This is a genomic window from Neoroseomonas marina, from assembly GCF_012927745.1.
Classification (GTDB): Bacteria; Pseudomonadota; Alphaproteobacteria; order Acetobacterales; family Acetobacteraceae; genus Neoroseomonas; species Neoroseomonas marina.
Genome location: NZ_JABBKX010000001.1, coordinates 660,883 through 714,982, shown reverse-complemented (window position 1 = coordinate 714,982; position 54,100 = coordinate 660,883). Strand labels below are relative to the sequence as shown.

Annotated in this window: 60 protein-coding genes (2 of these 60 running past the window's edge); 36 read left to right on the top strand and 24 right to left on the bottom strand. The window is 69.8% G+C overall.

The features are described from left to right. The 5 genes from GWK16_RS03480 to GWK16_RS03460 form a co-directional block, all read left to right on the top strand. Nucleotides 1–787: the 3' end of a phosphatidylglycerol lysyltransferase domain-containing protein gene (locus tag GWK16_RS03480; protein WP_338144390.1), read on the top strand. It extends 1,169 nt beyond the left edge of the window; 787 of the gene's 1,956 nt are visible here — the last part of the coding sequence; the start codon falls outside the window, past its left edge; it ends in the stop codon at nt 785–787. A gap of 66 nt (nt 788–853) precedes the next feature. Further along, nucleotides 854–2,158, top strand: a complete 1,305-nt coding sequence (locus GWK16_RS03475) for a UDP-glucose dehydrogenase family protein (RefSeq protein WP_170052546.1) — start codon at nt 854–856, stop codon at nt 2,156–2,158. 11 nt (nt 2,159–2,169) lie between these two features. Beyond that, nucleotides 2,170–3,582 (top strand): phosphoglucomutase/phosphomannomutase PgmG, encoded by a 1,413-nt coding sequence (pgmG, locus tag GWK16_RS03470; protein ID WP_170052545.1) that lies wholly within the window; start codon nt 2,170–2,172, stop codon nt 3,580–3,582. A 266-nt stretch (nt 3,583–3,848) separates the two neighbouring features. Then, entirely contained in the window at nt 3,849–4,829 is a 981-nt protein-coding gene (locus tag GWK16_RS03465) for a Bug family tripartite tricarboxylate transporter substrate binding protein (RefSeq protein WP_170052544.1), read from the top strand. Next, a complete protein-coding gene (locus GWK16_RS03460; protein ID WP_170052543.1) occupies nt 4,826–5,167 on the top strand; it encodes a gamma-glutamylcyclotransferase family protein in 342 nt (113 codons plus the stop codon). The genes GWK16_RS03465 and GWK16_RS03460 overlap by 4 nt, the downstream gene beginning before the upstream one ends. On the opposite strand, the gene GWK16_RS03455 is transcribed toward GWK16_RS03460, so the two are convergent. Continuing rightward, nucleotides 5,168–6,418, bottom strand: coding sequence for a flavin monoamine oxidase family protein (locus tag GWK16_RS03455; RefSeq protein ID WP_170052542.1), 1,251 nt, complete (start codon nt 6,416–6,418; stop codon nt 5,168–5,170). It lies immediately after the preceding gene. Between the two features lie 37 nt (nt 6,419–6,455). Here GWK16_RS03455 and GWK16_RS03450 point away from each other — a divergent pair, with 37 nt between their 5' ends. Then, nucleotides 6,456–7,562, top strand: coding sequence for a DSD1 family PLP-dependent enzyme (locus GWK16_RS03450; protein ID WP_170052541.1), 1,107 nt, complete (start codon nt 6,456–6,458; stop codon nt 7,560–7,562). 49 nt (nt 7,563–7,611) lie between these two features. After that, nucleotides 7,612–8,256 (top strand): FABP family protein, encoded by a 645-nt coding sequence (locus GWK16_RS03445; RefSeq protein WP_170052540.1) that lies wholly within the window; start codon nt 7,612–7,614, stop codon nt 8,254–8,256. A gap of 6 nt (nt 8,257–8,262) precedes the next feature. Here the strand turns inward: GWK16_RS03445 and GWK16_RS03440 are convergent, their stop codons facing one another. Next, entirely contained in the window at nt 8,263–8,913 is a 651-nt protein-coding gene (locus GWK16_RS03440; protein WP_170052539.1) for a S24 family peptidase, read from the bottom strand. Between the two features lie 182 nt (nt 8,914–9,095). Here GWK16_RS03440 and GWK16_RS03435 point away from each other — a divergent pair, with 182 nt between their 5' ends. From GWK16_RS03435 to terL, 12 genes are all read left to right on the top strand, one after another. Then, nucleotides 9,096–9,470 (top strand): hypothetical protein, encoded by a 375-nt coding sequence (locus GWK16_RS03435; protein WP_168042178.1) that lies wholly within the window; start codon nt 9,096–9,098, stop codon nt 9,468–9,470. Next, a complete protein-coding gene (locus GWK16_RS03430) occupies nt 9,467–9,907 on the top strand; it encodes a hypothetical protein (RefSeq protein WP_170052538.1) in 441 nt (146 codons plus the stop codon). Before GWK16_RS03435 ends, GWK16_RS03430 begins: the two co-directional genes overlap by 4 nt. Nucleotides 9,908–10,068: 161 nt before the next feature. Beyond that, the gene (locus GWK16_RS03425) at nt 10,069–10,308 is read left to right on the top strand and encodes a hypothetical protein (protein WP_170052537.1); all 240 of its coding nucleotides are present in this window, start codon (nt 10,069–10,071) and stop codon (nt 10,306–10,308) included. Nucleotides 10,309–10,312: 4 nt separating this feature from the next. Further along, entirely contained in the window at nt 10,313–11,722 is a 1,410-nt protein-coding gene (locus GWK16_RS03420) for a portal protein (RefSeq protein ID WP_170052536.1), read from the top strand. 7 nt (nt 11,723–11,729) lie between these two features. Then, nucleotides 11,730–12,470: a capsid assembly protein gene (locus GWK16_RS03415; protein ID WP_170052535.1), complete on the top strand. Its 741-nt coding sequence runs from the start codon at nt 11,730–11,732 to the stop codon at nt 12,468–12,470. Between the two features lie 326 nt (nt 12,471–12,796). After that, entirely contained in the window at nt 12,797–13,630 is an 834-nt protein-coding gene (locus GWK16_RS03410; protein ID WP_168042183.1) for a phage capsid protein, read from the top strand. Nucleotides 13,631–13,802: 172 nt separating this feature from the next. After that, nucleotides 13,803–14,372 carry a hypothetical protein gene (locus GWK16_RS03405; protein WP_170052534.1) on the top strand — a complete coding sequence of 190 codons (570 nt, stop codon included), beginning with the start codon at nt 13,803–13,805 and terminating at the stop codon, nt 14,370–14,372. A 3-nt stretch (nt 14,373–14,375) separates the two neighbouring features. Then, the gene (locus GWK16_RS03400; RefSeq protein ID WP_170052533.1) at nt 14,376–16,253 is read left to right on the top strand and encodes a hypothetical protein; all 1,878 of its coding nucleotides are present in this window, start codon (nt 14,376–14,378) and stop codon (nt 16,251–16,253) included. After that, nucleotides 16,253–16,693, top strand: coding sequence for a hypothetical protein (locus GWK16_RS03395; protein WP_170052532.1), 441 nt, complete (start codon nt 16,253–16,255; stop codon nt 16,691–16,693). The genes GWK16_RS03400 and GWK16_RS03395 overlap by 1 nt, the downstream gene beginning before the upstream one ends. 45 nt (nt 16,694–16,738) lie before the next feature. Further along, nucleotides 16,739–19,018: a glycosyl hydrolase family 28-related protein gene (locus GWK16_RS03390; protein WP_170052531.1), complete on the top strand. Its 2,280-nt coding sequence runs from the start codon at nt 16,739–16,741 to the stop codon at nt 19,016–19,018. Beyond that, nucleotides 19,015–19,329: a hypothetical protein gene (locus GWK16_RS03385; protein ID WP_338144389.1), complete on the top strand. Its 315-nt coding sequence runs from the start codon at nt 19,015–19,017 to the stop codon at nt 19,327–19,329. The genes GWK16_RS03390 and GWK16_RS03385 overlap by 4 nt, the downstream gene beginning before the upstream one ends. Further along, nucleotides 19,307–20,752, top strand: coding sequence for a phage terminase large subunit (gene terL / locus GWK16_RS03380; protein WP_170052530.1), 1,446 nt, complete (start codon nt 19,307–19,309; stop codon nt 20,750–20,752). The genes GWK16_RS03385 and terL overlap by 23 nt, the downstream gene beginning before the upstream one ends. Here the strand turns inward: terL and GWK16_RS03375 are convergent. Then, nucleotides 20,749–20,970, bottom strand: coding sequence for a hypothetical protein (locus GWK16_RS03375; RefSeq protein ID WP_170052529.1), 222 nt, complete (start codon nt 20,968–20,970; stop codon nt 20,749–20,751). The genes terL and GWK16_RS03375 overlap by 4 nt on opposite strands. A gap of 89 nt (nt 20,971–21,059) precedes the next feature. Here GWK16_RS03375 and GWK16_RS03370 point away from each other — a divergent pair, with 89 nt between their 5' ends. The 3 genes from GWK16_RS03370 to GWK16_RS03360 are packed head-to-tail and all read left to right on the top strand — an operon-like array spanning nt 21,060 to nt 22,209. Continuing rightward, the gene (locus GWK16_RS03370; protein WP_170052528.1) at nt 21,060–21,395 is read left to right on the top strand and encodes a hypothetical protein; all 336 of its coding nucleotides are present in this window, start codon (nt 21,060–21,062) and stop codon (nt 21,393–21,395) included. Beyond that, nucleotides 21,392–21,826, top strand: a complete 435-nt coding sequence (locus GWK16_RS03365) for a cell wall hydrolase (RefSeq protein ID WP_170052527.1) — start codon at nt 21,392–21,394, stop codon at nt 21,824–21,826. The genes GWK16_RS03370 and GWK16_RS03365 overlap by 4 nt, the downstream gene beginning before the upstream one ends. A gap of 26 nt (nt 21,827–21,852) precedes the next feature. Further along, nucleotides 21,853–22,209 (top strand): DUF952 domain-containing protein, encoded by a 357-nt coding sequence (locus GWK16_RS03360; RefSeq protein WP_170052526.1) that lies wholly within the window; start codon nt 21,853–21,855, stop codon nt 22,207–22,209. Here GWK16_RS03360 and GWK16_RS03355 read toward each other — a convergent pair. Continuing rightward, on the bottom strand, nt 22,182–23,054 hold the full coding sequence (locus GWK16_RS03355; protein WP_338144388.1) for a DMT family transporter: 873 nt from the start codon (nt 23,052–23,054) through the stop codon (nt 22,182–22,184). The genes GWK16_RS03360 and GWK16_RS03355 overlap by 28 nt on opposite strands. Before the next feature lie 103 nt (nt 23,055–23,157). On the opposite strand from GWK16_RS03355, the gene GWK16_RS03350 reads away from it, so the two are divergent. From GWK16_RS03350 to GWK16_RS03340, 3 genes are read left to right on the top strand one after another with little or no spacing between them, the layout of a single operon-like run. Continuing rightward, nucleotides 23,158–24,213, top strand: coding sequence for a quinone-dependent dihydroorotate dehydrogenase (locus GWK16_RS03350; RefSeq protein ID WP_170052525.1), 1,056 nt, complete (start codon nt 23,158–23,160; stop codon nt 24,211–24,213). Continuing rightward, nucleotides 24,213–25,073 (top strand): TIGR01459 family HAD-type hydrolase, encoded by an 861-nt coding sequence (locus GWK16_RS03345; protein ID WP_170052524.1) that lies wholly within the window; start codon nt 24,213–24,215, stop codon nt 25,071–25,073. The genes GWK16_RS03350 and GWK16_RS03345 overlap by 1 nt, the downstream gene beginning before the upstream one ends. Then, nucleotides 25,070–25,423: an MmcQ/YjbR family DNA-binding protein gene (locus GWK16_RS03340; protein ID WP_170052523.1), complete on the top strand. Its 354-nt coding sequence runs from the start codon at nt 25,070–25,072 to the stop codon at nt 25,421–25,423. Before GWK16_RS03345 ends, GWK16_RS03340 begins: the two co-directional genes overlap by 4 nt. A gap of 51 nt (nt 25,424–25,474) precedes the next feature. Here the strand turns inward: GWK16_RS03340 and GWK16_RS03335 are convergent, their stop codons facing one another. Beyond that, nucleotides 25,475–26,869: an aminotransferase-like domain-containing protein gene (locus GWK16_RS03335; protein ID WP_170052522.1), complete on the bottom strand. Its 1,395-nt coding sequence runs from the start codon at nt 26,867–26,869 to the stop codon at nt 25,475–25,477. A 194-nt stretch (nt 26,870–27,063) separates the two neighbouring features. Between GWK16_RS03335 and GWK16_RS03330 the strand changes: the two genes are divergently transcribed. Continuing rightward, nucleotides 27,064–27,357, top strand: coding sequence for a DUF983 domain-containing protein (locus GWK16_RS03330; protein WP_248291086.1), 294 nt, complete (start codon nt 27,064–27,066; stop codon nt 27,355–27,357). Nucleotides 27,358–27,421: 64 nt separating this feature from the next. Here GWK16_RS03330 and GWK16_RS03325 read toward each other — a convergent pair whose 3' ends face one another. Both GWK16_RS03325 and GWK16_RS03320 read right to left on the bottom strand, forming a co-directional pair. Next, the gene (locus GWK16_RS03325; RefSeq protein ID WP_456306745.1) at nt 27,422–27,757 is read right to left on the bottom strand and encodes a DHCW motif cupin fold protein; all 336 of its coding nucleotides are present in this window, start codon (nt 27,755–27,757) and stop codon (nt 27,422–27,424) included. A gap of 17 nt (nt 27,758–27,774) precedes the next feature. Then, nucleotides 27,775–28,365, bottom strand: coding sequence for a YqgE/AlgH family protein (locus GWK16_RS03320; RefSeq protein ID WP_170052519.1), 591 nt, complete (start codon nt 28,363–28,365; stop codon nt 27,775–27,777). Nucleotides 28,366–28,468: 103 nt separating this feature from the next. On the opposite strand from GWK16_RS03320, the gene GWK16_RS03315 reads away from it, so the two are divergent. From GWK16_RS03315 to GWK16_RS03300, 4 genes are all read left to right on the top strand, one after another. Next, nucleotides 28,469–28,951 carry a peroxiredoxin gene (locus GWK16_RS03315; RefSeq protein WP_170052518.1) on the top strand — a complete coding sequence of 161 codons (483 nt, stop codon included), beginning with the start codon at nt 28,469–28,471 and terminating at the stop codon, nt 28,949–28,951. A gap of 168 nt (nt 28,952–29,119) precedes the next feature. After that, nucleotides 29,120–29,683, top strand: a complete 564-nt coding sequence (locus GWK16_RS03310; RefSeq protein ID WP_170052517.1) for a GbsR/MarR family transcriptional regulator — start codon at nt 29,120–29,122, stop codon at nt 29,681–29,683. 3 nt (nt 29,684–29,686) lie between these two features. Then, nucleotides 29,687–31,033, top strand: coding sequence for a cytochrome ubiquinol oxidase subunit I (locus GWK16_RS03305; protein ID WP_170052516.1), 1,347 nt, complete (start codon nt 29,687–29,689; stop codon nt 31,031–31,033). Continuing rightward, nucleotides 31,030–32,043: a cytochrome d ubiquinol oxidase subunit II gene (locus tag GWK16_RS03300; protein ID WP_170052515.1), complete on the top strand. Its 1,014-nt coding sequence runs from the start codon at nt 31,030–31,032 to the stop codon at nt 32,041–32,043. The genes GWK16_RS03305 and GWK16_RS03300 overlap by 4 nt, the downstream gene beginning before the upstream one ends. On the opposite strand, the gene GWK16_RS03295 is transcribed toward GWK16_RS03300, so the two are convergent. The 15 genes from GWK16_RS03295 to GWK16_RS03225 form a co-directional block, all read right to left on the bottom strand. Next, a complete protein-coding gene (locus GWK16_RS03295; RefSeq protein ID WP_170052514.1) occupies nt 32,044–33,252 on the bottom strand; it encodes an MFS transporter in 1,209 nt (402 codons plus the stop codon). 64 nt (nt 33,253–33,316) lie between these two features. Beyond that, complete coding sequence (locus tag GWK16_RS03290) at nt 33,317–34,171, bottom strand: hypothetical protein (RefSeq protein ID WP_170052513.1); 855 nt, start codon at nt 34,169–34,171, stop codon at nt 33,317–33,319. Between the two features lie 140 nt (nt 34,172–34,311). Next, nucleotides 34,312–35,196 (bottom strand): sulfurtransferase, encoded by an 885-nt coding sequence (locus tag GWK16_RS03285; protein ID WP_211187037.1) that lies wholly within the window; start codon nt 35,194–35,196, stop codon nt 34,312–34,314. Between the two features lie 94 nt (nt 35,197–35,290). After that, nucleotides 35,291–35,965 (bottom strand): VOC family protein, encoded by a 675-nt coding sequence (locus GWK16_RS03280; RefSeq protein WP_338144387.1) that lies wholly within the window; start codon nt 35,963–35,965, stop codon nt 35,291–35,293. 55 nt (nt 35,966–36,020) lie between these two features. Next, nucleotides 36,021–36,362: a Lin0512 family protein gene (locus tag GWK16_RS03275; protein ID WP_170052512.1), complete on the bottom strand. Its 342-nt coding sequence runs from the start codon at nt 36,360–36,362 to the stop codon at nt 36,021–36,023. 13 nt (nt 36,363–36,375) lie between these two features. Further along, nucleotides 36,376–36,714, bottom strand: a complete 339-nt coding sequence (locus GWK16_RS03270; protein ID WP_170052511.1) for a Lin0512 family protein — start codon at nt 36,712–36,714, stop codon at nt 36,376–36,378. Between the two features lie 188 nt (nt 36,715–36,902). Next, nucleotides 36,903–37,706 carry a MipA/OmpV family protein gene (locus GWK16_RS03265; protein ID WP_170052510.1) on the bottom strand — a complete coding sequence of 268 codons (804 nt, stop codon included), beginning with the start codon at nt 37,704–37,706 and terminating at the stop codon, nt 36,903–36,905. Further along, complete coding sequence (locus tag GWK16_RS03260; protein ID WP_170052509.1) at nt 37,703–39,124, bottom strand: sensor histidine kinase; 1,422 nt, start codon at nt 39,122–39,124, stop codon at nt 37,703–37,705. Before GWK16_RS03260 ends, GWK16_RS03265 begins: the two co-directional genes overlap by 4 nt. Beyond that, entirely contained in the window at nt 39,117–39,806 is a 690-nt protein-coding gene (locus tag GWK16_RS03255; RefSeq protein ID WP_170052508.1) for a response regulator transcription factor, read from the bottom strand. Before GWK16_RS03255 ends, GWK16_RS03260 begins: the two co-directional genes overlap by 8 nt. Before the next feature lie 4 nt (nt 39,807–39,810). Next, nucleotides 39,811–40,314: a PepSY domain-containing protein gene (locus GWK16_RS03250; protein WP_170052507.1), complete on the bottom strand. Its 504-nt coding sequence runs from the start codon at nt 40,312–40,314 to the stop codon at nt 39,811–39,813. Between the two features lie 13 nt (nt 40,315–40,327). Beyond that, on the bottom strand, nt 40,328–41,152 hold the full coding sequence (locus GWK16_RS03245; protein WP_170052506.1) for a hypothetical protein: 825 nt from the start codon (nt 41,150–41,152) through the stop codon (nt 40,328–40,330). Beyond that, nucleotides 41,140–42,237, bottom strand: a complete 1,098-nt coding sequence (locus tag GWK16_RS03240; protein WP_170052505.1) for a fused MFS/spermidine synthase — start codon at nt 42,235–42,237, stop codon at nt 41,140–41,142. Before GWK16_RS03240 ends, GWK16_RS03245 begins: the two co-directional genes overlap by 13 nt. A gap of 4 nt (nt 42,238–42,241) precedes the next feature. Continuing rightward, a complete protein-coding gene (speD, locus tag GWK16_RS03235) occupies nt 42,242–42,670 on the bottom strand; it encodes an adenosylmethionine decarboxylase (protein ID WP_248291084.1) in 429 nt (142 codons plus the stop codon). A 751-nt stretch (nt 42,671–43,421) separates the two neighbouring features. Beyond that, nucleotides 43,422–44,942 carry a S1 family peptidase gene (locus GWK16_RS25835; RefSeq protein ID WP_170052504.1) on the bottom strand — a complete coding sequence of 507 codons (1,521 nt, stop codon included), beginning with the start codon at nt 44,940–44,942 and terminating at the stop codon, nt 43,422–43,424. Between the two features lie 373 nt (nt 44,943–45,315). Then, nucleotides 45,316–45,993, bottom strand: a complete 678-nt coding sequence (locus tag GWK16_RS03225) for a M12 family metallopeptidase (protein ID WP_170052503.1) — start codon at nt 45,991–45,993, stop codon at nt 45,316–45,318. Nucleotides 45,994–47,365: 1,372 nt separating this feature from the next. On the opposite strand from GWK16_RS03225, the gene GWK16_RS03220 reads away from it, so the two are divergent. Continuing rightward, nucleotides 47,366–49,291 carry a S1 family peptidase gene (locus GWK16_RS03220; protein ID WP_170052502.1) on the top strand — a complete coding sequence of 642 codons (1,926 nt, stop codon included), beginning with the start codon at nt 47,366–47,368 and terminating at the stop codon, nt 49,289–49,291. A gap of 53 nt (nt 49,292–49,344) precedes the next feature. Next, nucleotides 49,345–50,718, top strand: a complete 1,374-nt coding sequence (locus GWK16_RS03215; protein WP_170052501.1) for a trypsin-like peptidase domain-containing protein — start codon at nt 49,345–49,347, stop codon at nt 50,716–50,718. A 310-nt stretch (nt 50,719–51,028) separates the two neighbouring features. Here the strand turns inward: GWK16_RS03215 and GWK16_RS25125 are convergent, their stop codons facing one another. Then, nucleotides 51,029–51,523: a hypothetical protein gene (locus GWK16_RS25125; RefSeq protein ID WP_248291083.1), complete on the bottom strand. Its 495-nt coding sequence runs from the start codon at nt 51,521–51,523 to the stop codon at nt 51,029–51,031. Between the two features lie 222 nt (nt 51,524–51,745). Between GWK16_RS25125 and GWK16_RS03205 the strand changes: the two genes are divergently transcribed. Together GWK16_RS03205 and GWK16_RS03200 are read left to right on the top strand one after the other, a co-directional pair. Further along, entirely contained in the window at nt 51,746–51,982 is a 237-nt protein-coding gene (locus GWK16_RS03205) for a type II toxin-antitoxin system ParD family antitoxin (RefSeq protein ID WP_170052500.1), read from the top strand. After that, nucleotides 51,979–52,308: a type II toxin-antitoxin system RelE/ParE family toxin gene (locus GWK16_RS03200; RefSeq protein ID WP_170052499.1), complete on the top strand. Its 330-nt coding sequence runs from the start codon at nt 51,979–51,981 to the stop codon at nt 52,306–52,308. The genes GWK16_RS03205 and GWK16_RS03200 overlap by 4 nt, the downstream gene beginning before the upstream one ends. Before the next feature lie 8 nt (nt 52,309–52,316). Here GWK16_RS03200 and GWK16_RS03195 read toward each other — a convergent pair whose 3' ends face one another. Next, nucleotides 52,317–53,006 (bottom strand): DNA-methyltransferase, encoded by a 690-nt coding sequence (locus tag GWK16_RS03195; protein WP_248291082.1) that lies wholly within the window; start codon nt 53,004–53,006, stop codon nt 52,317–52,319. Between the two features lie 72 nt (nt 53,007–53,078). Between GWK16_RS03195 and GWK16_RS03190 the strand changes: the two genes are divergently transcribed. Then, nucleotides 53,079–53,528 carry a recombinase family protein gene (locus tag GWK16_RS03190; RefSeq protein ID WP_456306744.1) on the top strand — a complete coding sequence of 150 codons (450 nt, stop codon included), beginning with the start codon at nt 53,079–53,081 and terminating at the stop codon, nt 53,526–53,528. Further along, nucleotides 53,447–54,100, top strand: partial view of a S8 family serine peptidase gene (locus tag GWK16_RS03185; RefSeq protein ID WP_170052876.1) — the 5' portion only. The gene runs 381 nt beyond the window's last position; the window shows 654 of its 1,035 coding nt (coding positions 1–654); its start codon is at nt 53,447–53,449; its stop codon lies beyond the right edge, outside the window. The genes GWK16_RS03190 and GWK16_RS03185 overlap by 82 nt, the downstream gene beginning before the upstream one ends.

The following is a 54,100-nucleotide window of genomic DNA, read 5'->3' as shown; positions in this document are numbered from 1 at the left end:
GCGGCGGCTGGCGATCGCCTGGTGGGTGACGCTGGTGCTGCTGCTCAACGGCGCGGTGATCACGGCCCTGCGCGGGGAACCCTGGTGGCTGATCGGGCTGTTCCTGATGATCGCGGGCGTGATCGGCAGCGCGCGGGGCGCCTTCTACCGCCGGGCGCGCCTCACCGCGGAACCGCTGACCAAGGAGGCGGCGGCGGCCATTGCCGCCGCGGCGCTGTGCGGGCTCGCGCTGGCGACCGTCGCGTACCAGGGCGCCTATGCGGACCTGTCCTGGTGGGGGCTGGTGCTCTCGGCCGATGCGCCACCTTCGCTCCGCTTCGCGGTGGGTGTTGCCGGGGTCCTGCTGCTGGCGGCGGCCGGCTGGCTGCTGCGGCCGGCGCGCCCGCCGGCGCTCGCCTATGACGCCGAGGTGCGCGGGCGGCTCGCGGCGCTGGGCGCCATGGCGCCCGAGATCGGTGGGGCCGATGGGGCCGTCTTCGGCGAAGCGGGGCGGGCGGGATTCGCCTTCGTGCGCCGTGACGGCATCTGGCTCGGCCTGGGCGATCCCGCCGGCGAGGAGCGGGACCGCGTCTCGGCGATCTGGCGGTTCCGCGACATCTGCGCCCGGGCGGGCGTCGACCCCGCCTTCTGGCGCGTGGGCCCCGAACTGTTGCGCGTCTACAGCGACATCGGGCTGACGCCGTTTCCGTTGGCCTCCGACGCCGGGCCGCGCTTCCTGGTTTGCCGTGCGGAGCGCGACCTCGATGCGCTGATGCCGCTGTTGCCCGGCGGCGCGGATGCTGCCTGAGATGCTTGCAAGACCCGGCCGGGCGGGCCATTCCACGGCCGCCCGCCCCAGCCAAGAGGGAGTTTCATGCGCATCGCCATGATCGGCGCCGGCTATGTCGGCCTCGTGTCCGGCGCGTGCTTCGCCGAATTCGGCGTCGACGTGACCGTGATGGACGTGGACCCCGACAAGATCGCGGGCCTGCACGCCGGCCGGATGCCGATCTACGAGCCGGGGCTCGACAAGCTGGTGGCGGAGAACGTTCGCGACGGGCGGCTGTCCTTCACCACGGACCTGTCCGAGGCGGTGAAGGGGGCGGATGCCGTCTTCCTCGCCGTCGGCACGCCGACGCGGCGCGGCGACGGCCATGCCGACCTCACCTATGTCTACGCCGCGGCGGAGCAGGTCGCGAAGGCGGCGGACGGGCCGCTGGTGATCGTCACCAAGTCGACCGTGCCGGTGGGCACGGGCCGGGAGGTGCAGGCCATCGTGCGGCGTGTCCGGCCGGAGGCGCAGATTTCCGTCGCCTCCAATCCGGAGTTCCTGCGCGAAGGCAGCGCGATCGGCGATTTCATGCGGCCCGACCGCGTGGTGATCGGCGTCGATGACGAGCACGCGACGACCGTGCTGAGGCGGCTCTACCGACCGCTCTACCTCATCGAGACGCCGGTGCTCGCGGTCAGCCTCGAGACGGCGGAGCTGATCAAGTACGCGGCGAATGCCTTCCTCGCGACCAAGATCACCTTCATCAACGAGATCGCGGACCTGTGCGAGAAGGTCGGCGCGGATGTCCACGACGTGGCGCGCGGGATGGGGCTCGACGGCCGCATCGGGCGGAAGTTCCTCCATCCCGGCCCGGGCTATGGCGGGTCCTGCTTCCCCAAGGACACGCTGGCCCTTGCCCGTACGGCGCAGGACCACGGGGCGCCCATCCGCCTGGTCGAGACGACGATCGCGGTGAACGAGGCGCGGAAGGCACAGATGGCCGACCGGATCCTCGCCGCCCTCGGCGACGGGCCGGCGGGCAAGCGCGTCGCGGTGCTGGGCGTGACCTTCAAGCCCGAGACGGACGACATGCGCGACGCGCCGTCACTTGTGATCCTGCCGAAGCTGGTCGCGGCGGGGGTTCATGTGGTGGCCTTCGACCCGCAGCCGGCCCATGCGCGGCAGGCCTTGCCGGCGGCGGTGGAGTTCGCCGGCAGCGCCATGGCTGCGGTACAGGGGGCGGATGCGCTGGTGGTTCTGACGGAATGGAACGAGTTCCGCGCCCTGCCACCGGATCGCCTCAAGTCCGCCATGAAGGGCGGGATTGTTCTCGACCTGCGCAATGTCTGGGACCCGGCCGCGATGCGCGCGGCCGGCTTCACCTATTCCTCCATCGGCCGGCCCTGAAGGGAACGACCATGACCGCCTTTCGCCACCGCTTCGATTCCACCGTGCTCCGCGAATACGACATCCGCGGAATCGTCGGGCAGACGCTGAAGCCGGAAGACGCCTTCGCGATCGGCCGCTGCTTCGGGTCCGTCGTCGTGCGCGGCGGCGGCAAGCGCGTCGCGGTGGGCTACGATGGGCGTCTTTCCTCACCGGAGCTCGAGGCACAGCTGGTGGCGGGCCTGCGCGCCTGCGGCCTCGAGGTGTGCCGGATCGGGCTCTGCGCGACGCCGATGCTGTATTTCGCGGCTTATGACCTGCAGGCCGACGGGGCGGCGATGGTCACGGGCAGCCACAACCCGCCGAACTACAACGGCTTCAAGATGATGATCGGCAAGAAGCCTTTCTACGGCAGCGCGATCCAGGAGATCGGGCGCATGGCCGCGGAGGGCGACGTGGTGCCGGAAAGCCGGGGCAGCGATCGCCAGGTCGACATCGCCGCGAGCTATGCCGACCGCGTGCTGAAGGACTGGGACGGCGGCGACCGCAAGCTGAAGGTCGTGTGGGACCCGGGCAACGGCTCGGCCGGGCCGATCGTGAAGACGCTCGCTTCGCGGCTGCCGGGGACGCATTTCGTCATCAATGGTGACGTGGACGGCACCTTCCCGAACCACCATCCCGATCCGACGGTGGCCAAGAACCTCGAGCAGATCATCGCCGAGGTGAAGCGCGAGAAGGCCGACCTCGGCATCGCATTCGACGGCGACGGCGACCGGATCGGCGTCGTCGACAATGAGGGCCACATCTTCTTCGGCGACCAGCTGCTGGTCGTGCTGGCGCGCGACGTTCTCAAGTCGAAGCCGGGCGGGACCATCATCGCCGACGTGAAGGCGTCCCAGGTGCTGTTCGACGAGGTCGCGAAGGCCGGCGGCAACCCGCTGATGTGGAAGACAGGGCATTCGCTGATCAAGGCGAAGATGGCCGAGACGGGCAGCCCGCTCGCGGGCGAGATGTCGGGGCACATCTTCTTCGCCGACAAGTGGTACGGCTTCGACGACGCGCCGTATTCGGCCGTCCGGCTGCTCGGCATCGTCGCGCGCATGAACGAGAGCCTTTCGACCGTGCGCGCCGCGCTGCCGCAGGTGATCAACACGCCGGAGCTGCGCTTCAACTGTGAGGAAGCCCGCAAGTTCGAGGTGGTGAAGGAGGTCAAGGACCGCCTCGCCGCCGAGGGTGCCAAGGTGCAGGACGTCGACGGCGTACGCGTGCTGACCGAGGATGGCTGGTGGCTGCTGCGCGCGTCCAACACACAGGCGGTGCTGGTCGCGCGCTGCGAGGCGTCGAGCGAGGCAGGGCTCGAGCGGCTCAAGGCGCAGTTGGTCAAGCAGCTGGTGGCGAGCGGGCTCGAGGCGCCGGACTTCTCGGCCGAGAACGCGGGTCACTGACGGTCGCCGAAGGCGAGCGGCAGAGGTTTATTCGATCCCTCAGACGGCGGGCGGCCGGCATCCGCCGGCCTTGCCTTCGCGCCGTACGCTGGCGTGCTGGCCGCGGTTGGCGGTCTGGGCGCGGTCGCGCTGCGCGCTGCGCGCTCCCGGATCGCGGCTTGGCCGCGATCCGATGGGCTTGGATGGGCGTGGCTTCCAGCCGGGCCGCGTAGCGGTCTAGCCTTCCCTCCAGGGGCCTGGGACAGGGCCCTGGAGGAGAACCGGGAATGACCTTCGCACGCCGTTCGCTGCTGCTTGCCGCGGGCGCCACCCTTGCCGCGCCGGGGCTCGCCCTGGCGCAGGAGTTTCCCAGCCGCCCGATCCGCATCGTCGTGCCCTTCCCCGCGGGCGGCACGACCGACCTGCTGGCGCGGCTGTTCGCCCAGCGGATGACCGAGACGATGGGCCAGTCCGTCGTGGTCGAGAACCGCGGCGGCGGCGGCGGGTCGATCGGGGCGGACGTCGTTGCGAAGGCGTCGCCGGACGGCTACACCCTGCTGTTCCACAACATCACCTTCCCGACCACGACGGCGACCATGGCGCTCGCCGGCCGCCCGCCGCACGACATCGAGCGCGACTTCGCCCCGCTCTCGCTCGGCGCCAATGTGCCGCTCATCATCCTCGCCAATCCGGGCGTGCCGGTGAACGACCTCAAGGGCTTCGTCGATTGGGCGAAGGCGCAGCCCAGCCCGCCCTTCTACGGGTCGACCGGGCCGGGGTCGTTCATGAACATGGTCGGCGAAGTGCTGAAGCGCGATGCCGGCATCCGCATGGAGCATGTGCCCTTCCGCGGCGCGGCGCCGCTGGTGCAGGAACTGATCGCGGGGCGCGTGCAGTTCGGCGGCGACCAGATATCGACCTGCGTGCCGCATGTGCGCTCGGGCGCGCTGAAGGGGTTGGCGAATGTCGCCTCCCGCCGCGCGCCGATCCTGCCGGACGTGCCGACGGTGCGGGAGCAGGGCTTCCCGTCGCTCGAACTGGAAGGCTGGAACGGCTTCTTCGCGCCGGCGCGCACGCCCGCGCCGGTGATGGCGCGGCTGAACCGCGAGATCGCCGCCGCCGCGCGCCACCCCGACTTCGTGAAGCGCTGCGAGGAGGTGGGCGCGGAGCCGGTGGGCTCGGATGCGGAGTCCTTCGGCGTCATGGTGCGCGCGCAGTCGGCGAAGATCACGGAACTGGTGACGAGCGTGAACCTGCGGCCTGAATGATCCTGTTCCTCTACGGCACGCTGCTCGATCCCACGGTGCTCGCCCGCATGTCGGGCGAGCGGGCGCTGGCGCGGCGGCTGCGGCCTGCACGGCTGGCCGGCTGGCGGCGGGTGTTCCTGCGCGGGACGCTCTGTCCGACGCTGGTCGAGGATGCGGCGGCGGCCGTGGAGGGGGCAGTGCTGCGGGCCGGACCGGCGGCGTTGGCGCGGCTGTCGGACTATGAGGGCAGCGCCTATGCCCTCACGCCGCTGACCGTGGCGACGGCGCGCGGGCCGGTGCGGGCGCAGGCCTGGATCGCGCCGCCCTGGCGGGCGGAGGCGGATCGCGACTGGCCGTGATCAGGGGATGGCACGGGCGGCTTCGACGCCGCTGAGCCAAGCGCCGGCGACGGTGGCGGCGAAGCGCGGGTGGCAGGCTTCGCCCGCGAAGCGGAGGCGACCATCGGCAAGCGGACGCGCCAGCGTCGTGCGTGCGGCCTGCGCGCCCGGGACGGCGTGGCTGTAGGCGCCGCGGAAGAGCGGGTCCTCGGCCCAGCGCGTGACCGTGGCGGGGCCAAGGGCTGCGGCCGCGCGGGGACCGAAGACCTTGGCCGCTTCGGCGCGGGCCTCGGCTTCGGCGCGGCGGGCGTCGCCGGCGATCTCCCAGGCGCGGGCGCCACCGCAGAAGGCCAGCATCACCGGGTCTCCGAAGAGGCGCGAGATCCAGGACATGGGCCGGTCGCCGTCGTGTTCGACGGCGCGGCGCAGGCTGACGAAGGGGGGCATGTCCGGCGCGTCCGGATGGTCCGCGCGGAAGGCGATCTTGGTCAGCAGGCCGAGGGGCAGGGCGTGGATCGCCGCCTGCGTTTCGGCGGGCAAGGGCGGGTCGAAGGCGATGCCGCCGGCCGCCAGGACGCCGGTGGAGACGGTGACGATGGCCGCGCGGGCGATGACGCTGCCGAAAGGGCCTTCCGCCGTGACGCCGCGCGCGCCCCAGCGCAGGCGGTCGACGCGCGCGTCGAGGCGGATCGGCAGGCCTTCCGCGAGCCGCGCGACCAGGCCCCCGATGCCGGCGCGCAAGATCAGGTTCGGGCCGTCGAGCGCCGTCGCGGCGAAGTCGTGCAGCGACATGCGGGAGAGCTCGGCGGCGCAGATCTGCGCGCCTTCCCAATGCGCGACGGTCGCGTCCCAGGGGTCGCCGCGCGGGGCGGCCTCGGAGGCCGGGCGGTCGGGCGCGCCGTCATGGGCGGCGGTGTCGATGGCAACCCAGAAGGCGTCCTCGGCGGCGGCGAAGGCGTGGCGGTCCTCGCGCGGGGCCAGGCGGCCATGGGCGAAGAGGCGCCGTTCGCGGAAGCGGTCGTGGTCGATCGGCGCCAGGCCCAGCGCGTGGGCGAAGGGCGTCAGCGGGTTGTCATCCGCCTGGTGGAGCCAGGACGCGCCGTGGTCGAAGGGCACGCCGAGGCTCTCGCTCTCCGTCCAGGCGCGGCCGCCGATGCGGGGGCCGCCCTCCAGCACGACGCAGGTCCTGCCCCGGGCGGCGAGCTCGCGCGCCGCGGCGATGCCGGCGCAGCCGGCGCCGATGACCAGCACGTCTGGATCGGAAGGGAACATGGCCGCATCATGCCGCGACACCGTCAGGGGATGAACCATGCTGCAAGCGCCGCCCGCCGAACCCGGCATGCGCGAGGACGAGGTCGATACGCCGGCGCTGCTGATCGACCTCGACGCCTTCGAGCACAACCTCGACACCATGGCCGCGCTGCTGGCACCGACCGGGGCGAAGCTGCGCGCGCATGCCAAGACGCACAAATCGGCCGTGATCGCGAAGCTGCAGATGGCGCGCGGCGCGATCGGCCAATGCGTGCAGAAGGTCGCGGAGGCGGAGCAGCTTGCCTGGGGCGGGATTCCGGACGTGCTGGTGACGAACCAGGTCGTCAGCCCGCGGAAGCTCGCGCGGCTCGCGGCGCTGGCGAAGATCTGCAAGGTGGGGCTCTGCGTGGACGATCCCGCGCAGATCGCGCTGGCCGAGCAGGCGGCCGAGGCGGCCGGGGTGCGCCTGCCGGTGCTGGTCGAGATCGATGTCGGCATGGGCCGCGCGGGCATCGAGCATGGCCCGCCCGCGGTGGCGCTGGCCGAGCGGATCGCGGCGAGCAAGCATCTGAGTTTCGGCGGGCTGCAGGCCTATCACGGCAGCGCGCAGCACATGCGCACGCCCGAGCAGCGCGCGGCGGCGATCGCCGAGGCCGCGGCACGGTCGCGGCGCACGGTGGAGCAGTTGAAGCAGCGCGGCCTCGACTGCCCGATCGTCGGCGGCGCGGGCACCGGCACCTTTCGGCACGAGGCGGCGAGCGGCGTCTATACCGAGATCCAGGCGGGGTCCTACGCCTTCATGGACGTGGACTACGCGAAGAACGACGACGCGCCACCGTTCCGGCACGCGCTGTTCGTCCTGGCGCAGGTGATGAGCCGCGCGACGCCGGGCGTCGCCGTGGTCGATTGCGGCCACAAGGGTGTCGCGGTGGATTCCGGCATGCCGGGCGTTTGGCAGCGGCCGGGGCTTCGGTATGCGGGTGCGTCCGACGAGCACGGCAAGATCCTGATCGAGGATGGCGAGGCGCCGGTGCTGGGCGAGAAGCTGCGCCTGGTGCCGGGGCATTGCGACCCGACGGTCGATCGCTACGACTGGTATGTCGGCGTCAGGAAGGGGCGCGTGGAGTGCCTCTGGCCGATCGCCGCGCGCGGCGCGATGGCCTGATCGGAGCGGATGGCGCTAGCCTCGGGCGATACCCGGCAAGGATCGCCCGATGCTGCCCATTCCGAAGGACATCTACACCGAGCCCGAGGCCTCGCCCGATGCGCTCGCCAATCTCGGCCCGCTGCGCGGGCTCGCGGGGACCTGGGCGGCGGACAAGGGCATCGACATCAATCCCAAGGCCGCCGGGCCCGAGCGCCGCGTGTTCCGCGAGCATATCCGGATGGAGCCGATCGACCCGCAGACCAACGGGCCGCAGCTGTTCTACGGGCTCCGCTATCACATCCACATCAACACGCCGGACGAGCAGGTCACCTTCCACGACCAGGTCGGCTACTGGCTGTGGGAGCCGGCGACGGGGCTGATCCTGCAGAGCCTCACGATCCCGCGCGGGCAGATCGTGCTGGCCGCGGGGCAGGCGAAGGCCGGGGACAAGCGGATCTCGGTGTCGGCGACGCGCGGCGACACGCGCTACGGCATCTGCACGAACACCTTCCTCGACGAGGCGTTCCGCACCGACCGCTACAGCTGCGCCATCACCTTCAACGACGACGGCAGCTGGTCCTACGAGATCGAGACGGACCTGATGATCCGGGGTACCCAGCCCTTCAACCATCACGACACGAACACGCTGAAGCTCGTCGCGCCGCCGCAGGTGAACCCGCTGCAGGCCATCCTGAGCGGGCAGTCCGGCTGACCCGGCCTATTGGCTCGCCCAGACGATGCGGTGCATCCAGGCGATCTCGGGCAGCTCGAAGCTGTAGGACGGATGCGCGGGATTGAGGCTCGCGAGCTCGATGCGCTTGGCGGATTGGCGACGCAGTTCCTTGGCCATCACCTCGCCCTTGGCGGTGCGCACCACGACGCGATCGCCGCGGCGCACCGGCGCCGCGGGGGAGACGATGACGACGTCGCCGTCGCGGAAGACCGGCTCCATGGATTCGCCCGAGATCTCGAGCGCATAGGCGTTGGGGTCGCCGATGTCGGGCAGGGAGATCTCGTCCCAGGAGCCGCCGACGGGATAGCCGCCGTCGTCGAAATATCCGTCGCCGCCGGCCTGGGCGAGGCCGATCAGCGGGATGCGGCGGCCCGCGCCGCCGCGGCTCGAACCGCGGGTCAGGGCGGGGGCGCCGGAGACGAGGGCGGCGAAATCCTCCACGCCGCGGCCGACGGCGTCGAGCACCTTGGCGACGCTCTCGGTGGAGGGCCAGCGGGCGCGGCCGTCGGCGCCGATGCGCTTCGAGGGGTTGAAGGCCGTGGGGTCGAGCCCCGCCTTGCGCGCGAGGCCGGAGGCCGAAAGGCCATGTTCGGCCGCAAGGGCGTCGAGAGCGCGCCAGATGTCGTCGTGCCGCATTTTGGGCTGATGTTCCGTTCCGCCGGACCCAGGACGCGAATCCAGATGTCGTCCCGAGTCGTGGGCAATACATCCTAGGTCTGGTGTCGGATTGCAATAGGGACATTTTCCTTTTTTGTCTTGCCGGGCGCAACCATGGCGGTTAACGTTCTTGTATTGTTCTCCTCACAGGCGAGACCCCCATGCGCCCTGCTCCCCGCACCGCCCACGCGCCCCGCTTCGGCAGCATCGCCGCCGCGGAACCGTTCCGATCGGCCGAAGAGGCCTGGCTCTGGACCATGGCCGCCCTGATCGCCCGCCGCGACGGCGCGCGGGTCACCGCCGGCAAGGGCGAGAAGGTCCGGCCCTGCGAGCCCGACGACGTCATCAAGTGCCTGGACCGGCTGTACCGCCAGCGGCGGATCGACCTGATCCACGCCCGCGTGATGCGTGTCTGGGGGGAACGGGGCGCCGCCCCCGATCCGCGCCATGCCTCGGAACGCGCCGACCATGCCCAGTGGCGCGAGGCGATGAACCGCTTGGAATGGCCGCTGCGCGTGAAGGGGATCGTCGCATGACCCCCCGGCTGCGCCAGGCGCGGGAGGCCGGGCAGGAAGTCTGGATCGCCTTCGGCGGGGAGGCCGACCAGCCCTGGCTGCGGCTGCTGCGGCGCGGCTTCCGGCACTGCTTCGCAGCGCTGCGCGACGAGGCCGGCTGGACCGTGGTGGAACCGCTGTCCGGCCGGTTGCTGGTCGCACGCCTGACCGTGCCGGCGGCCTATGACCTGCCGGGCTTCTACGAGCGCGCGGGGCTGGTCGTGGTGGGGCCCTTCCATCCCGGACCGGCGCGCCCGGTGCGCCTGCCGGGCCTGCTGCCGATGTCTTGCGTCGGGCTCTGCCGGGCCGTGCTCGGGGCCGGGGCGCCCTTCGCCCTAACGCCCTGGGGGCTGTGCCGGCGCCTGGTGAGGATTCTTGCAGGAAATAGGAAAAAAGTCTTGACCCCGTCCGGCACCTAGGCTATCTCCCTCCTCGCCAACGGGCGAAGTGCGCCCGGAGGTCTTCCTCCCGTTCCCCCCATCGACTGCGCGGGCCCGTCCTTCCGAAGCGAAGGCCGGGCCCGCGGCTTTTTGGGGGACCGGGATCCCTTCCACCGATCGTCGAGAGGAGCCGCGCGCGCATGGGTGGCCTGTTCCGTGCCCCGAAGCCTGTCGTCATCGCGCCCCCGCCGGCCGCCGCGCCGGCCCAGGCGGCGCCCACCCCCGCCATGGCCGCCGAGGAGACCGCCGCCGCGTCCCGCACCGAGACGCGCGACCGGGCGCGCCGCGGCTTGGCCGGCACCATCGCCACCTCGGCCCGCGGCCTGCTCGGCGCCAGCGCCGACATCGCCGCGACGCGCAAGTCGCTACTCGGGGAGTGAGGGAATGACGCCGGAGGAGATCCTTGCGCGGCATGCCCGCGCGCTCGACCGCCGCCGCGCGCAGGATGCGCTGTGGCAGGATTGCTACGACCACGTGCTGCCGCCGGCGACCGGCGGGCGCGTGGCGATCTTCGACGCGACCGCCGCCGATGCGGCGGAGCAGCTCGCCGCCTCGCTGCTCGCGGAACTGACGCCGCCCTGGTCGCGCTGGTTCGGCCTTGCCCCCGCGCGGCCGGTCGAGGGCGACAACGACGCGGCCATCGCGCTCGAGGACGCGGCGGAGACGCTGCAGGGGCATTTCGACCGCTCGAACTTCGCGCTCGAGATGCACCAGGCCTTCCTCGACCTGGTGGTCGCCGGCACCGGCGTGCTGCTGGTCGAGGAAGCGCCGGTGGGCGAGGCTTCGGCGCTGCGCTTCACCGCCGTGCCGCTGCGCGAGGCGGTGCTCGAGGAAGGTCCCTCCGGGCGGCTCGACACCGTGTTCCGCGCCGCGCGGCTGGGCAGCGCGGCGCTCGCCGCGCGCTATCCCGGCGCGCCGATCGAGCCCGGCGCCGAGGAGGATGCCGAGGCGCCGCGCCATCGCGTCGTCGAGGCCGTCTGGCCCGACCGCGGCGGATACCGCTTCATGGCGGTGCTGGCCGGCGATCGCGGCCTGACCGTGCTCGCCGAGGGGCGTTTCGCCGAGAGCCCCTTCATCGCCTTCCGCTGGCTGAAGGCGCCGGGCGAGGCCTATGGCCGCGGACCGGTCGCCAAGGCGCTGCCGGACATCCGCACCGCGAACAAGGTGGTGGAGCTCGTTCTCAAGAACGCCTCCATCGCCGCGACGGGGATCTGGCAGGCCGATGACGACGGCGTGCTGAACCCGGCGACGGTGCGGCTCGAACCCGGCGCGATCATCCCGAAGGCGCCGGGGTCCTCCGGGCTGACGCCGCTCGCGGCGCCGGGGAACTTCGACGTCTCGCAGCTGGTGCTGACGGATCTGCGCGAGCGGATCCGCGGTGCGCTGCTGGCCGACCGGCTCGGGCCGCAGCGCGGCGACACCATGACGGCGACCGAGGTGCTCGAACGCTCGGCGCAGACGGCGCGGCTCCTCGGCGCGACCTATGGGCGGCTGCAGGCGGAGCTGCTGACGCCGCTTGTCGGCCGCTGCCTCGCGATCCTGCGGCGGCGCGGGGAGATCCCGCCGCTGCTACTCGACGGGCGGGAGGCGGTGCTGCGCTACCGCAGCCCGCTCGCGCAGGTGCAGGGGCGCGCCGATGCGGCGAACACGCTGCTGTTCCTGCAGGCGGTGCGCGCCATGGGGCCCGAGGCCCTCGCGCAGGTCGACCTGCCCGCCGCCGCCCGCTGGCTCGGCCGGACGCTGAGCGCGCCCGCCGAGGTCCTGAATCCCCCCGCCCAAGCCGAGAAGGAGTGAGCGCCTCATGCCCGAGGACCTGCTGCAGACTGCCCTGGCCGATGATGGCGCCGATCCCCGCGGCGCACGTCCGACCGAGGTGCCCGAGAAGTTCTGGGACGAGGAGGCCGGCGCCGTCCGCATCGACGCGCTGCTGAAATCCTATCGCGAGCTGGAGAAGCGCCTGTCCCAGCGCCTGGCGCCGCCCGCGCCTGATGCGCCGGAGGAGGATCGCATCCGCTTCCGCCGCGCGATCGGCGTGCCGGACACGCCCGAGGAGTACGCCATCGAGCCGAAGCACGAGCTGTGCTGCGCCGATGCCGGCGTGAACCAGCGCCTGCACGAGGCGGGCTTCACGCCGTCCCAGGCGCAGCTCGTCTACGACCTCGCGGCCGAGCGGCTGCTGCCGCTGATCGCCGAGGCGGCGAGCCAGTTCGAGGCCGAGCGTCAGGTCGAGAAGCTGCGCGAGCATTTCGGCGGCGAGGAGCGCTTCCGCCGCATCGCCGCGCAGGTCAGCGCCTGGGGCCGCGCGAACCTGCCCGCGCCTGTGATGGAGGCGCTGTCCACCACGGCGGAGGGCGTGATCGCATTGCACCGGATGATGGACGCGAAGGAGCCGGGCCTGGCGCATCGCGGGGAGGCGCCGTCCGCCTCCGACGAGACGGAGCTGCGGGCGATGATGCGCGACCCGCGCTACTGGCGCACGCGGGAGCCGGAGTTCGTCAAGCGCGTGACCGAGGGCTTCCGCCGGCTCGTGAGCGCGTCGTGATGCCCTCCGGCGCCGGACGACGGGCGGGCCGCAGTCGCGGGCTCGGCGCGCTGATGCGCGCCGCCTGAAGCACTGCCGGCCTTCCGGCGCGGCTCGAGTGGATCCTCCCGCCGCTCGCCGCGCCGGCGGCCCCGCGCGCCTGGCGCCGGGGCCAGAAGGGGCGGGTGGCGCGCCTGCCGAAGCGGCAGCGCCGCCCGCCCCGATCGCCTTCCGGCGCGCGCACAACCCCACCGGGGCGCGCGCGCCGCGCCGCAGCCCGGCCCGCATCGCGGCCAACCGGACGCCGGCGCATCCCCCAGCAATCCGAACGACGAAAGGGACCCCGCATGTCGGGCACCATCGAGCAGGCCTTCGTGAAGCAGTTCGAGGCCGAGGTCGCCGAGGCCTACCAGCGCCAGGGCAGCAAGCTGCGCCCCACCGTGCGTTCCAAGTCGAACGTGAAGGGCGCGTCGACCATCTTCCCGCGCATCGGCAAGGGCACCGCGGCGGCCAAGGCGCGCAACGGCGTCGTGCCGGTGATGAACCTCGAATTCTCCAACGCCGAGTGCTTCCTGCAGGACTACTACGCCGGCGAGTGGATCGACCGCCTCGACGAGATCAAGACCAACATCGACGAACGCACCGTCATCGCGAATGCCGGCGCCTATGCGCTCGGCCGCAAGACGGATGAGCTGATCATCGCCGCCCTCGACACCGCGACGCAGGTGGCGACGGGGACGGGGACGGGGCTGACCGACACCGACGGCCTGACCAAGCAGAAGGTGCTGATGGCCTTCGAGATGCTCGGCGCCGCGGATGTGCCGGACGACGGCAACCGCTTCGCCGTGGTCGGCTGGAAGCAGTGGTCCGAACTGCTGCAGATCGAGGAATTCGCGTCCTCGGAATATGTCGGCGACGACGCGCTGCCGTGGAAGGGCACGCAGGCGAAGCGCTGGCTCGGCGCGACCTGGATGCCGCATTCCGGCCTGACCAAGGCGGGCGTGCTCCGCTACTGCTACTTCTACCACAAGACCGCGGTCGGCCACGCGGTGGCGAGCGAGGTCGTCACCGACATCACCTGGCACGGCGACCGCGCCGCGCACTTCGTGAACAACATGATGTCGCAGGGCGCGGTGATGATCGACGCCACCGGCGTCGTGCGGATGCGCGCCAAGGAGTGATGAGGGCGGGGGGAGAAGGGAACTTCTCCCCCCGGACCCCCCTCAACCTTCTTTGCGACATGGGAACTGACCGCCGAAGTCAGTCCCCAGAAGACAAAGAAGGTTGGGGGGCACGGGGGGAAGTTCCCTTCCCCCCGTCTTCCTTTTCCCCGTTCGTTGGAGGTCTTCCCCGATGGCGCTCTCCGCCCTCGCGCTCTGCTCGCGCGCCTTGCTCAAGATCGGCGCGCAGCCGGTCGCCTCGCTCGACGAGGGGACGGCCGAGGCCGAGGTCGCGGCCAATCTCTATCCCGGGATCCGCGACGCGCTGCTGTCGGTCTATCCCTGGTCCTTCGCGACGGCGCAGGCCGCGCTCGGGCGGCTCGCCGCCGTGCCGCGGGCCGACTTCCCGAACGCCTTCCAGCTGCCGGGCGGCTTCCTGCGCGCGCTGTCGGCCGGCGCCGCCGGGCGGGCGCGCGGCATCGTCTATCGCCTGCAGGAGGACCGGCTGTTCACCGATGCCGGGGAGGTCGCGCTGACCTACGTCTTCCGCCCCGACGAGAGCGCCTTCCCGCCCTACTTCGCCTCGGCCCTGGTCGCGCGCCTTGCGGCCGAGTTCTGCATCCCGCTGACCGAGAACTCCTCCCGCGCCGAGATGCTGCACCGCCTCGCCGAGGCCGAGCTGCGCCAGGCGCGCCAGGCCGACAGCCAGCAGGCGAGCGCGCGCGTGCTCGAGGGCTTTCCGCTAATCGACGTGCGGGGCTGAGCCATGCCCGCCGTCAAGCGTGCCAAGACATCCTTCGCCGCGGGGGAGCTCGCGCCCGAACTGCTCGGGCGCGGCGACCTGCGCGCCTTCGAGAACGGGGCGCGGCGCCTCCGCAACGTCTTCATCCAGCCGACCGGCGGCGTGACGCGACGGCCCGGGTTGCGGCACGTGACGCCGCTGCCGGGGCCTGCGCGCCTGATCGCCTTCGAATTCAACACCGAGCAGACCTACCTGATGGTCCTGACCGCGGGCACGCTGCAGGTGTTCCAGGGCGATGCCGCGGTGGCGAGCCTGGCCGGCCCCTGGACCACGGCCATGCTGCCGCAGATCGGCTTCACGCAGAGTGCGGACACGCTGCTGCTGACCCATCCCGACATGGCGCCGCAGCGCGTGACGCGCACGACCGCAGGGTGGACGATCGCGGCCTGGTCCTTCGTCGCGGAGCCCTTCTTCCGCTTCGCCGACCCGGCGATGACGCTGCAGGCGACGGCGACGAGCGGGACGGTCACGCTCTTCACCAGCGCGACCTTCTTCCAGCCCGGCCATGTCGGCGCGCGGTTGCGCATCGCGGGGAAGCGGCTGGTGGTCACGGCGCTGCAGACCGCGCAGCAGGCGAGCGCGGTGGTCGAGGACGCCCTCACCGTCGCCGGCCCCACCGCGGATTGGGACGAGGCCGCCTTCAGCGGCGCGCGCGGCTGGCCCGTGAGTTGCGGCTTCCATCAGGAACGCCTGGTCGTCGGCGGGTCGCGCGACCTGCCGAACCGGCTGTGGCTGTCGCGCACCGGGGATCTGTTCAACTTCGACGCCGGCACCGGGCTGGATGACGAGGCAATCGAGTTCGGCCTGGTCTCGGACCAGGTGAACGCGATCCGCGGCGTCTTCTCGGGGCGGCACCTGCAGGTCTTCACCTCGGGCGCGGAGTGGATGGTCACCGGCGATCCGCTGACGCCGGCCAGCATCCAGCTGAACCGGCAGACGCGCGTGGGGTCGCCGGTGGACCGGCTGATGCCGCCGGTGGACGTGGACGGATCGACCGTCTTCGTCGCGCGCAGCGGGCAAGGCGTCTACGAGTTCGCCTATACCGACGTCAGCCAGACCTACCAGGCGAACGACCTCGCCATCCTGGCGCGCCACATCGTCTCGGTGCCGGTGTCCGTCGCGTACGACCAGGGCGCGCGGCTGCTGCACCTGGTGATGGCGGACGGGTCGATCGGCACGCTGACGATCTACCGCGCCGAGCAGGTCACCGCCTGGACGCGGCAGGAGACCGACGGCGCCTTCCGCGCCGTGGCGGAAAGCGAGGGCGTCGTCTGGGCCGTGACGGAACGCGACGGCGCCTTCGCGCTCGAACGCTTCGATGCGGAACTCGGCCTCGACGCCGCGCTGACCGGAACCGCGCCGACGCCGCAGGACCAATGGAGCGGGCTCGGGCATCTCGAGGGGCGCGTCGTCGGCGTGCTCGCCGACGGTGTGCCGCGCGCGGCGGCGAGCGTGCTCGACGGCGCGGTGACGCTCGAGGACGCGGCCTCCTCCGTCCAGGTGGGCCTCGCCTACCGGCACGAGGTCGAGCCGCTCCCGCCCGACCTCATCTCCGCGGCCGGCGCGGCAACGGGGCCGCTGCGGCTCGTCGCCGTGACCTTCCGGTTGCTCGGGACGCCGGCGCTTGCCGTCGACCTCGGGCGCGGGGCGGAACCGTTGTCGTTCCGGCGGCTCGATACGCCGGTGCTGGATGCGGCGCCGCCGCCCTTCACCGGCGACGTCACGCTGCGCGGCCTCGGCTGGCGGCGCGACCGGCTGCGGCCGCTCTGGCGCATCGAGGGCGAGGTGCCGCTGCCGATGACCCTGCTTTCCGTCACCACCGAGATCAGGATGACCGATTGATGGCCCAGCTCGCCTCTCTCGCCTCGCTCGCCGGGGCGGGCCTCACCGTCTACGGCCAGGTCCGACAGGCCCAGCAGCAGAAGGTTGCCGCCCAGGTGCAGCAGGAGAACCTGCGCCAGCAGCAGGCGGCGCAGCAGCAGCAGGGCGATGCGCAACTCGCCGCCAAGGCGCGCGAGCGGCGGGACACGCTGGCGCGCACCCTGGCCTCGGCGCGCGCCAGGCTGGGCGCAGGCGGCGTGTCGCCGGACGAAGGCTCGGCGGCCGCGCTTGCCGCCGGCCTCAAGACCGACGCGGCGCAGGACACCGCCGAGGAAGCCGCGATCATGAGCGCGCGGCTTGCGGCCGGGCGGCGGTCGCTGCTCGCGCCGGATGGCAGCGTGAACGCCTTCCTGCGGGCCGGGCAGACGCTCGGCGGCACCGTGCGCAACCTGCTCGATTGAGACGCGGCGCCGCCGCCCCAACCCCAAGACACACCGAGGATCCCGATGGCCGAACACATCACGATCGGCGATGTCGCGCCGCGCGTGCAGTACGTCGCGGACGGCGTCCTGGCCGCGTTCACCTATCCCTTCCCGATCTTCGACGCGGCCGATCTCGAGATCCGCATCGACGGCGCCGTGCTGGCCGGCGGCGCGACCGTGACCGGGGCCGGCGCCTCCGAGGGCGGCAGCGTCGTCTTCGACGCGCCACCGCAGGCCGGGGCGAAGGTGACGCTGCGCCGCAGGCTCGCCATCGCGCGCACCACCGACTTCCAGAACAACGGCGTGCTGCGCGCCCGCGCGCTGAACGACGAGCTCGACTACCAGGTCGCCGCGCTGCAGCAGGTGGCCGATGACGTGGGCAGCGCGATGCGGCTCGACCCCACCGACGCAGGCGGGCTGGTGCTGCCGCTGCGCGGTGCGCGGGCCAACCGGGTGCTGGGCTTCGATTCCACCGGAGACGTGACGGTCTTCGACCGCGGTACCGGGCTGCTCGGCGTGCCCTATCCGGGCGGCGTGCCGCGCAGCGTGGAGGACAAGCTCGCCGAGCGCCTGACGGCGCGCGACTTCGGCGCGACGGGGGACGGCGTGACCGATGACGGGCCTGCGCTCGCCGCCGCGATGGCCGCCGCCGCCGCCTCGGGCAAGACGCTCGAGATCGGGGAGGGCACCTTCCGCACCACGCAGCCGCTCGTCCTCGGCGGTGGCGCCGCCGGCCTCGTGATGCGCGGGACCATCCTCTATGCCGGGCCGGACGGGCAGGCGGCGTTGACGCTGGGCGACGGCGCTGCCGCGCGCAACGCCGCCAAGCGCTACGAAGGGCTGCGCGTGCTGCGCGCCAGCATCTCCGACTGGATGAACGAGGCCGATATCGGCCTGGTGATGCGCAACCTCGATGCCTCCTTCGTCGAGATCCGCCAGGTCGAGGGCTTCACCATCGGCATCCGCACCCAGGGCGTGGAACGCGGCTTCGAGGACACGACGATCAACCTCGGCCGCATCGTGAACAACAAGATCGGCCTCGATGTCCGCACCGAGACGGCGGGCGCGTGGAACACCTCCGTGCGCTACTATGGCGGGCATTTCGCGCTGGGCTCCTCGGTCCACACGGACAAGGACCGCTACGGCGTGCGCCTGTCCGCCGCGCCCGGCGCCTATGTCGCGCACAACCGGCACCTGTTCGACGGGCCGGGCTTCGAGCTGCAGGCGAGGGACCGCCCGATTACCGGCATTCCCTTCCTGATCGAGGTGAACAGCCGGTCCGTCTGGGCCCGCGCCGTGCGCATGGAAGGGTGCAGCCCCCATGTCGCGCGCCACACCGCCGGCGCCCAGGACCATGTCTACGAGGTCGCCTGGGCGAGCCAGGGTTACCTGGTCGACATCGACTATCCGGCGAGTGCCACGCGGACCGGTTCGGTCGTGCGCGCCACGCACCAGTCGGCGGCCTTCCGCGAGGCGACGCGCGAGATCGGCGCCGTGCCGAACCTGCGCGCCGCGCGCATCCGCTGGTCGAACACGGAATGGGGCTTCGAGAAACTCGCCTGCCTGTCGTCCAACGTGTCGGGCTCGATCGCGACGCTGGCGGACTTCGCCTTCCCGGCGCTGGCGTCCTATGCCTTTACCGACAGCGGTGTGCTGCTGACCGGCGGCCGCGGCCTCGGCTTCGTGGTGGATGCGCGGGGCTGCCGCGAATTCGCCCTCGCGGTCGATGCCGATGCGCCGCGTCTGGTCGTGATGTGCTTCGACGCCAGCCGCAACCTGCTGACGGATTCCGGCACGCCGCGGGCCCGCGCTTCGGGTCAGTCGCTCACCTGGAACCCGACCGCCTATTGGTACCAGAGTGCCGCCGACATGGCGGATGCCACGCTGACCCGCCCGCAGGTGGTGCGCCTCGCGCCCGAGGTCGCCTACGCCATCATCGGCGTCGCGCGCATCGGCAGCGACTACGAGCTGCGCTCGATGCGCCTGGCCTGCGATCCGCTCTTCGCGCCGACGCTGATCTATGGTCAGCCGAACCTGCCGCATGGCACGCGGGAACTGGTGGCCGAGGCCGCCTGGGACCCGCCTTCCATCGCGGCGGGCGGGACGGCCGCGGTGAACGTCACCATCCCCGGCGCGCGGCCGGGCGACTTCGCGTCTGCGGCCTTCTCGCTCGCCACCTCGGGCCTGGTGTTCATGGCGCAGGTCGGCGCGACGGACGTCGTGACGGTCACCGCCTGGAACAAGACAGCCGTCGCCGTCGACCTCGCCGCCGGCACCGTCCGCGCGCGCGTGGTGAAGACGTGACGGGGCGCCGCGAGGTCACCCTTCGCGGTCCCGATCTCCGCTCCGCCATGGATGTCGTCATGGAGGACTACCTGCGCTTCCTCCGTGCCGGGCCCGAACCCGGGACCGGCGACGACACCAAGGCCTTCGCCGGTCATCACGCCGCCTGCCGTGCCGCCCTCGCGCATGTCGAGGCGTTGGTGAAGATCGGCCGCCTGATGGGTGCGGACGGCAGTGCGGCGGAGGACGCCGCGACCATCCTGGTGGAGGCACGCCAGGCCATCGCAGCCTTCCCTGAGGAGGACCCGCATGGGGAAGAGGAGCAATGCTGACGCAGGCTTCCTCGAATTCGTCTGGATCTGGAACCGCCGGCACCAGCACGAGACGCCGGCCGTGCACCGGCGCATCGCCCGCTGGCTCGAGGCGCGCGGCGCGGCCGGGGAGAACCGGCTGCTGCTCATGGCCTTCCGCGGCTGCGGCAAGTCGACGCTGATCGGGCTGTGGTGCGCCTGGCTGCTGGCGCGGCGGCCCGAGACGCGCATCCTCGTCCTCGCCGCCGACCAGCCGCTGGCGGTGAAGATGGTCGCCTCGGTGCGGCGGATCGTGGAGCGGCACCCGCTCTGCCGCCACCTGCTGCCGGACGCGGCGGAAACCTGGGCATCGGACCGCTTCACCGTCGCGCGGGACGGCGCGCTGCGCGATCCGTCGATGCTGGCGCAGGGCATCGGCGGAAATGTCACCGGCAGCCGCGCCGAGGTGATCGTCTGCGACGACGTCGAGGTCGCAGGCAACTGCGACACGCCGGGCAAGCGCGCCGAATTGCGGGAACGCCTGGCCGAGGCCGAGTTCATCCTGGTGCCGGGCGGCACGATCCTGTTCGTCGGCACGCCGCATTGCGAGGACAGCCTCTACCGCCACCCGAAGGAGGAGGGTGCCTTCCTGCGCGGCTACCGGCGCCTTGCCGTGCCGGTGGTGAACGCGGCGGGCCACAGCGCCTGGCCCGAGCGCTTTCCGCGCGATGTCGTCGCGTCGCTCCGCGATCGCGTCGGCCCGCTGCAGTTCCAGCGGCAGATGCTGCTGCGGCCCGTCGCGGCCGGGGCGGCGCGGCTCGATCCTGCGGCGATCGTCCGCTACGCCGAGGAACCCGACTATCGCGAGGCGCAGGGCCGCGGCGTGCTGACGCTGCTGGGCCGGCGGCTCGTCTCGGGCGGCGCCTTCTGGGATCCGGCCTATGGCAGGCCCGGATCGGGCGATGCCTCGGTGCTGGCGGCAACCTATGCGGACGGGGAGGGGCATCACTTCCTCCATCGCCTCGCCTACCTGACGCATGACCCGGCCGCGGCGGAGGACCCGGCGACACAGCAATGCCGCCGCGTCGCCGAGATCCTGCGCGAGACGCTGCTGCCGGCGGTGCGGGTGGAGACCAACGGCCTCGGCCGCTTCCTGCCCGCGCTGCTGCGACGCGAACTGTCGCGCGCCGGCGTCGCCTGCACCGTCATCGAGCACGCCAGCGTGCGCGCGAAGGAGGACCGCATCCTCGCGGCACTCGAACCCGCGCTCGCCGCGCGGCGCCTGCATGCGCATGAAAGCGTCTTCCGCACGCCCTTCGCCGGCGAGATGGCGGAATGGCGCCCCGGTGCGGCGGGGGTGCGCGACGATGCGCTCGATGCCGTGGCGGGCTGCCTGCTGGCCGAACCGGTGCGCCTGGTGCGCGGGGCGCGGCCGGTGGCGTCACCGCCCTGGCGCGGTTCCTAGGCCGCCTGCTTCTTCAGGATCTCGCTCGCATGCCGGGCGCGGCCGGCATCGGTGATCTCGAACCGGCCGTCCTCGCGCGGCCGGGCCAGGCCCATCGACGTCAGGCGGTTCAGACAGGGCCCGTCCTTGAGGCCCGGCGGCCGGCCATGCGGTCCCACCAGCGTCAGCCGGTGCAGCGCCGAACGGCAGCAGGTCTCGAGATACGGCTCATTCCACATCGCGGCGCGGGGTTCCCAGGGTCCTGGTCCGGACTCTGGGGCCCCGGCCGCCTCCCTTCAAGGTTCCAGCAGAGAGGGCAGGCGACCCAATGCCGATCCAGATCGAACCCCAATGGTGGATCTCCGCCGTGGAGGCGCCCATCGTGGCCGCGCTCTTCTGGATGATCCACGGCCTCCGGAAGGACATGCACGAGCGCATCGACCGCGGCGACCAGCGCGATTCGGACGCGCTGACCCGTACGCGGGAGGACCTCGCGCAGTTCAAGATCGAGGTGGCGCGAACCTATGTCCCGCTGTCGCTGATCCGCGACCTCGACCGCCGCATCTCCGACCACCTGATCCGCATCGAGGAGAAGATCGAGGAGGTCTCGCGCGCCGGCATCGCCGTCGCCCAGGTCGCCCGCCGGCTGGAGGACCGCGAATGAGCGCCGCGCGTCCCATCCCCGCCCGCGACGCGGCGGCCGAGATCCTCGCCCTGACCCTGTGGGGCGAGGCCGCCGACCGCCCCGTGCGCGCCATCGAGGCGCTGGCCGCCCTGGTGATGAACCGCGTCCGCGCCGGCGTGCCGCATTGGGGGCAGGGGGTGGCGGGCGTCTGCCGCGCACCCTTCCAGTTCCCGTGCTGGAACCGGAACCACCCGCGCCACGCCGCGTTGCGGGAGATCCCGCCGGGCGATGCCGCGTTCGCCATCTGCCGGCGCATCGCCGCGCGGGCGCTGGCGGGCGGGCTGCCGGACCCGACGGCCGGTGCGACGCATGTCCACGATGCCGGCGCGCTGCCGGGCTGGGCCCTGGGCCGGCCGGCGGCGGCCGAGATCGGCGGCCTCTGCTTCTATCGTGCCGAGGACCTGACCTGACGGCGCGGCCGCGCTACACGGCGCGGATGGAACCCTTCATCTACACCCTGGTGCGGGAGGCCGACTGGCGCGCCGCCGAGGCCGCCGGCATCTACGCCGGCAGCGCGGACGATGCGCGGGACGGCTTCCTGCATTTCTCCACCGCCACACAGGTGCGCGCGAGCGCGGCGAAGCACCGCGCCGGCGTGCCGGACCTGCTGCTGGTGGAAGCCGATGCGGGCCTGCTCGGCGAGGCGTTGAAATGGGAACCGGCGTCGGGCGGCAAGCGGCCCGGCCTCTTCCCGCATCTCTACGCGCCGCTGCCCCTGTCCGCCGTGCGGCGCGTCGTGGCGCTGCCGATCGACGCGGCCGGATCTCACGTGTTTCCCGACGGCTTCGCCTGAGGGCGGCTGGCGGCGCGCTGGCTCATCACCAGCGCGAAGACGACGATGACGGCGCCGCCGAGCGTCCAGCCGCTGGGCAGCACCTGCCAGATCAACAGGTCCAGCCCGACGGCGAAGACCAGCGCGCTGAACTCCAGCGGCGCCAGCCGCGCCGCGGAATCGTACCGGAAGGCGACGGCGAGGCACACGGTCGCCCCGCCGGCGAGCAGACCGTTCACGGACAGCGCCAGCAGGTCGACGACGCCCGGGCGCACCCACCCCATGGCCGCGAAAGGCGCGAGGGCCAGCAGCCCCGGCAGCGACGACCACAGGATCAGCGCCCCAGCGCCGGTTTCGTGCTTCAGCAGCCGGTTGATGGTCAGCACGGCGGCGTAGCAGACCGTCGCGAAGAAGGCCCACAGATAGGCCGCCCAGGGGCCCTCGGCCGACAATCCGGGCGCCATGGCGATGGCGACGCCGGAAAAGCCGAGCAGCGACCAGGCCCAGACCGCCGGACCCGTCCGTTCCCGCAGCACCAGCGCGGCCAGGCCGAGCGTCATGAAGGGTGCGGTGAAATAGACCAGGTAGCCCTCGGCCAGCGGGATCGTCCGCAGCGCCTGGAAGAAGCCGACGCCGGACCCGACCATGAAGGTCGCGCGCGTCAGGTGCAGGAAGGGATGCGCGGTATCGAGCCGCCCACCGAGTCCCGGGGCCACCGCGCGCCCGGCGAACAGCACCAGCAGGAGCGCCGCGTAGCGAATCGCCACGACCTGCTCGACCGGATAGGTCCCTGACAGCAGCTTCGAGTTCGCATCCAGGAGCGCGAAGAGCCCCATCGCCGCGATGATGTAGAGCGGGCCCCGCACCCTGTTCTCGTTCCACCGTGTGAGGAACGCTTCTCGCCGCGCCGGCCCTGGGCCGTCAACCGGGCTTCCGTGACGGCCCGGACCGGGGCACAAGGACGGCGCCATGACCCCCGCCCTCGCTTCCGCCCTGATGCCGCTGATGCGCGGCCTCGACGCCGAGACCGCGCACGGCGTCGCGCTGAAGGCGCTCGCCGCCGGCCTCGCCGGCCGCGACACCGGCACGGACGACCCCGTGCTGGCCACCGAGGCCTTCGGCCTGCGCTTCCGCAACCCGATCGGCCTCGCCGCCGGCTTCGACAAGGATGCGGTGGCGGTGCTGCCGCTGATGCGCCTCGGCTTCGGCTTCGTCGAGGCCGGCACCGTCACGCCACGCCCGCAACCGGGCAATCCGCGCCCGCGGCTGTTCCGCCTGGCGGAAGACTCAGCGGTGATCAACCGCATGGGCTTCAACAATGGCGGCCTCGACGGCTACCTCGCGCGCCTGCGCGACCTGCCGCGCCCGCTGCCCGCGATCTTCGGCGCCAATGTCGGCATCAACAAGGAAGGGGCGGACCCCGAGCGCGACTACCCCGCGCTCTACGCAGCCGTCGCACCCTTCGCCGACTACGTGACGATGAACGTGTCGTCGCCGAACACGCCGGGCCTGCGCGACCTGCAGGGGGAGGAGCGGCTCGCTTCGATCCTGGATGCCATCGCCGCGAGGCGCGCGAGCCTCGACCGCACGCCGCCGCTGCTGGTGAAGATCGCACCCGACCTCGCCGACGATGCGCTCGGGCCGATCGTGAATGCCTGCCTCACGCGCGGCGTCGCGGGGCTGATCGTCTCCAACACCACCATCGCGCGGCCGCCGCTCGCGTCGGCGCATGCGAAGGAAGCGGGCGGGCTGTCCGGCGCCCCGCTCTTCGCGCCGTCGACCGAGGTGCTGCGCAAGGTCTTCCGCATCGCACGCGGCCGCCTGACGCTCATCGGCGTCGGCGGCATCGCGACGCCGGAGCAGGCCTATGCGAAGATCCGGGCCGGCGCCTCGCTCATCCAGATGTACACGGGCTTCGCCTATGCCGGTCCCGTGCTGCCGCGGCGGCTCGCCGACGGCCTCGCCGCGCTGCTCAGGCGCGATGGCTTCACTTCGGTCGCCGACGCCGTCGGCAAGGATGCGTGATGGAAATCCTCGACGGCATCGCCGCCATCGCCGATCGCTACGACGGCTTCGTCCTCGACCTCTGGGGTGTCGTGCATGACGGGCGCAAGCCATATCCGGGCGTGCCCGAGGCGCTCGCGGAGCTGAAGGCGCGCGGCAGGGGCGTCGTATTCCTCACCAACGCGCCGCGCCGCGCCTGGATGGTGCAGAAGCTGCTCGACCGCATGGAACTCGACCGCGCGCTCTATGACGGCATCATCTCCTCGGGCGAGATCTCCTGGCGCCACCTCAAGCGCCGCACCGACCCGTGGTTCGCGAAGCTCGGCACGCGCTGCATCCATGTCGGGCCCGAGCGCGACCTCTCGGTCGTCGAGGACGGCGTTGCCGAGATCGTCACCGACCCGCGCGAGGCGACCTTCCTGCTCAACACCGGCCCTGACGACGAGCGCGGCCCGCAGAGCCCCGATCCCTATGTCTCCGTCCTCGAGGCCTGCGCCGCGCAGCACCTGCCCATGGTCTGCGTGAACCCGGACCGCGCGGTGATGGTCGCCGGCCAGAAGCTCATCTGCGCCGGCGCGCTCGCCGACATCTATCTCGGCCTCGGCGGCGCGGTGCGCGAGATCGGCAAGCCCGACCCCGAGGTCTACGACCCGGTGCTGGAACTGCTCGGCCATCCGCAGCGGCACCGCGTGCTCGCCATCGGCGACACGCCGCACACCGACCTCGCCGGCGCGCAGGCGGCAGGGCTCGATGCGCTCTGGGCGCTGACCGGCCTCGCGGCGCATGCGCATGGCGACAATCCCGATCCCGAACATCTTGCCGCCGTCGCGCATGAGGAGGGCGTGCGCCCGATCGCGGCCGTGCGCTCCCTGCGCTGGTGACCGCCCGGGCGCTCTCCCGGCTGCGCGCGATCTGCCTCGCCTTGCCCGAGGCGGTTGAGCAGGAGACGTGGGAGGCGCCGACCTGGCGCATCCGCGGCCGCATCTTCTGCATGTGGCGCACGACGGAGGATGGCGCGCCGGCGCTGTGGTGCAAGGCGCCGCGCGGCGCGCAGGAGGTGCTGGTGGAGGCCGCGCCGCATCGCTTCTTTCGCCCGCCCTATGTCGGACCCAAGGGCTGGATCGGTCTGCGGCTCGATGGGCGCGTCGATTGGGAGGAAGTCGGCGCCATCGTCCGCCGGTCCTGGCGTATGACGGCCCCGAAGCGCGTGGCAGCCACGCTGCCCGACTGACCTGGCCCTGCCGCCGCCGGCCTCGTCGATGAAGCGAGGCCGAAGCGCCGTCTAGACGATGTCGGCGAAGGACGGGCCGGCATCCGACCGCAACTCCTCCGCGATCGCGCCGAGCGCGCCCCTCAAGGCGGTGCGGTCGGCGGCCGCACCGAGGGAAACCCGCACCGCGGCGACCGGGGCTCCGACCGCGAAGGCGTCGCTCGGGACCACCGCGAGGCCCCGCCGCCGCAACTGCGCGGCGAAATCGAGCCGATCCCAGCCGGCCGGCAGGTCCAGCCACAGATGGATGCCCTCCGGATGCGCGGCGAAGCGCGCGCCGGCCAGCACCTCCTGCGCAATGCGCTGGCGTGCCGCGCATTCGTGCCGGATCGCGCCCAGCACCGCGGCGGCCGTCCCGTCTCCGACCCAGCGTGTGAACAGACCGGCGAGCAGCGGCGAGGCCATCAGTACCGTCGCCCGCAATGCCGTGGCCATCCGCGCCGCCCATCGCGCATCCGGCACCACCATCCAGGCGACGCGCAGGGCCGGCGAGATCACCTTCGACACGGTCGCCACGTGGAAGCAGCATTCGGGGGCGAGGCTCGCGATCGCCGGCAGCGGCGCCGCGGGCAGCAACCCATAGGCATCGTCCTCGATCACCTGCAGCCCAAGGGTCCGCGCCAGCGCCGCGATGGCCTCCCGCCGCGTGAGAGGCATCGTCGCCGCGGTCGGGTTGTGCATCGTCGGCACGCAATACAGCGCCTTCGGCCGAGGCTCCGCCTGGCAAGCCGCCGCGATCGCGTCGGGCAGCATCCCGTCGGCGTCCGCGGCGACGCCCCGCAATCGCAGGCCGAGCTGCGCGGCGGCGCCGCGCAGACCCGGATAGGTCATCGCATCCGTCAGCACGACCTCGCCCGGCGCAAGCAGGGCCCCGAGCACCACCATCAGGGCCGGCTGTGCGCCCGGCGAGAGCAGCACGCGCTCCACCGGCACCTCGCCGAGCACCGGGCTCAGCCACGCCGCGCCCGCCGCGCGTTCGGCGCCGCTCCCGGCGCCGCTGCGGTAGGTCAGCACCTCGGCCGCGCCCGGCGCCCCGAGCATCGCCGCCATTCCGTCCCGCAGAAGATCGGGCAGGGCAGGGGAGGCGGGCAGCGGCGGGAGGTTCATCGACAGGTCGACGGCGCTGCCGGGCCCGCCGACGGCCGGCGCGGCCCGGATGAAGCTTCCGCGCCCGACGGTGGCCTGCAGCAAGCCCATCCTGCGGGCTTCGGCATAGGCGCGGGTCACCGTGGTCAGATCGATGCCGAGCGCATCGGCCAGCGCGCGATGCGTCGGCAGGCGGTCGCCGTCGCGCAATTCCCCGGCGGCGACCGCTGCGCCGATCGTCTCGGCGATGGCGCGGTAGATCGGTCCTTCGTGACGCGCGACGCGGGCGATCCAGCCTTGCGTCGCGTCAAGCCGCTCCATCTTGCAATCGCTCCATGCAATCCGTATAAATGATCCGATACCGGGCAAATTGTATGTATCAATATCCAGATTGTTTGGCAACGGCGCCGTGCCCGGCGCGCCCAGCGGAGGGCCGCATGGCCGGATCATCCAGGATTGCCGAAGGCGTTCGCCGTGGCCTGCGGCTTCGCTGCCCGCAATGCGGGGAAGGCCCCTTGTTCGCCGGATATCTCAAGGTCGCGCCCTGCTGCGCATCCTGTGGTGCCGACAACCGCATCTATCCGGCGGATGACGCGCCGCCCTACCTGACGCTGTTCCTGGTCGGGCACCTGCTGCTGCCCTTCATGTTCTGGTCCGACCGCGCCTGGGCGCCCGCGCTCTGGGTGCAGTTCGCGATCTGGCTGCCGCTGATCGCGGTTGTCAGCATCGCGACCTTGCCGTTCATGAAGGGGGCCGTCATCGGCTTTGCCTGGGGCGCCGGCGTGACGCGCGAGAGCGCCCGCCAGTAGTGGCGGCCGGACGCGCGGCGCGAGCGGAGAGGCCTGGTTTCCCGGCCCCTCGCGCCCGGGCCGGTCAGTCGACGATGAAGAGCTTCGCGCCCTTGGGCGTGCGCGACCGGTGCGGCTCGGCGCCGTCGGCCACCTGGTAGGACATGCCGGGCTTCAGCGTGAAGACGCGTCCGTCCGCCAGCGTGGTCTCGAGCTCGCCTTCCAGCACCAGCAGCACATGGCCCTTCTGGCACCAGTGATCCGAGACATAGCCCGCCGAATACTCGACCATCCGCACGCGGATCTGGTTGCCTTCCGGCCCGACATGGCGGGTGCGCCAAAGCGCTTCGCCGGCCTCGCCGGCATGGCGGGTGGGCGCCACCTGCGACCAGTCGGTGGTGTCGAACGGAATGGCGGACATCTGCATCGTCGAATCCTTCAGGCGTGGCCGGCGGCGCCGGACAACAGGGCTGGGTCGACCCGCAGCTTCGCCAGCGCTGCTTCCCAGGTGCCGGTCGTGTCATTGCGGAACACGATGCCGCCATCCGCCGGCACGCTGAGCCAGGCGTTGCGCTGGATCTCGTCTTCGAGTTGTCCCGGCGCCCAGCCCGCGTAGCCGAGGGCGAGCACGCAATCCTTCGGCCCGCCGCCGCCGGCGATCGCCTTCAGGATGTCGACGCTCGCGGTCAGGGCGAGGCCCGGCATCACGTTCAGGCTGCCGTCGGCGGTCCAGTCGTCGCTGTGGAGAACGAAGCCGCGGCCGCCTTCGACGGGGCCGCCGGACAGCATGCGGATCCGCCGTTGCGGCGGCACCGGTTCCACCTTCAACTGGCGCAGCAGGTCGTCGAACTCCATCCCGCCGAGCGGGCGGTTCACGATCAATCCCATCGCGCCATCCGAGGAATGCGCGCACAGGCAGACCACGGTGTGGTCGAAGCGCGGATCCTGCATCCCGGGCATGGCGATCAACAGGTGCCCGGACAGGTAGCCGTCGGCGGCATCGGGCGTGGAGGGGGTGGACGTGGCCATGTCCATCTAGGTGGCGCAGCCCGCGTCCCGCCGCAAGGCGCGCCACCCCCGATGACAGTCCCTCCGCCCCGCGCTATGACGCCGGAGCAACGAGGAGGACGACATGCCGATCAGTGTTGGCGACGCCATTCCGGCCGTGAAGGTGATGCAGGCCACGGCCGAAGGGCCCAAGGAGGTCGACACCGGCGAATTCTTCAAGGGCCGCACCGTCGCGCTGTTCGGCGTGCCGGGCGCCTTCACCCCGACCTGCTCGGCCAAGCACCTGCCGTCCTTCATCGACAACGCCGCGGCGCTGAAGGCGAAGGGCGTCGACGCCATCGCCTGCATGTCGGTGAACGACGCCTTCGTGATGGGCGCCTGGGCGAAGGACCAGGGCATCACCGACCAGGTGGCGATGCTGGCCGACGGCTCGGCCGTCTTCACGAAGGCGATGGGCCTCGAATTCGACCTGACGGCGCGCGGCCTCGGCGTCCGCTGCCAGCGCTTCGCGCTGGTCGCGAAGGACGGCCAGGTGACCCATATCGCCATCGAGGCGCCTGGCGCCTTTGAGGTGTCCAGCGGTCAGGCGGTCCTCGCCGCGCTCTGAGGCCATCCGGCGCCCGTCATCCGGGCGCAGCGAAGGAGGCCGGCACCCGCCCTGCGCGGGTCGCCGGCCTTTTTCACGCCGGTCTGCCGGCTTCGTGACCTCCGCAGAGGGTTGATCTGGATCAAAGTCTGACATAGATTTCAGAAAATTCTGAAATCACGGTCAGCCATGAACCTCCCGCCTCTGATCCAGTCCTTCGTGCTCCACTTCGGGGAAATGGGGTCTCGCTGGGGCATCAACCGCACCGTCGGGCAGATCTACGCGCTGCTCTACGTCTCGCCCCGCCCGCTCTGCGCCGACGACATCGTGGAGGCGCTGGGCGTCTCGCGGTCCAACGTCTCCATGGGGCTGCGCGAGCTGCAGACGTGGAACCTCGTGCTGCTGAAGCACATCCCGAACGACCGGCGCGACCATTTCACCACGCCCGACGACGTCTGGCAGATCCTGCGCGTGCTGGCCGAGGAGCGGAAGAAGCGCGAGGTCGATCCGACGCTGTCCGTCCTGCGCGAACTGCTGATGCAGACCCCGGGCAGCGAGGAGGAGAAGCACGCCCAGGCCCGCTTGGCCGAGATGCACGGCCTGATCGAGCGCCTGACCACCTGGTACGAAGACGTGAAACGGCTCGAGACCGAACGCCTCGCCGCGCTCCTCGCCCTTGGCGCTAAGGTGACCCGTCTGCTCGAGGCCAAGGACAAGGTCGTCGGCCTCGTGCGCGGCAGGAAGGAGGCCTGACCCATGGACGCGCTCATCCTCGCCCGCATCCAGTTCGCGGCCAACATCTCCTTCCACATCCTGTTCCCCACCATCACCATCGCGCTCGGCTGGGTCCTGCTGTTCTTCAAGCTGCGCTTCAACGCGACGGCCGACGACAAGTGGATGGACGCCTATCGCTTCTGGGTGAAGGTCTTCGCCCTGTCCTTCGCGATGGGCGTCGTCTCCGGCATCACCATGTCCTTCCAGTTCGGCACCAACTGGCCAGGCTACATGGAGCGCGTCGGCAACATCGCCGGGCCGCTGCTGGCCTATGAGGTGCTGACCGCCTTCTTCCTCGAGGCGACCTTCCTCTCGATCATGCTGTTCGGCTTCCGCCGCGTGCCCGGCTGGGTCCACACCGGCGCGACCGTGCTCGTCGCCTTCGGCACGACGATGAGTGCCTTCTGGATCCTCGCGCTGAATTCCTGGATGCAGACGCCCCAGGGTTTCGAGATGCGCGACGGCATCGCCCATGCCACCGATTGGTGGGCGATCGTCTTCAATCCGTCCTTTCCCTATCGCCTGGCGCACATGCTGACCGCCTCGGCGCTGACGGTCGCGTTTCTTCTGGCGGGCCTGTCCGCCTGGCGCTGGCTGCGAGGGGACCGCGCGCCCGCGGTCGCCGCGACGCTGCGCACCGGCGTGGTGATGGCCGCCGTCCTCGCGCCGGCGCAGCTGTTCATCGGCGACCAGCACGGACTCAACACGCTCGAGCACCAGCCGGCCAAGGTCGCGGCCATCGAGGCCAACTGGCAGACGCGGGGCGGCGTCCCCCTGGTGCTCTTCGCCCTGCCGGACGAGGCGGCCCGCGAGAACCGCTTCGAGGTCGCGATCCCCTACGGTGCCAGCCTGATCCTGCGCCATTCGCCGGATGGCGTGGTCCCGGGCCTCGACGACTTCGTCGGCCGGCATCCGCCGGTGGCGCCCGTCTTCTTCGCCTTCCGCACCATGGTCGGCATCGGCGTGCTGATGATCGGCCTCGGCCTGCTGTCGGCCGTGCTGCTCTGGCGCCGGGGCGCGCTGCCGCGGCTCGTCCTGTGGGGGCTGGTCGGCATGACCTTCTCCGGCTGGGTCGCCACGCTTGCGGGCTGGTACGTGACCGAGATCGGCCGTCAGCCCTGGCTGGTGACCGGCGTGCTGACGACGGCCCAGGCCGCCGGACCCGTGCCGGCCGGCAATATCGGGGCGACGCTCGTCATGTACCTCACGATCTATGCGCTTCTCCTGACGGCCTATGTCGTCACGGTCTTCCGCCTGGCGTCGCGGGGGCGGATCGTGGAAGCGGTACCCGGCACCGCCATGCCGGTCTCGAAGGTGGCCACGCCATGACCCCGTTCATTCCCGCCGAATGGCTGCCTGTCGTCTTCGCGGCGCTGATGGCGCTCAGCATCCTGCTCTACGTGGTGCTGGACGGGTTCGACCTCGGCGTCGGCCTGTTGCTGCCGCGCGCGGACGGGGAAGCCGAGCGCGATCGCATGATCGCCGCGATCGGGCCCTTCTGGGACGCGAACGAGACCTGGCTTGTCCTGGGGATCGGGCTGCTCCTGGTCGCCTTCCCCATGGCGCATGGGCTGATCCTGACGCAGCTGTACCTGGCGGTGGCGCTGATGCTCGCCGGGCTGATCCTGCGTGGCGTGGCCTTCGAGTTCCGCGCCAAGGCCGGCGACCTGAAGGAAAAGCGCCGCTGGGACCACGCCTTCGTCGCCGGCTCGCTGCTCGCCGCGCTGTCGCAGGGCTGGATGCTCGGCCGCTACATCCTGGGCTTCGCGGAAGGACCGGCCGCGCTCGCCTTCGCCGCCATGGCCGCGGGCGGTCTCGCCATCGCCTATGCGTTCATCGGCGCGGCCTGGCTGGTCTGGCGCACGGAAGGCGACCTGCAGCGCCGCGCGATCGGCTGGGCACGGCAGGCGATCTGGCCGATGGGGCTCGGCATCCTGCTCGTCTCGGCGGTGACGCCGCTCGTCAGCACGCGCATCTTCGAACGCTGGTTCGCCCTGCCGGACATGCTGCTGCTCGCGCCGCTGCCGGTCGCCACGGCGGCATTGCTCCTCGGCATCGCGAGCCTGCTGAAGCACATGCCGCTGCCGGACGACGCACTGCGGCGCCTGCCTTTCTGGGGCGCGGTCGCGCTCTTCGCGCTGTTCTTCGCCGGCCTCGCCTGGTCCTTCTTCCCCTTCGTGGTGCCGGACCGGCTGACCATCTGGCAGGCGGCGAGCGCGCCGGAGAGCCTGTCGATCATCCTCGCCGGGGCGCTGTTCGTGTTGCCCGTGATCCTCGCCTACACGGTGCTCGCGTGGCGCGTCTTCGGCGGCAAGGCGCGCGACCTGACCTACTACTAGCTAGGCCGGGGCATAGCGGCGCTGGCGGCTGAGCAGGAGGCCGACCAGCGCGAGCTGCACCAGGTTGGCCGCGATGCCGACCCACCACGCGGCCGCGTAATAGCCGACGCGGTCGTAGATGGTCCCGGCGAGCCAGGCGCCGGCCCCCATGCCCGAGGCGCTGACGAAGAGCAGCGCCGGCACCCGCCACGCGGCCTCCGCGGCGGGGAAGTACTGCCGCACCGCCAGGACGTAGGCGGGGATGATGCCGCCGAAGCCGAGTCCGTAGGCCGCGGCGACGAAGAACAGCCCGGCCTCGTCCTGCGTCGCGAGGAAGCCGAGCATCCCCACGACCTGCGCCGCCGACCCCGCCATCACCGTCCACAGCCCGCCGATCCGGTCCGACAGCCAGCCCCAGAACTGCCGCGACAGGAAGGCCGCGAGCAGCAGCACCGACAGCATCGCCGCCCCACGCGATGCCGCGATGCCGAGATCCCCGCAGAAGGCCACGAGATGCGCCGCGGGCATCGCCATCGGGATGCAGCACAGGAAGGAACAGGCCGAGAGCAGGGCGAGCGCCGCATTCGGCCGCATGCCGAGCACGCGTCGCTCGCTGCCCGCCAGGCGCAGCGACGGCCCGCCCGTGGGCACCGGCGCCGGCGCGATGACGGTCGCGCCGAGCGCGACGATCACCGCCGCCGCGATGGTGCCGTAGGTCCGCATCGTCGCCTGCCAGCCGAAGGCGGCGATGGTGCGCTCGAAGACCGACGGCCAGAGGAAGCCCGCGACATATTGCCCCGAGGAGACGAGCGCGAGCGCGGTGCCGCGCCGGCGGTCGAACCACAGGGAGACATAGGCGACCATCGGCGCGAACAGCGCCCCGTTGCCGAACAGCCCGACGCCAAGCCCGATCCCCGCGAGCAGCGACCAGCCTTCGCCCAGCGAGGCGAGCCACAGCCCCGCCAGCACCGAAGCCCCGCCCATCATCGCGACCAGCCGCTGCCCGATGCGCGCGGCGAGCAGCCCGCAGATCACCCCGCCGACGCCGGAGCCGAGATAGGCGAGCGACGTCGCCATCGCCGGCAGCGACCGTCCGCCGCCGAGGGTCTCGGCGATCGGGACGAGTCCGATGACGACCGTCAGCGGCCCGCCCTGCGCGAGGGCGAGCATGGTCACGGCAGCGATGGCGACGATCCAGGATTGGCGCGTCTCGATACTGGCGCCCGGCATGCGTTTCCTTCCCCTGGCGGGGAAGTCTCCGCGAGCCGGTCGCGCCCGTCCAGGGCGGGCGGGATCAGAAGGTGAAGTTCACCGCGAGGAAGGCGCCGCCCATCGACAGCTTGTTCACCAAGTCGCTGCCGCCCTGGTCGAAGGACAGGTAGCGGTAGCCCGCGATCACGCCCGCCCAGCCGGTCTGGTAGCCGACGCCGGTGAAGCCCTGCCAGGTGAGGTTCGAATCGCCCGCGCCGACATCGAGGTAGTAGGGCACGAAGAAGCCGCTGTTCCCGAGCGTGATGCGCCCGCGCACGCCGATGATGCCGTTCCAGATCGCCTCGTTGCCCGATAGCCGGCCGGCGCGCCCGAGGACGATGCCGCCGCCGCGGCGATCGGTGATGTCCGCGCTGAGCGTGTAGTTCGTCTCGGCGTTGAGCGAGAGGAGCCGGAATCCGCCGAACAGGTCGACATTCCCCCAGTCGCCGCGCGCCACCGTGTACCCGGCGCCGAGCGTCCAGATCGTCGCGTTCATCGAGGTGTCGGAACTGCCCGTCACCGTCGTGCCGATCGGATTGGCCGGCAGGGCCGCCTGGTTGATGGAATCGATGCGGCTCGAACCGGCGCCGAGGTCGACGTACATGAGGTCCGTGATGACCGAGAAGCGGTCGTAGCGCGCCTCGCCCGCAATCATGGCGGCGAAGTTGAGGTCGCTCAGGTAGTCGTTGGAATCCGCCCGCACGGTGGCATTGCCGCCGAGGCCGGTGGGCAGCTGGTAGTTGAAGGTGCCGTTGAAGGTCGGCAGCCAGGCATAGAGCGCGACCTGGAAGGCCCAGCCGCTGCGCTGGTCGGCCCCCTGGGCATGGGCCGGCATGGCGCCGGCAACGGCAAGAAGCCCGGCGGCCGCGGTGGCCATGAGCATCCGTCGGAAATCCATGCGCGTCTCCCCAAAGGACGATCGGCTCGCCGCCGCGAGCACCTTGCGATCCTTACGCCGCCGGACGGGCCTCGCCAACGCCGTTCGCGGACGGCGCGGCGCAAACCCTTATCCGGAATTGGCAGGATCGGGGGGCGGGATCAGCCGCGCTCGATCGGCAGCGCCTCGTCCTTCGCCCATTCGGTCATCGAGGCGTCGTAGACCGCGAGGTCGCGGTAGCCGAGCTGGTGCAGGAGAAACGCATCGAGCGTCGCCGCGATGCCGCCGCCGCAATAGAGCAGGATGCGCTTGCCAGGGTCCGCACCGACGGCGGCGAAGCGGGCCGCCACCTCCTCCGGCCCGCGGAAGGTCATGGACGCCGGATCGACCAGCGACGCGACGGGGACGTTGACGCTGCCAGGAATGCGGCCCGGCCTGCCGTAGCGCGGATTCTCCCCGCTATGCAGATCCGGCGCGAGGGCGTTGATCGTGCAGGTCGCGCTGTCGCCGATGGCGGCCCGGACATCGGCCTTCCCGACGAACAGGCCAGGGCGCGGGCGGGCGGCCAGTTGCGCTGGTGCGTAGCGCGTTTCGCCGGCCTCGGTCGGGCGGCCTTCCGCCGCCCACTTGTCGAAGCCTCCGTCGAGGATCGCGGCGTCGTCGAAGCCGATGGCCCGCAGCATCCACCAGACCCGCGTCGCCCACTGCATGTTCTTGCGCGCATACAGCACGACGCGCGTGCCCGTGCCGATGCCCTTCGCCGCCACCCGGGCCGCGAGATCGTCGGCCGCCGGCATGGTGAAGTTGAAGGGACTCGCGCTGTCGGAGAGTTCCCCCTGCAGGTCGAGGAAGGCGGAGCCGGGAATATGCGCCGCTTCGTAGTCCGGTCGTCCGCTGCCGACGGTGTACGGCCTGCCGGTCCCGGTTTCGTAGAGCAGGTAGGTCGTGCAGTCGAAGACCCGCAGCGCGGGGTCGCCCAGATTCTGCGCGAGCCACTCCGTCGAGACGATGGCTTCGGGATGCACGTAGCGCGCTTCGCTGGTCACCGGCGTTCCTCCATGGATGTTGCGCCTGGCCGCGGCCAAGCGGTCCCGCGGAAGGATCGTAGGGCGATCGCCGCCGGAAGTCCCGGTCACGCGGTCAGGAGAGTTCCCGGCGACCGGCCCCCGTGTCGATCCGTGCGCGATAGCGCAGAACGTTGCCCGGGATCACGGTCGGCGGGCGGTCGACGGCCAGGTCCCGCAGGAGCGATGCGATCCCCTCGGCGTCGGGGTGCTCCAGCGAGAAGCCTACCAGGCGTGCGCCGAGATCGGCCATGGACGCCATCGAGCGGGCCTTGCCCCGCCGGTCGATGATCAATGGGGCGGCGCCGTCCAGGGGCAGGGACCCGTCGTCGGGAATCGCGAAATCGAAGGCCGGGTTCGCCATCGGCAGCGCGACCGCCCGCCCGAAGATCCGGCCGTGAGCGGCGAGAAGGCCCGCGATGTCGTCCGTCCGTGCCACCCATCCGCGCAGGCGTCGTCCGGCATCCCAGTCGCGCCGGACCCGGGCCTGGTCGTCGAGACCGAACCAGCGACGCCGCGCCGGCGCCGCGCCGTCGGGGTCGAGCGCGACGATCTCGAGATACGTCGAGCCCCCGAGCTGCAGGAGATGGTTCCAGCTGCCCATGTCGTCGTGCCGCTGGCCGAAGGGGACGTCGAGGTCGAGGCAGGCACGCACATGGGCCACACCTTCCGCCAGGGTGGGGGCGATGACGGTCAGGTGGTCGAGCTTGAGCATCAGCGACAGATGCGAGGCGGCGCGGGTGTTGTCCACTCCGGTCGCGGGCGAACCGGATGGCACGGGCCGGGGACGGATTTGCGGCGGAGCGTCAGGGCAGGTCGAAGCGCACCGCGATCGCCGCAGCGGCGATCACGGCCATGTCGTGATTGTCCTCGGCCGGCACATCCAGCCCGCCCTTCACGGTCCTGACGGTCACGACGCCGTAGGGGAGCGACCTGCGAACGGCTTCGACGTCGACCCGGTCGGGGCGTTGCGTTCCGATCGTGACCTCGACCTGCATGGTCTTGATGTCCAGGCCCAGGGTGCGGACGAACGACAGCGACGAGTGATGCAGCGCGTCCTGCACCGCGCGCAGCGCGGCCTTGGTGTAGTCGCCGCCGTGCAGATCGTTGCCGGTGCCCATTTCCAGGATGATGCGCTTCAGGGGCATGCCGTGGCGCTCCTCAGACATCCAGGCGCACGATGGCGCAGCAATTGGCGATGACGGTGGTGCTGGTCCCCTCGTCGTTCGGGATCTCGAGGCCCCCTTCGACGAGCGTGACGGTGCCGGTGCCGTGCGGGAGGATCGCGAGGACCGCGTCCTTGTCCACCGCGTCGGGCTTGGGGACGCCGATCAGGACCTCGACCTGCATCGCATCGACGGGTTGGCCGACGGCGGCGCCGATCGTGAGCGAGTTGTGCCACAGCGCGTCGCGCAGGGCCCGGACCGCGGCCTTGGTGTAGTCGGTTCCACGAATGTCGGTCCCCATGCCGAGTTCGAGAACCATGCGCTTGAGCGCCATGACCGGCTCCTCCCGCTGCAACCGCGGCGCTGCCGCGGATGCCCTGGTTCCGATTAGCAGCCTGGGCGGGAATGGCAACGGCGCTTGATGATGCGATCCACGGGGGGTGGCGGCCCGGCATGGGGATGTGAATCCGGGGGTCCCCAGACGCATCGATCCCCGTGTTGCCCATCGGGCTGGCCGCAGGCTCAGAAGAAGCGCCAGGTCAGGAAGGCGCCGAGATAGACCTCGTTCGGCGAACCCCCGGGTCCCGTCACGATCGGCGATCCGGCTGCGCTGCCGACCAGCCGCCCGTACTCCGCGAGGCCACGCAGCGCAAAGCCCCCGCCGAGCGGCAACTCGCTCTGCGCATAGATGCCGACCCGCTCGAAGCCCGCCGAGGCATCGTAGGCGGGCCGCGCCGAGGCGATCGCGCGCCGGGCGTCGATGCCGAAATAGGACTGGGCGAAAGCGCGGCTGACCAGGCGGACCTCGGGCCCTGCCTCCAACGACAGCGGACCGAGCTGGCCGTTCCAGAGCGCGCGGAATTCGAGCACCGCCCCGCCATGCGACCGCGCCGGATCCTGCGTCAGCGTGGCATCCAGCAGGAAGGGCCCGGTCTCGTAGGAGACGAAGCCGCCGAGTTCGACCGTGTCCGAGAAGCTGCGGAGCCCTGTCAGATGCGCCCGGTCGTCCGAGGTGCGCCGGCCGAAACGGTAGATCGCGGCGGCACCGAAGGAGAACCCGTCATCCTCCCAGGCGGTGATGCGCAGCCCGTCGAAGGTCTCGAACTCGATGCGGTCGCCGAGATGGCCGCTGAGGTACGGCAACGGCTCCACCCGATAGGTGTGGCTGCCGGGATAGGCCGGGAACAGCAGCGGACCGACGCCGAGATTGAGTTCCACGCGCGATGCCGGTCCATCGGCGTCGTCGGGCGTGACCTGCGCGCCGGCGCCGGATGCGAGCAGCAGCAAGGCGAAACCGGCAGCCCGGCACCGAAGGTCGCGGGTCATTGCCGCGCGGCCGGAAACGTCAGCACCGCCTGCAATCCGGGCTGCGCGTTGTCGAGCATGATCCGCCCTCCGTGCAGGCGCATCACCGCGGCCGCGAGGCTCAGACCGAGGCCGCTGCCATGCGAGGACCGGCTCCGGTCGAGCCGGTAGAACCGCTCGAAGACCCGACTGAGTTCCTCGCGGGGAATGCCCGGACCGTGGTCCCGCACGACCACCTCGACGACGCCATCGCGCCGATGCGCCGAGAGTTCGACGTGCGGGGACGGCCCGCCATGCCGCAGCGCGTTCTCGAAGAGGTTGACGACGCATTGTTCGACGAGCAGGCGGTCGCCGAACAGTTCGAGCCCGGGCGCGATGCGCGTCTCGAGCAGGCCGCCGGCATCGGCGAGGATCGGTTCGTATGTGTCGCACGTCTCGGCCAGGGCGGCGGACAGGTCGAACCGCTGGAAGGCCGCCATGCGCGCCCCGGCCTCGACCTGGCCGATGCGCAGCAGCGCGGCGAAGGTTTCGAGGATGGTGTCGGCCTCCAGCGCGATGCCCTCGAATTCCTTGCGGTCGAGCGTCTGGTCACGCGGCCGTTCCAGCGCCGCCTCGGTCCGCTGGCGCAGGCGCGTCAGGGGCGTGCGCAGGTCGTGGGCGATGTCGTCGCTGACGCGGCGCAGCCCCACCATGAGCGATTCCAGCCGTTCGAGCATGGCGTTGATGAGGCGGAGCAGCCGGTCGAGCTCGTCCCCCGAGCCGGAGAGCGGCAGACGGCCGCTGAGGTCGCCTTCCATCACCTGCACGACGGCGGTATTCACCGCCGCGAGGCGCCGGGCGATCCGGCGGCTGACGAACCATCCGGCCGCGAGCGAGAGTGCCGCGGCCAGCAGCCCGCCCAGCATGACGTCCCGCGACAACGCCGCCACGATGTTGCGGTCCTCCCGCACGTCGCGGGCGACGACCAGCCGCCGCCCGTCAGGAAGCCGCGCCGTCAGAATGCGGAAAGGGATGCGGCCATGCGCCCAGGGAGGGCGCGCGGCCGCCTCCGACCATCCGGGCGGGGGCGGCGAGCCGAAGTTCAGCCGCGGCCCGGCGATCAACGTACCGTCGCGCTCGCGCAGCTGGATCAGCAGGCGCGCCCGCTCCCCGGAATCCTCGAGAACGCGGGCCTGTTCGGCGACGCGCTCCACGCCGCCGGCGGCGAAGTTCGCCCGCTGCTCGATGACCTCCTGCTCGATCTCCTGGTCGGTGCGCGCTGCGACGAAGTCGCCAAGGCGCCACCACACCAGCGCCGAGAAGACAAGGGCGACGGACATGAAGACCGCGCTCGCGAGCAGCGCGACGCGGAAGACGAAGCCCGCCCGGTACCGCGACGGAGTCGACAGCGGGAACTCTGCCGTCTCCGCCGCGGGCGGGGGGGCGTCCGGTTCAGGCAAGCGGGGAAGCCGCTGCCTCGAGGAGGAAGCCGAGCCCGCGTACGTTGCGCAGATGCACCGCGATGCCCCCGGTCTCGAGCTTGCGGCGCAGGCGCGTGATGTGCGGGTCGACGACATTGGTGGTCGGGTCGAAGTGATAGTTCCAGACGCGCTGCAACAGCATGTCGCGCGTCACCACGCTGCCCGCGTGCCGCATCAGGACGTCGAGGATGCGGAACTCGGTGGGCCGCAGGGCGACGCGATGGGGCCCGCTGCGGACGCTCCGGTTCGCCGGGTCGAGCTCGAGCCCCGCGGCGCGGAAGGTCTGGTCGGGCACGCTGCGCTCGCCGCGGCGCACGATCGCTGAAAGGCGCGCGCGGAGCTCCCGGAAGGAGAAAGGCTTGGCCAGGTAGTCGTCCGCCCCGGCCTCGAGCCCCTCGATGCGGTGGTCGAGTTCACCGAGCGCGGTCAGCATCAGGATCGGCGTCGTCACGCCGGTCGAGCGCAGCGTCCGCACGATGCCGATGCCGTCCATCCCAGGGAGCATCCGGTCGGCGATGATGGCGTCGTAGGGTTCGCTCCCGGCCAGGAACAGCCCGTCGCGCCCGGTCTCGGCGTGGTCCACCGTGTGCCCGCTCTCAGCAAGGCCCGCAGCGATCCAGGCGGCGGTGGCGCGGTCGTCCTCGATCACCAGTATCTTCATCGTCTCATCCGCCGGCCCGCGTCACGCGGCCGCTGCCCATGTCGACCCGCACCGTGGCCAGTCCGCCGTTGACGATCACCCGGACCTCCCAGGCGTGGTCCTCCTCGTCGACCTCGACCTTGACGGCGCGGCCGCCGGTCGCCGCCTCGGCTGCCGCGGCCCCTTCGAGGGCGGTGGTGCGCGCATCCTGCACGAGGCGCGCTTCCGCCGCCTCGTCCGCCGTAATGGGTTCGGGCGCCTCGGCCGAGACCCGGCCGCCGGGACCGACGGTGATGCGGCGAGAGGTCGATCCGCTCAGGAGTTCAACCCACGCCCTGCCATTCGCGCCGTCGAGCGCGGCTTCCCAGACCAGGCCGCCATGGGCCGTGCTGGCGCGCCGCATGGCCTCCATCAACCCTGGCGCGCCGGCCGGCGGCGGCAGGGGCTCGGAGGTCGCCGCATGCTGCGCGGTCCCGCAGCCGATGAGCAGGACAGGCAAGGCGTGCAGCAGCAGGTGCCGTCGCATCATGGGCGCACCGCCGTCACGGGAGGCCGAGGCCGATCTGCACGGCCGTGGCTGCGAGTTCGACCATCAGCACCGCCAGGATGAAGATCTCGATGACGTACTCCCGGCGAAAATAGCTGTATTCGAGCAGCCGGTCATTCGCCGTGTCGTAGAGGTCCTGGCCGATCTCGATCGCGTCATCGAGCGCGCGCAGGCGCGACAACGCATCGGCCAGCAGCACCAGCTCGCTGAACACGCGCCGGCCCAGCGGCGGGAGGTCCGCGCTCGGGCTTTCCAGCGCGGCCTCGAGCCGCACGAAGCGCATCCGGTAGCCATGGGCCGCCGCGGTCATCGCGTTGACGTGGCGCTGCCGGGAGAGGTCGCGCCGGCCGACGCCGTGGGTGAGGGGGAGGTCGTCCTGCCAGGCGGCCCATTGCCCGTCGATCTCCGCCTCCAGCGCGGCGAGCGCACGCTCGACGCGGGTGAAATGGACGAGGCCGGCGATCACCTCCTCGCTGTCCGCGGCGGGGCCGGTGCAGACCGCCCGGCCGGGGCGCCACAGCACCCGCACGCTGCGGACCAGCACCTCGGCCGCGGCGATGCCGTCGGCGGAGGCCCAGGCCTCGGCCTCGGCCTGCAGCTCATAGGGTGTGGCCTGGCCGGACGGCAGCTGCAGGACGACGAAGCCGCCCCCGTCGGGCGTTTCGCGCAGCACCTCCGCGACATGGGCGGGCAGGCGCAGGGCCTGGGCGGTGAAAGGGCGGCGCAGCGTGGTCCCGGCCGCGGGCGCCGCGTCGTCGCGCAGGTCGACGCGCCAGGCGATCGGCCCCGGCGGCGCCAGGCGGTCGTTCACCGTGTCCATGCGCGTTCGTCCAGAACGGGCAGGCGGACCTGCTCGACCACCGCCTCGCCGACATCCGGCGGCGGCAGGAAGGGCACGCCGTCCTCGAGGATCGGGCCGGGCAGGGCGAGGACGTAGCGCGTTTCCTTGCACAGCGCGAAGGCCGACAGCAGGAAGGCGCCGTTGAGGTGACGCAGCCAGTCGTGGCCGAGGCGCCGCTCGATCTGCCGGTCGATCGCGTCGGCCCGCAGCGTCGAGGGATCGAGCCAGTCCGAGGCCATGATGAAGCCCCAGGAGCCGAGGAAGGAGGGGACTGTCGCGTTGTAGCTGTGCACCTCGGCGAAGACGGTGCGCAGGGTACGGACCAGCGCCGCATGCTCCTTGTAGTCCTGGAAGGAGAATTCCAGGCCCTGGATCATGATGATCCCCTCGGGCCGCAGGCGGCGCCGCAGCAACTGGTAGAACTGGCGGGTGTAGAGCGCCTGGGCGGGACCGTTGTCGAGGTTGTCCACGACGTCGATGATGACGACGTCGAACAGCAGGTCCGTCTCCTCCACGAAGCGCCGGCCGTCCTGGAAGACCAGGCGCGCGCGGGGGTCGTCGAAGGCACCCTGATGGGCGTGGACCATGTGCTTGCGGCAGATCTCCACCGCCTCGGCGTCGATGTCGACCATCACGGCCGAGCGGACCGAGGCATGGGCGAGCACCTCGCGCAGCGTGGCGCCTTCGCCGCCGCCGATGATCAGCACGTCGCGCGGCGCGTGGTGGCACAGCATCCCGGGCTGCACGAGCAGCTCGTGGTAGAGCGCCTCGTCCTCCTGCGCGCTCTGGATGCTGCCATCCATGAAAAGCGCGCGGCCGTAGTTGCAGGTATCGGCGACCACGACGCGCTGGAAGGCGGTCTGCGACGCATGGGCGACCGAGAGCACCCGGTAGGAATAGAGGTCGAAGGGATCGGAATCCTCGACCGAGTAGATCGGCCCATGGCCGAGCTTCGCCGGGTCGAGCGGCTCCATCCAGAACTCGTTCCGGCGCAGCGGCGGCAGCGGGTAGGGGCGGTCGCGGATCGTCTCGGGGTCGCCGGGCAGGGTGTAGTTGGTGGTCACGAACTCACTCCTGCTCGAAGGCCAGCGGTACGCGGGAATCGCCGCGGCGCAGGCGCACGAGGCGCGGGTCCGAGCTGCGGAAGGCGGCCTGCAGATGCGCCACCGCCGCCCTCAGGCCGAGCTCGGTGCCACAGGTGAAGACGTCGACCGCGGCGTAGCCGCGCTCGGGCCAGGTGTGGATGGCGAGGTGCGATTCCGCGATGACCACGACGCCCGAGACGCCCCAGGGCGCGAAGCGGTGGAAGACCTCCTGCACGATGGTCGCGCGGGCGGCGCGGGCGGCGCCGAGCATAGCCTCCCGCACATGGTCGATGTCGTCGATCAGCGTATCGTCGCAACCGTAGAGGTCGAGGACAATCTGTTGCCCAACGAGGCATTCGGAACTCGTGGGCATCGCCTCCTCGAGCATCGAGACGGGCGCGGCGGTGTTCATCGGGCAGTGGCCTTTCCGGTCGGTGCGCGTGGCGCGGAACGGCCGGAACATAAGTAGGAACTTTTGCAGGACCCGGTGCTGCCGGCTTAATTCTCCTTCATCGGACGGCCGATCGGACCGGATGGCCCCCCCTGCGCCAAGACGCGCTTCGACTGGTCCGGGATCGTCCTGGGGGCCATCTTCGCGCTGCGAAGATAGTCCGGGACACGACCTCTCGCGCCCCAGTTTACCTGGCGGTGCTTCCGCCCCTTCAGGCATGGCTCTTTCGCCGCGTCCCCCATCCCCCGATGTGTGGTCGTTCGGTGGGGCGAGGTCGTCGCGAAGCGCCAAGCCTGGCTTGTGTGCCTGGACTTGTCTGGGGTCTGTGTGTGTATGGCGGAGGGAGTGCGACCGGATTCGAACCGTCGCTTGGTGTAACGCTCGCGTCGACTGAGGGACTGGAGCCGCCGGCCAGATTCAAACGACAAAACTCTGTTGCGTACTGCAGCGGCCTGATCCGGCAGGACGTCTCAGACCGCGCCGCCGACTCGGGACACTCCGACCAAGAGCAGCCGCCATGCCCAGCAAAGTGTCATCGGCGGCGCTTCGCACTGCACAACTGCTTCGTGAGCCGTCTAAAGGATAGCCGCCGGCCGGCCGGACGAAATTGGATCGCCTCGGCCTTTGTGGAGGATCCGCGAAGAACCTTGCCCATAGCGCATCCCTACATGCCGGGGAGAAGACTGCACCATCAAAGCCCGGGACCAAACATCTAGCGATGCTGAAGTCGGCCAGTTGCGCGCCGCTCTTGCCCGCCAATAATGAGAACCACTTCTGCGTCTTGGCCTGGCGAAGCGCCAGCACCATCCCGACCGGGCGCGCCCGAAACGCCAGGCGATCCATCCCGTCCAAATCCGCCTAGACCACAAATCCCAGGTGTCGCCCCTTGAGGTCCGCGAGCTCCTGGGCCGCCAGGCGCCCCCGCTCTGCCGTGCGTTCCTGCCTGACCACCTCTCGCGACCAAGTCGAGAGATGCGCCTGGTGTCCACTCATCCAGCGCAACGACGATCCGTCCAGCATTACCGCCTGAGCCCGCTGCCCCGCCTGAGCCCGCTGCTCCGCCCCGGCCGCCGTCGCCGCCGCGCCCTGGCCCGGAGCTGCAATCGACGATCCCGGCAACGGCGGATGAGCCACGTGCGCCCGGCCCTCCTGCGCCGCCGTCGCCACCCCGGCCACCGTCGCCACCCGCCTGACCACTGTTGTCTACGGTTAGCTGACCGATGAGCGTGCGCGCGCGGACTACGATTTCGGGAGCAGTCGCTCCAGCCTGACCAGACTGCCCACCTCCACCATCACTACCAGGAAGGCCGTTCGCACCGCTTCCATTTCCGGTACCGCCAGGCGCTCCCGGGCTCCCAGGCATGCCCCCGGGAGCACGCGTGAGCGGTACGCCGCGAAGGATAGCGCCCGCTGCGACCAGTTCGTCGGCGGCGATCTCCCGGTCACCTGCAAGCAACACTTCTCCTGAATACTCGCGGCGAGCCGGCCGGCTCCGAATTGGCTCGGTTGCTGCCGGCAGCGTTGGATTACAATGCTCAGTGATCCTCGCGACTTCTCGAATCCAAGGCTCAACTACGTGTAGCGGCAACACCGCATTAAGGCCTTGCGCTCCCTCTCCTCGTAACCCGCCCAGCACGATCGCGGCGACACTGCCGCGAAGGGAAATCGCCGGTCCGCCCGAATTGCCCTCGTTCAGGTCACCATCAACGACGAGTGCCTCTGCGGGAAAGCCAGGAAAGCTTGCCTGGCGTGAGCGCACGGTGACGCGCACCTGATCGTAGCTGCGTCCAAGCGGAAAGCCGAGCGCAACGGCGGTGTTCCCGACCTGGAGCGGTTCACGGAAACAGATTGGCAACGGCGTCTCCCTGAGGCCTGGAGTGTCGGCCCGCAACATCGCAGCGTCGAACTCGCGGTGCATGCGCAGGGAATTCTCGATGAGACCGATCTGTTGGCCGCGGTCACTTCCTAACCGAGCGGTCACCGTTACTTCTGTCAAAGGTCGGCTTCCCGTGGTCTTGAAAAGATGCGCAGCCGTAAGAACGCGCTGCCCATCTCCAATAAAGAACGCGGTGCCGGTACGTGGAGCAACAGGCCGGCCTGTATCAGGATCTGTACCGGTCACTGTTAGATGCAATATTCCGAGAACATGCTGATCTCGAAAATTCGGGAGATTCTGAGCATTCGGGAAGACTGGTGCGAATAGAATAGTTGACAGCACGAGCGCCCTCAACATCGCTAAACTCCAATCTCTATAAGCACTCGACGCGCCTCGACGCTGGCGTCGATCCCTGCGCGTGGCGTGCGTTGTACGGTCGAAATGCGCCTTTCTGCTACACCCTCGGCAACGAGCGCGGCGCGGACTGCAGTCGCACGAGCGAAAGCGGCACCGACAAATTCGCTATCAGGCGTAGCGAACCAAATAATGAGCACGTTCGTCTGCGGCCGCTCAGATGCTTCGCGAGCAGCCTGTGATACGACGGTCCGCGCGGGCGGATTGAGAGAAACTCCCGAGTCAAGAAAAACAACCCTTTGCACCGGTGCGTCGGTACTACAGGCGGCCAACAAATTGAGCGCCACTAACGTCACTAACCGTCTCCGCGCATTCTTCATAGCGAGTATATCCCGCGAACACAGCGTCGGTCCCCATCGGTGATGCTTCGTCCCATCTCGCCGCGCACACGGTTCCAGGTCCATTCCTCGGGGAAATCGTACATCATTACCGAGTTGACATTAGGGGTTGGGTCACCGACGCAGCGCGCGGTATTGCTCAGAGGCTGGAGCACGTTCGCGCGGATGTAAGCCGGCGTCCACGCCGGTCCATTACCGGCCATTGCAGCAATCACCACGTCCTCACGCCACTGAATGCCGGCATCCGGATGCTGGTGTTCGTGGCGAAGACCGAGCGCGTGCCCAAACTCGTGCATGATGATGTAGTCGGGCTGGCCGGGTATGATGTTCATCGTAGGTGCGGAGAGGTTACGCTCCGCTCTCGCATGGCGCCCAATCAGCGACCAATTGCCCCCCGGTCCAAAGCGAACGCGAATGTGTGCGCGCGCCGCCGAAACATCCATCTCGAAGGCGAGGTAGTGCTCTACGCCATCGCGAAGCCAAGCCGAAGCAGCTCGTTCGCAGGCAGCGCGTTCGTCCGCACTAGCGGACAGAAAATGCACGCCAAGTGTCACCTTGCCGCCCGGCGTCGACCCATCCCTAGGTGTCCAGCGGTCTTCCGCCATGCTGAGGCCGAACGGCGTGAAAGCAAACTCGCGGACTAGGCGGTCGCTCATGAATGGGGAGAATTCGGCTACATCAGTGGCCGGAGGACCAGCGAAGGGTCGGTAACCTGCCGAACCTGCCGCGCGAGGGGGCGGTGGTACGGCCACGCAGAGCGGTGAGGACACAGTTTGCGCTGGCCCTGCGCGAACCGCGCAACATCCGAGAAAGGTACATCCTGCCCCGAGCAAACGACGCCTTCGAATTCGCATTGCTCAGCCTCGTTTTGTTTCGCTATAGTATTTTGCGACGTGCTTTACCACTCGCAAATAGGAAACTGGCGTGTACGCGTTCCGAGGCCCAAGGCTCTGCCCTCCGCTACGTGCTGGGTGCGGGCAAGTTTGCAGTATTTTTCTGCCGGTTACTGATGCAGGCGGCTGGCCGCAATTGGCTGAGGCTAAAGTGGGAAGGACGGAGGGGCCGGGAGCATATTGATGAGTTAAGGCTGGGCGTGCGCATGCGGGCAGCCATCATCGCGTCTGAATGAGCCCGAACTCGAGTTTGTGAAGGAGGATGGAGTGTGATGTGGCCTGCAAGGAAGCCAAGCAGGACTTCATTGTTGCTCTTGCTAATTGCCGCCCTTACCGCATGCGGCACTACGGATCCTCCAGCACCTCCTGCCATCGGCCAGTACAGCTGCCTTCAGGTGCCGAGCGGCTTTGAGGGGCCTGGTACAATCATGCGCCGAGATGGCGCTGGCAACCTGTTCCTCGTGTACAATCTCCTGGGCGACGCTGCTCTGCGGAATGCTGTTTACACAGCCCAGAACGTGCAGACGGCAGCGGCTACACGCACGGGCGCTGAGGCCGCGAGCCTCACCATGGGTTTGCTTCAGCAACTGCTTCCTGGCTTTAGCGCAAATATTGTCGGCGAGGCACAAGGGCAATGGGCGGGGTCCGTCACATACACTGGCGTGGATGAGCATCGAACGTACGATGATCCGATGCACCGAGCCGCGCTCGCATGGATGCAAACCGCGTCGCGGGTGCCCGGGAGCGACTATTTTCTGATTAGAGACGCGCTGAGTGCGCGGAGCATGACTATGGAATTGAGCGCCCAGCAGGTAAGCAGCCTCGGTTTGGATGCAGTCTTGGAGCGCGCGGCGAGCGGACGAGCAAACGTGTCATTGACGCGAGGCGCGACGTATCGCCTTACGAGTGATTTCTCCACGCCGCTGTTCGTATGCATAACGCGAGAACGTCTTGTCGACGTGGCAGTGACCGCGCCCCCGGGCGTTGCTGGCGCGCCGAGTGCAACCGCGTTGGGTGGGGGTGATCAGTTTCAGCGCGTATTTGAAGTATCCCCTCTTCCGCCCACCCGACTGGCACCAGCTAACTGGTAACGCTTGGGGAGATGAGGGTCTTGCGTGCAATCCGGTCGGCATCGATGACGATACACTCCTTCGGCGCATTCGGAGCTTCTCTCTTCCTCGCTTTGGTTTCGCCAGTTTCGTCGCCGGCTCAGGAAGTTCCGGATTTCAGGACCCGTTATCAGCTGGGTGTGGTTCATCTCACGGTGAGTGGGGTGGACCCGGCGACGGGTTTGCGGGTGGAAAACAGGACTGGAAGCGGGTTCTTTATCTCGGAAGATCGGCGGCTTCTCACCGCAAAGCACTTGTTCCTGGGCTCGGACCAGCGCCCGCTCACTCAGATTGCGGTGCTCGGTCAAATTGGTACGCACCAGGGTCGTAGCTTCCCGCTGCCTGCTGGCGCCCTGCGGCTACACCCTGAGTTTGACGTAGCTATGCTTACGGCGGCGGACCCCTCGCTCGCCCATCGCGCCCTGCCACTGTGTTTCGACCAGCCGCGGCGTACCGGTGAGCGGATCGTGGCGCTCGGCTTCCCCCGCGGTCAGGATTACGACCAGACCGATGGCACGATACGGACAACCACGGTGAGTTTCGGAGAGGCGTGGCTCACAGGCGCCGACGTCAATCCGGGAAACTCGGGCGGGCCAGCACTGTCGCTTGCCGGGAGCGTGGTCGGCATCGTGCTTGGCGGTTTCCGAGAGCGCGATATCCAGGGCCAGAATGTCATCTTACCTCTCCGCGTCGCGCGAAACTTCATCGCAGACGTCGCCACAATACAGCAGAACTGCAGCGGTGGCGCGGAGCAAGAGCCTCTCGGGGCTGCTGCGGACCGGTGGATTGCTTCGGCTGAACAAGCCCGTTCGGCGGGTGCGCTCATACCTGGTCAGCCGCTCCCTGTTGGACTCACATCCAGTCGTGCGATCTTCGAGCACGAATGGCAGAACGCTGGTATTGCAGTTCGCCGCGGGGTGGCTCCGCAACGCCTTCGCAGGGCGCTGTCGTTGACGATCAGGTCCTACCGTCTGCAGGAGTACGGAAGCCCCGAACAAGCTAACGCACTTCGCTGGGCAGATGAGATGATCGGCTTCTTCCGCGAGATCTCCAGCCGCCGAGATCTTGCGGAGGCCATGCTTGAGAAAGCAGCCACGTATCTTGAGATCTCGCAGATTCACCACACTGATCGCGCACGCTTTGATAGGATCGCACGTGACGGCGATAAACTGATGCAGGACTGTTTTGCGATCGCCGAAGACGATCAGAAGCCAGAGCTCCTTCGGCTATGGAGTCGCTTTTACTACAACCTCGCGCGGCCCAGCACTGGAAGGCTGTCGGATCCATGGAGCGATGAATTTCTAGCCCTAGCCGACAGGCGCATCGATGAGGCGCTTCGTCGCGAACCGGCCTCCCTGCGCAACCTAAATCAAAAGGCCAGGGTACTGCAGCGGCGAGCGAAAGCTACAATCGCGACCCCAACTGACTCGTGGTCCCAGGCTCTTTGGGCGACGCAGCAGCGCTTGCTCTCGGCTTGGAATGCTCAAGAGCAGGGACTAGCGAGCCCGGCTGAACGAATCCCGCCGTTGAATATCCTGGCGACACTGACGCTCGATGCAGTGGTTTATCAGTTGGCATTGTTGGGGCCGGACGAGCGAACTGCTCAGGCAAGCCGCATGATCGCGACGATTGATGAGGTCGGACTCCCCTCCCAGCGCGAAGCCTGGGGGCTGGTCCGAAATACCGACTTGGCGCGCGCATATGGCTTTGACACGGCCTATGATCTCGCACGCCTATACGCTCTGAGGGCAGTCCTGGGTGCGCTAGTTGCCGGTCGCCAAATAGATGGCGACGTGGACAACGCCATATTGATGCTCGGGCACGCTCGCGAGGCTGCGACGGTGCCGCAGCTTGACGCCGCTAGGGCGAGCCTCGAAGGCGATAGAGTCTTCGTCTGGCTGCACTCCGCCGCGCGTGATCGCTTAGTTGGCGTCCTTGCAGGGAGCCGATGATGCTGCAGCAACTCCGGCTCAGAGCAACCAAGTCTTGAGGGGGGTGGTTAGCTGTGCGGATCTTCCTTTTCAAGCGCTTCCAGCGCCAGCGCTGGCACGTGCCAATCCTTAGGGCGTTGCAGCTGAGGTCGCAGTTGGGCGCTCGATCCCGCTCACTTGCGATCCTCCTTCCTGTTGCGCTCACGCTGTTAGCGCCAGCTCAGCTACGCGCGCAGAATGGAGTTCCGGATTTCAGGACCCGTTATCAGCTGGGTGTGGTTCATCTCACGGTGAGTGGGGTGGACCCGGCGACGGGTTTGCGGGTGGAAAACAGGACTGGAAGCGGGTTCTTTATCTCGGAAGATCGGCGGCTTCTCACCGCAAAGCACTTGTTCCTGGGCTCGGACCAGCGCCCGCTCACTCAGATTGCGGTGCTCGGTCAAATTGGTACGCACCAGGGTCGTAGCTTCCCGCTGCCTGCTGGCGCCCTGCGGCTACACCCTGAGTTTGACGTAGCTATGCTTACGGCGGCGGACCCCTCGCTCGCCCATCGCGCCCTGCCACTGTGTTTCGACCAGCCGCGGCGTACCGGTGAGCGGATCGTGGCGCTCGGCTTCCCCCGCGGTCAGGATTACGACCAGACCGATGGCACGATACGGACAACCACGGTGAGTTTCGGAGAGGCGTGGCTCACAGGCGCCGACGTCAATCCGGGAAACTCGGGCGGGCCAGCACTGTCGCTTGCCGGGAGCGTGGTCGGCATCGTGCTTGGCGGTTTCCGAGAGCGCGATATCCAGGGCCAGAATGTCATCTTACCTCTCCGCGTCGCGCGAAACTTCATCGCAGACGTCGCCACAATACAGCAGAACTGCAGCGGTGGCGCGGAGAGCACAGCCTGCGTCGGAGGCCGGCTCATTCCAGAACTACGCCCAAATGCGGGAGCGCCTTTCAATCCCAGTCTAGGAGCAGATGCAGGGGCGTTCGAAGTTGTACAGCGCTGCCAACATGGTTCTGAGTTGGACGCGAGACAGTTGGCAATCGCAAATGTAGAACTGGTACGATCGGAGCTCTTCCGTTCGGGTGCGGAAGAACTTGTCTTAGGCCAAAGGTACTATCTGCTTCCGCTTGCGGTGCATTACGCAAATGACCCAACCGAGGCGAAGTGGCGCTTGTTGCAGAACGAGGCACGCAGGACCGAGAGTGCGCTGAATGCAGTCATCGTCTCTGCCCAAGCAGCTGCACCCGAGCTGGAGCGCGAGTTGCCTCGGCGCGCGCCGGTGCTGCACGGCCTACTTCTCGGTCGTGCTCTACTCTTGGCGGAGCTGACAAGTGCTGCGACTCCAATCTCATCAAATGCAATGAGATCTTGGATCGAACGATACCAGCCACTAGTGCTTGATTTGAGTAGAGAGCTGGATATGTTAAAGATTTACTTAGCCAGACAATAAATATTGTGAAGATTGTGGAGATCGATTTTGTGCCGCGCTGTTTGAGCCGCCGCGGCGAGACGGACCGTCGGGGCGCTTACATTCCGCGCCGGTACGGGCACGCTGTTCTTGATCCACACATGACAGCCGAGCTCAAAGTCAATCCTACTGCGAGCGAGGCAAAAACGAAGCCACCGTACCCTTCCTTCGATCGCAACTCGCTTGACTGCACGCTGACCACTGTCACAAGACGCCGCCCACGCCGGTGGTCCGGTCTGATCGGGAAAATTCCATTCGTGGGAAGCGGACGATCACGCTGCCCGCCGCTTCGTCACCTGCACTGACAGCGTTGCCAATCCCAGGTCGAAGGTTGCGGGCGAAATGTTCCTGGCCATGACGCGCAACGTGTTGTTGGACCAGGCTGTGGCGTCGAGCTTATGAACCGCGTCGACGAGGCCAGCGCAGCATGGGCGAGATCGCCCTGCCGCGCGCCGGGGACAGTGACGTCGAGCAGGCTGGTCGCCCCAGGTGCCAGCGATGGCAGGTCCCAGGCCGTCTCTGCCGCGAACTCCCGCTGCCCGACCAGCAGGGTTGGCGTGCCGCAAAGCAGCGCCGGCGCCGCCTCGGGCACCCGCGCCAGCAGGCTGTTCCAGTGCTGCAGGCTGGCGTGCGCGCCCCAGAGCACCGTGTCGGGATCCGCGCCGAAGTGGTCCGCGCTCATCTGCTGAAGCTCGGCGACCATCGCGTCGAAGCGCGCCTTCTCGGCGAGGAAGGCTTCGAGGCTGCGTTCCTGATTGCGGGCGGCGCGGGCGGTGCGGTCGGTCATGGTCGTCTCCGTCGTGGTGCAGGGCATCCCCTGCGTGTGACGGACCATTCGCGCTGTGCCGCGCACGAGCCAAGCAAGATGCAGCGTCGCGAGATTGCTATGTTTCGGCGGTCTGAATCACATCATGATCGTGCTGATCGGCGGGCCGCCCGCCTGCTCGGATCGCCTTCCGGCGCACACGATTCTTGCCAATTTTTGCCAAGACAGGGTATTGTCTCGGCCATGACCACCATGAACGTTTCCCTGCCGGATGGGCTGAAATCCTTCGTGGATGAGCAGGTCGCCACGCGCGGCTACAGCACCAGCAGCGAGTATGTCCGCGAACTGATCCGCAAGGACCAGGAACGCGAGCGCCTGCGCGGCCTGCTGCTGGACGGCGCGGCCTCGGCTCCGACGGCGCCAGCGGATGACGCCTATTTCGACACGCTCCGCCGCCGCGCCCGCCAACCGCAGGCGTGACCGCCAAGCCGGTCATTCCGCGGGAGGCGGCGCAGCGGGACATCGACCAAGCCATCGCCCACTACGCGGCGGAGGCGGGCGAGCCGGTCGCGTTGGCCTTCATTGACGCGCTGGAGCGGGCCTTCCGGCGGATCGCTCAGCATCCGGCGGTGGGCTCGCCGCGCTTTGCCTTCGAGCTGCGGCTGGAAGGCCTCCGCGCCTGGCCGCTGCGGCGCTACCCGTATTTGGTGTTCTACGTGGAGCGCGAGGACCACCTCGACGTCTGGCGCGTGCTGCATGCGCAGCGCGACATTCCAGCCTGGATGCAGGAGCCCGAAGGGCTGTAGCTCCTGGTCTACCCTGATCCAGGACCACAGAATGGCCTGGCGTTGTCGTCGCGTGCCGCGGCGACATCGGCAAAGATGCGATCATCACCTTCCAGCACGGCCGCCTCGCCTGTCACCTCCTGCCAGCGCCGCACGATGACGTCGGCATAGGCCGGATCGATCTCCAGCAGGACGGCGCGCCGCCCGGTGCGCTCCGCCGCGATCATGGTGGTGCCCGACCCGCCGAAGCAGTCCAGCACCGTGTCGCGCGGCTTGCTGCTGTTGCGGATGGCGCGCTCGACCAGCGCGACCGGCTTCATGGTCGGATGCAGGTCGTTTCGCGCCGGCTTGTCGAAATGCCAGACATTTCCCTGGTCGCGGGCGCCGCACCAATAATGCTGGCTGCCCTGGCGCCAGCCGTACAGCATGGCCTCGAACTGCTGGTGGTAGTCGGCGCGACCGAGCGCGAAGGTGTTCTTCGCCCAGATGATAGTGCTCGACCACTTCCCGCCGGCCTCCTGCCATGCGCGGTGCAGCGTCGGCCATTCCGACGACGACATGCAGACGTAGCAGGCGCCCTTCGTCACCGAGAGCAGGTTCGCTAGCGCCGGGCGGAGGAAGTCCAGGAAGCCCTGGCCCAGCGCGTCGTTGGCGATGGTCATCCTGGCCGCGGTGCCGCCCTGGTAGGCGACGTTGTAGGGCGGATCCGTGAGGGCCATGTCGGCCAGCCGATCAGCGCCGAGGGCGCGCTGCACGTCGTCGAGCTTGGTGGCGTCGCCGCAGAGCAGGCGGTGGTCGCCGCAGCGCCAAAGGTCGCCGGCGCGGGTGACCGCCTCTCCCGCTCGCTGGTCGACTTCACCAAGCTGGTCGAGGTGTTCGACGCGAACAACGTCACGTTTGTTTCGGTGACGCAGTCGTTCAACACCACCACCAGCATGGGGCGGCTGACGCTCAACATCCTGCTGAGCTTTGCTCAGTTCGAACGCGAGGTCATCGGCGAGCGCATCCGCGACAAGGTGGCGGCGTCGCGCAAGCGCGGCATGTGGATGGGCGGCTTCGTGCCGCTCGGCTACGACGTGCGCGAACGGAAGCTGGTGGTGAACGACGCCGAGGCCGGGTTGGTGCGGCGGATCTTCCAGGGTTTCGTGGAAACCGAGTCCTGCACGCGGCTGGTGCAGGCACTGCGCGCCGAGGGCGCCACGACGAAGCGGGGCCGCATGCTGACGAAGAGCGACGTATAAAGCCCGACGTAGTCTTCGAGGGCGGCAACGTCGTGAAGAACGCCAAGGGTGAGATCGACTTCCCGTGCCCTGACCTCTCCCTTCTCGCGACGTACTTCAAGCCTGCCGACAAATCCTTCGTGCTCAGCTGGGCGACCAGTGCGGCGACGGCGCAGGCCGCGCGCCTTGCTGCCCTCATCTCGGCCGAGTACCCGAGCTACTGGCCCGAGACGCTGCGCGCCCTCGTGGTGCATTCGGCGGAATGGTCGGCTCAGATGCAGACTCATCTGCGCGACGCGAGCGGCAAGCGCGCACGTGCGAAGCTCGTCCAGCGCTATGGCTTCGGTGTGCCTAGCGCCGAACGTGCCCTGCGGAGCGCAAATGACGCGCTCACCCTAGTGGCACAGAGCAGCATCCGCCCGTTCGCGAAGGGCAAGATGCGCGAACTGCACTTCTTCGAGCTTCCTTGGCCGCGTGAGGTACTCGCAGAACTTGGCGCGACGCCGGTGCGCCTGCGTATCACGCTCTCGTACTTCATCGAGCCGAACCCCGGTCGACGCGGCTGGAGAAAGCGCCACCGCTACGCGTCGCAC

Bases quoted from the DNA above. Each gene is read 5' to 3' on its own strand.
- GWK16_RS03195 (WP_248291082.1), bottom strand. From the start codon at position 53,006: ATGGCCCTCACGGATCCGCCCTACAACGTCGCCTACCAGGGCGGCACC.
- GWK16_RS03400 (WP_170052533.1), top strand. From the start codon at position 14,376: ATGCCCGCCGTCAAGCGTGCCAAGACATCCTTCGCCGCGGGGGAGCTC.
- GWK16_RS03270 (WP_170052511.1), bottom strand. From the start codon at position 36,714: ATGGCGCTCAAGCGCATGGTTCTCGAACTCGGCATGGGGACCGACATT.
- GWK16_RS03310 (WP_170052517.1), top strand. From the start codon at position 29,120: ATGAACCTCCCGCCTCTGATCCAGTCCTTCGTGCTCCACTTCGGGGAA.
- GWK16_RS03460 (WP_170052543.1), top strand. From the start codon at position 4,826: ATGATCCTGTTCCTCTACGGCACGCTGCTCGATCCCACGGTGCTCGCC.
- GWK16_RS03455 (WP_170052542.1), bottom strand. From the start codon at position 6,418: ATGTTCCCTTCCGATCCAGACGTGCTGGTCATCGGCGCCGGCTGCGCC.
- GWK16_RS03370 (WP_170052528.1), top strand. From the start codon at position 21,060: ATGCCGATCCAGATCGAACCCCAATGGTGGATCTCCGCCGTGGAGGCG.
- GWK16_RS03420 (WP_170052536.1), top strand. From the start codon at position 10,313: ATGACGCCGGAGGAGATCCTTGCGCGGCATGCCCGCGCGCTCGACCGC.
- GWK16_RS03320 (WP_170052519.1), bottom strand. From the start codon at position 28,365: ATGGCCACGTCCACCCCCTCCACGCCCGATGCCGCCGACGGCTACCTG.
- GWK16_RS03295 (WP_170052514.1), bottom strand. From the start codon at position 33,252: ATGCCGGGCGCCAGTATCGAGACGCGCCAATCCTGGATCGTCGCCATC.
- GWK16_RS03265 (WP_170052510.1), bottom strand. From the start codon at position 37,706: ATGACCCGCGACCTTCGGTGCCGGGCTGCCGGTTTCGCCTTGCTGCTG.
- GWK16_RS03445 (WP_170052540.1), top strand. From the start codon at position 7,612: ATGCTGCCCATTCCGAAGGACATCTACACCGAGCCCGAGGCCTCGCCC.
- GWK16_RS03290 (WP_170052513.1), bottom strand. From the start codon at position 34,171: ATGGATTTCCGACGGATGCTCATGGCCACCGCGGCCGCCGGGCTTCTT.
- GWK16_RS03365 (WP_170052527.1), top strand. From the start codon at position 21,392: ATGAGCGCCGCGCGTCCCATCCCCGCCCGCGACGCGGCGGCCGAGATC.
- GWK16_RS03350 (WP_170052525.1), top strand. From the start codon at position 23,158: ATGACCCCCGCCCTCGCTTCCGCCCTGATGCCGCTGATGCGCGGCCTC.
- GWK16_RS03435 (WP_168042178.1), top strand. From the start codon at position 9,096: ATGCGCCCTGCTCCCCGCACCGCCCACGCGCCCCGCTTCGGCAGCATC.
- GWK16_RS03450 (WP_170052541.1), top strand. From the start codon at position 6,456: ATGCTGCAAGCGCCGCCCGCCGAACCCGGCATGCGCGAGGACGAGGTC.
- GWK16_RS03275 (WP_170052512.1), bottom strand. From the start codon at position 36,362: ATGCCCCTGAAGCGCATCATCCTGGAAATGGGCACCGGCAACGATCTG.
- GWK16_RS03255 (WP_170052508.1), bottom strand. From the start codon at position 39,806: ATGAAGATACTGGTGATCGAGGACGACCGCGCCACCGCCGCCTGGATC.
- GWK16_RS03440 (WP_170052539.1), bottom strand. From the start codon at position 8,913: ATGCGGCACGACGACATCTGGCGCGCTCTCGACGCCCTTGCGGCCGAA.
- GWK16_RS03220 (WP_170052502.1), top strand. From the start codon at position 47,366: ATGACGATACACTCCTTCGGCGCATTCGGAGCTTCTCTCTTCCTCGCT.
- GWK16_RS03425 (WP_170052537.1), top strand. From the start codon at position 10,069: ATGGGTGGCCTGTTCCGTGCCCCGAAGCCTGTCGTCATCGCGCCCCCG.
- GWK16_RS03250 (WP_170052507.1), bottom strand. From the start codon at position 40,314: ATGATGCGACGGCACCTGCTGCTGCACGCCTTGCCTGTCCTGCTCATC.
- terL (WP_170052530.1), top strand. From the start codon at position 19,307: ATGGGGAAGAGGAGCAATGCTGACGCAGGCTTCCTCGAATTCGTCTGG.
- GWK16_RS03475 (WP_170052546.1), top strand. From the start codon at position 854: ATGCGCATCGCCATGATCGGCGCCGGCTATGTCGGCCTCGTGTCCGGC.
- GWK16_RS03345 (WP_170052524.1), top strand. From the start codon at position 24,213: ATGGAAATCCTCGACGGCATCGCCGCCATCGCCGATCGCTACGACGGC.
- GWK16_RS03415 (WP_170052535.1), top strand. From the start codon at position 11,730: ATGCCCGAGGACCTGCTGCAGACTGCCCTGGCCGATGATGGCGCCGAT.
- GWK16_RS03205 (WP_170052500.1), top strand. From the start codon at position 51,746: ATGACCACCATGAACGTTTCCCTGCCGGATGGGCTGAAATCCTTCGTG.
- GWK16_RS25835 (WP_170052504.1), bottom strand. From the start codon at position 44,942: ATGTTGAGGGCGCTCGTGCTGTCAACTATTCTATTCGCACCAGTCTTC.
- GWK16_RS03245 (WP_170052506.1), bottom strand. From the start codon at position 41,152: ATGGACACGGTGAACGACCGCCTGGCGCCGCCGGGGCCGATCGCCTGG.
- GWK16_RS03395 (WP_170052532.1), top strand. From the start codon at position 16,253: ATGGCCCAGCTCGCCTCTCTCGCCTCGCTCGCCGGGGCGGGCCTCACC.
- GWK16_RS03410 (WP_168042183.1), top strand. From the start codon at position 12,797: ATGTCGGGCACCATCGAGCAGGCCTTCGTGAAGCAGTTCGAGGCCGAG.
- GWK16_RS03325 (WP_456306745.1), bottom strand. From the start codon at position 27,757: ATGTCCGCCATTCCGTTCGACACCACCGACTGGTCGCAGGTGGCGCCC.
- GWK16_RS25125 (WP_248291083.1), bottom strand. From the start codon at position 51,523: ATGACCGACCGCACCGCCCGCGCCGCCCGCAATCAGGAACGCAGCCTC.
- GWK16_RS03225 (WP_170052503.1), bottom strand. From the start codon at position 45,993: ATGAGCGACCGCCTAGTCCGCGAGTTTGCTTTCACGCCGTTCGGCCTC.
- GWK16_RS03390 (WP_170052531.1), top strand. From the start codon at position 16,739: ATGGCCGAACACATCACGATCGGCGATGTCGCGCCGCGCGTGCAGTAC.
- GWK16_RS03405 (WP_170052534.1), top strand. From the start codon at position 13,803: ATGGCGCTCTCCGCCCTCGCGCTCTGCTCGCGCGCCTTGCTCAAGATC.
- GWK16_RS03360 (WP_170052526.1), top strand. From the start codon at position 21,853: ATGGAACCCTTCATCTACACCCTGGTGCGGGAGGCCGACTGGCGCGCC.
- pgmG (WP_170052545.1), top strand. From the start codon at position 2,170: ATGACCGCCTTTCGCCACCGCTTCGATTCCACCGTGCTCCGCGAATAC.
- GWK16_RS03315 (WP_170052518.1), top strand. From the start codon at position 28,469: ATGCCGATCAGTGTTGGCGACGCCATTCCGGCCGTGAAGGTGATGCAG.
- GWK16_RS03335 (WP_170052522.1), bottom strand. From the start codon at position 26,869: ATGGAGCGGCTTGACGCGACGCAAGGCTGGATCGCCCGCGTCGCGCGT.
- speD (WP_248291084.1), bottom strand. From the start codon at position 42,670: ATGAACACCGCCGCGCCCGTCTCGATGCTCGAGGAGGCGATGCCCACG.
- GWK16_RS03465 (WP_170052544.1), top strand. From the start codon at position 3,849: ATGACCTTCGCACGCCGTTCGCTGCTGCTTGCCGCGGGCGCCACCCTT.
- GWK16_RS03300 (WP_170052515.1), top strand. From the start codon at position 31,030: ATGACCCCGTTCATTCCCGCCGAATGGCTGCCTGTCGTCTTCGCGGCG.
- GWK16_RS03375 (WP_170052529.1), bottom strand. From the start codon at position 20,970: ATGTGGAATGAGCCGTATCTCGAGACCTGCTGCCGTTCGGCGCTGCAC.
- GWK16_RS03430 (WP_170052538.1), top strand. From the start codon at position 9,467: ATGACCCCCCGGCTGCGCCAGGCGCGGGAGGCCGGGCAGGAAGTCTGG.
- GWK16_RS03305 (WP_170052516.1), top strand. From the start codon at position 29,687: ATGGACGCGCTCATCCTCGCCCGCATCCAGTTCGCGGCCAACATCTCC.